Source organism: Pseudoxanthomonas sp. F11 (assembly GCF_037046485.1).
Taxonomy (GTDB): Bacteria; Pseudomonadota; Gammaproteobacteria; order Xanthomonadales; family Xanthomonadaceae; genus Pseudoxanthomonas_A.
Genome location: NZ_JBANLZ010000002.1, coordinates 507638 through 564827, shown reverse-complemented (window position 1 = coordinate 564827; position 57190 = coordinate 507638). Strand labels below are relative to the sequence as shown.

The 57190-nt window shown below is 68.5% G+C and carries 50 protein-coding genes (1 of these 50 only partly in view); 13 read left to right on the top strand and 37 right to left on the bottom strand.

Annotation, left to right across the window (positions count from 1 at the left end):
* Positions 1 to 53: 53 nt before the first annotated feature.
* Positions 54 to 1037, bottom strand: a complete 984-nt coding sequence (locus V8246_RS08430; protein ID WP_313495019.1) for a LysR family transcriptional regulator — start codon at positions 1035 to 1037, stop codon at positions 54 to 56.
* 172 nt (positions 1038 to 1209) lie between these two features.
* On the opposite strand from V8246_RS08430, the gene cysG reads away from it, so the two are divergent.
* On the top strand, positions 1210 to 2664 hold the full coding sequence (gene cysG, locus V8246_RS08425; RefSeq protein ID WP_336188762.1) for a siroheme synthase CysG: 1455 nt from the start codon (positions 1210 to 1212) through the stop codon (positions 2662 to 2664).
* A gap of 21 nt (positions 2665 to 2685) precedes the next feature.
* Positions 2686 to 3660 (top strand): cysteine synthase A, encoded by a 975-nt coding sequence (gene cysK, locus V8246_RS08420; protein WP_162108439.1) that lies wholly within the window; start codon positions 2686 to 2688, stop codon positions 3658 to 3660.
* Positions 3661 to 3669: 9 nt separating this feature from the next.
* On the opposite strand, the gene V8246_RS08415 is transcribed toward cysK, so the two are convergent.
* The 13 genes from V8246_RS08415 to gap all read right to left on the bottom strand — a co-directional run bounded on the left by V8246_RS08415 (position 3670) and on the right by gap (position 18727).
* Positions 3670 to 4134 carry a DUF6265 family protein gene (locus tag V8246_RS08415; protein WP_336188761.1) on the bottom strand — a complete coding sequence of 155 codons (465 nt, stop codon included), beginning with the start codon at positions 4132 to 4134 and terminating at the stop codon, positions 3670 to 3672.
* A gap of 26 nt (positions 4135 to 4160) precedes the next feature.
* Positions 4161 to 4478, bottom strand: a complete 318-nt coding sequence (locus tag V8246_RS08410; protein ID WP_162108441.1) for a zinc ribbon domain-containing protein — start codon at positions 4476 to 4478, stop codon at positions 4161 to 4163.
* A gap of 218 nt (positions 4479 to 4696) precedes the next feature.
* Positions 4697 to 5083, bottom strand: coding sequence for a VOC family protein (locus V8246_RS08405; protein ID WP_336188760.1), 387 nt, complete (start codon positions 5081 to 5083; stop codon positions 4697 to 4699).
* A gap of 1 nt (position 5084) precedes the next feature.
* The gene (locus tag V8246_RS08400; RefSeq protein WP_336188759.1) at positions 5085 to 6641 is read right to left on the bottom strand and encodes an MDR family MFS transporter; all 1557 of its coding nucleotides are present in this window, start codon (positions 6639 to 6641) and stop codon (positions 5085 to 5087) included.
* Positions 6642 to 6782: 141 nt separating this feature from the next.
* Positions 6783 to 7874, bottom strand: coding sequence for an HlyD family secretion protein (locus tag V8246_RS08395; RefSeq protein ID WP_336188758.1), 1092 nt, complete (start codon positions 7872 to 7874; stop codon positions 6783 to 6785).
* Between the two features lie 8 nt (positions 7875 to 7882).
* Positions 7883 to 8356, bottom strand: a complete 474-nt coding sequence (locus V8246_RS08390; protein ID WP_336188757.1) for a MarR family transcriptional regulator — start codon at positions 8354 to 8356, stop codon at positions 7883 to 7885.
* Between the two features lie 276 nt (positions 8357 to 8632).
* Positions 8633 to 9637, bottom strand: coding sequence for a class I fructose-bisphosphate aldolase (locus tag V8246_RS08385; protein ID WP_336188756.1), 1005 nt, complete (start codon positions 9635 to 9637; stop codon positions 8633 to 8635).
* Positions 9638 to 9767: 130 nt separating this feature from the next.
* Positions 9768 to 11237 carry a pyruvate kinase gene (pyk, locus tag V8246_RS08380; RefSeq protein ID WP_336188755.1) on the bottom strand — a complete coding sequence of 490 codons (1470 nt, stop codon included), beginning with the start codon at positions 11235 to 11237 and terminating at the stop codon, positions 9768 to 9770.
* 267 nt (positions 11238 to 11504) lie between these two features.
* Positions 11505 to 12146, bottom strand: coding sequence for an HAD hydrolase-like protein (locus tag V8246_RS08375; RefSeq protein WP_336188754.1), 642 nt, complete (start codon positions 12144 to 12146; stop codon positions 11505 to 11507).
* Entirely contained in the window at positions 12143 to 13318 is a 1176-nt protein-coding gene (locus V8246_RS08370; RefSeq protein WP_313221521.1) for a phosphoglycerate kinase, read from the bottom strand. The genes V8246_RS08375 and V8246_RS08370 overlap by 4 nt, the downstream gene beginning before the upstream one ends.
* Before the next feature lie 70 nt (positions 13319 to 13388).
* The gene (locus tag V8246_RS08365; protein WP_336188753.1) at positions 13389 to 14750 is read right to left on the bottom strand and encodes a DUF3999 family protein; all 1362 of its coding nucleotides are present in this window, start codon (positions 14748 to 14750) and stop codon (positions 13389 to 13391) included.
* The gene (locus tag V8246_RS08360) at positions 14747 to 17479 is read right to left on the bottom strand and encodes a DUF2339 domain-containing protein (RefSeq protein WP_336189076.1); all 2733 of its coding nucleotides are present in this window, start codon (positions 17477 to 17479) and stop codon (positions 14747 to 14749) included. Before V8246_RS08360 ends, V8246_RS08365 begins: the two co-directional genes overlap by 4 nt.
* 243 nt (positions 17480 to 17722) lie before the next feature.
* Positions 17723 to 18727: a type I glyceraldehyde-3-phosphate dehydrogenase gene (gene gap, locus V8246_RS08355; protein WP_093301172.1), complete on the bottom strand. Its 1005-nt coding sequence runs from the start codon at positions 18725 to 18727 to the stop codon at positions 17723 to 17725.
* A 162-nt stretch (positions 18728 to 18889) separates the two neighbouring features.
* Here gap and V8246_RS08350 point away from each other — a divergent pair, with 162 nt between their 5' ends.
* From V8246_RS08350 to V8246_RS08320, 7 genes are all read left to right on the top strand, one after another.
* Positions 18890 to 19510, top strand: coding sequence for an OmpW family outer membrane protein (locus tag V8246_RS08350; RefSeq protein ID WP_336188752.1), 621 nt, complete (start codon positions 18890 to 18892; stop codon positions 19508 to 19510).
* Between the two features lie 59 nt (positions 19511 to 19569).
* The gene (locus V8246_RS08345) at positions 19570 to 20385 is read left to right on the top strand and encodes a S1/P1 nuclease (protein WP_336188751.1); all 816 of its coding nucleotides are present in this window, start codon (positions 19570 to 19572) and stop codon (positions 20383 to 20385) included.
* Between the two features lie 61 nt (positions 20386 to 20446).
* A complete protein-coding gene (modA, locus tag V8246_RS08340; RefSeq protein WP_336188750.1) occupies positions 20447 to 21232 on the top strand; it encodes a molybdate ABC transporter substrate-binding protein in 786 nt (261 codons plus the stop codon).
* Between the two features lie 6 nt (positions 21233 to 21238).
* Positions 21239 to 21940, top strand: coding sequence for a molybdate ABC transporter permease subunit (modB, locus tag V8246_RS08335; protein ID WP_336188749.1), 702 nt, complete (start codon positions 21239 to 21241; stop codon positions 21938 to 21940).
* On the top strand, positions 21940 to 22557 hold the full coding sequence (locus V8246_RS08330) for an ATP-binding cassette domain-containing protein (RefSeq protein WP_336188748.1): 618 nt from the start codon (positions 21940 to 21942) through the stop codon (positions 22555 to 22557). The genes modB and V8246_RS08330 overlap by 1 nt, the downstream gene beginning before the upstream one ends.
* Positions 22558 to 22597: 40 nt before the next feature.
* Entirely contained in the window at positions 22598 to 23158 is a 561-nt protein-coding gene (locus tag V8246_RS08325; RefSeq protein ID WP_336188747.1) for a flavin reductase family protein, read from the top strand.
* Between the two features lie 40 nt (positions 23159 to 23198).
* A complete protein-coding gene (locus V8246_RS08320) occupies positions 23199 to 25142 on the top strand; it encodes an acetyl-CoA hydrolase/transferase C-terminal domain-containing protein (RefSeq protein ID WP_336188746.1) in 1944 nt (647 codons plus the stop codon).
* A 128-nt stretch (positions 25143 to 25270) separates the two neighbouring features.
* On the opposite strand, the gene tkt is transcribed toward V8246_RS08320, so the two are convergent.
* The 13 genes from tkt to V8246_RS08255 all read right to left on the bottom strand — a co-directional run bounded on the left by tkt (position 25271) and on the right by V8246_RS08255 (position 40823).
* Positions 25271 to 27268, bottom strand: coding sequence for a transketolase (gene tkt / locus V8246_RS08315; protein WP_336188745.1), 1998 nt, complete (start codon positions 27266 to 27268; stop codon positions 25271 to 25273).
* A gap of 100 nt (positions 27269 to 27368) precedes the next feature.
* Complete coding sequence (locus V8246_RS08310; RefSeq protein ID WP_336188744.1) at positions 27369 to 28682, bottom strand: dicarboxylate/amino acid:cation symporter; 1314 nt, start codon at positions 28680 to 28682, stop codon at positions 27369 to 27371.
* A 141-nt stretch (positions 28683 to 28823) separates the two neighbouring features.
* The gene (locus tag V8246_RS08305; protein WP_336188743.1) at positions 28824 to 30500 is read right to left on the bottom strand and encodes a BatD family protein; all 1677 of its coding nucleotides are present in this window, start codon (positions 30498 to 30500) and stop codon (positions 28824 to 28826) included.
* Entirely contained in the window at positions 30497 to 32260 is a 1764-nt protein-coding gene (locus V8246_RS08300; protein ID WP_336188742.1) for a VWA domain-containing protein, read from the bottom strand. Before V8246_RS08300 ends, V8246_RS08305 begins: the two co-directional genes overlap by 4 nt.
* Positions 32257 to 33279, bottom strand: coding sequence for a VWA domain-containing protein (locus V8246_RS08295; RefSeq protein ID WP_336188741.1), 1023 nt, complete (start codon positions 33277 to 33279; stop codon positions 32257 to 32259). The genes V8246_RS08300 and V8246_RS08295 overlap by 4 nt, the downstream gene beginning before the upstream one ends.
* Positions 33276 to 33728 (bottom strand): DUF4381 family protein, encoded by a 453-nt coding sequence (locus V8246_RS08290; RefSeq protein ID WP_336188740.1) that lies wholly within the window; start codon positions 33726 to 33728, stop codon positions 33276 to 33278. Before V8246_RS08290 ends, V8246_RS08295 begins: the two co-directional genes overlap by 4 nt.
* Before the next feature lie 2 nt (positions 33729 to 33730).
* Positions 33731 to 34627 (bottom strand): DUF58 domain-containing protein, encoded by an 897-nt coding sequence (locus V8246_RS08285; protein ID WP_336188739.1) that lies wholly within the window; start codon positions 34625 to 34627, stop codon positions 33731 to 33733.
* 30 nt (positions 34628 to 34657) lie between these two features.
* Entirely contained in the window at positions 34658 to 35674 is a 1017-nt protein-coding gene (locus V8246_RS08280) for a MoxR family ATPase (protein WP_336188738.1), read from the bottom strand.
* A 155-nt stretch (positions 35675 to 35829) separates the two neighbouring features.
* On the bottom strand, positions 35830 to 37755 hold the full coding sequence (locus tag V8246_RS08275) for a type IV pilus secretin PilQ family protein (RefSeq protein WP_336188737.1): 1926 nt from the start codon (positions 37753 to 37755) through the stop codon (positions 35830 to 35832).
* A 14-nt stretch (positions 37756 to 37769) separates the two neighbouring features.
* Positions 37770 to 38306 carry a pilus assembly protein PilP gene (locus tag V8246_RS08270; protein WP_245125404.1) on the bottom strand — a complete coding sequence of 179 codons (537 nt, stop codon included), beginning with the start codon at positions 38304 to 38306 and terminating at the stop codon, positions 37770 to 37772.
* A complete protein-coding gene (pilO, locus tag V8246_RS08265; RefSeq protein ID WP_245125407.1) occupies positions 38306 to 39004 on the bottom strand; it encodes a type 4a pilus biogenesis protein PilO in 699 nt (232 codons plus the stop codon). The genes V8246_RS08270 and pilO overlap by 1 nt, the downstream gene beginning before the upstream one ends.
* A complete protein-coding gene (locus V8246_RS08260; RefSeq protein WP_336188736.1) occupies positions 39001 to 39765 on the bottom strand; it encodes a PilN domain-containing protein in 765 nt (254 codons plus the stop codon). Before V8246_RS08260 ends, pilO begins: the two co-directional genes overlap by 4 nt.
* Positions 39765 to 40823: a pilus assembly protein PilM gene (locus tag V8246_RS08255; protein ID WP_345786372.1), complete on the bottom strand. Its 1059-nt coding sequence runs from the start codon at positions 40821 to 40823 to the stop codon at positions 39765 to 39767. Before V8246_RS08255 ends, V8246_RS08260 begins: the two co-directional genes overlap by 1 nt.
* A gap of 216 nt (positions 40824 to 41039) precedes the next feature.
* On the opposite strand from V8246_RS08255, the gene V8246_RS08250 reads away from it, so the two are divergent.
* Together V8246_RS08250 and V8246_RS08245 are read left to right on the top strand one after the other, a co-directional pair.
* On the top strand, positions 41040 to 43463 hold the full coding sequence (locus tag V8246_RS08250; RefSeq protein ID WP_336188735.1) for a penicillin-binding protein 1A: 2424 nt from the start codon (positions 41040 to 41042) through the stop codon (positions 43461 to 43463).
* 98 nt (positions 43464 to 43561) lie between these two features.
* Entirely contained in the window at positions 43562 to 44218 is a 657-nt protein-coding gene (locus tag V8246_RS08245) for a hypothetical protein (RefSeq protein ID WP_336188734.1), read from the top strand.
* Positions 44219 to 44227: 9 nt separating this feature from the next.
* Here V8246_RS08245 and V8246_RS08240 read toward each other — a convergent pair whose 3' ends face one another.
* On the bottom strand, positions 44228 to 44632 hold the full coding sequence (locus tag V8246_RS08240; protein ID WP_336188733.1) for an Lrp/AsnC family transcriptional regulator: 405 nt from the start codon (positions 44630 to 44632) through the stop codon (positions 44228 to 44230).
* A gap of 105 nt (positions 44633 to 44737) precedes the next feature.
* On the opposite strand from V8246_RS08240, the gene V8246_RS08235 reads away from it, so the two are divergent.
* Positions 44738 to 45238: a cysteine hydrolase family protein gene (locus V8246_RS08235; protein WP_336188732.1), complete on the top strand. Its 501-nt coding sequence runs from the start codon at positions 44738 to 44740 to the stop codon at positions 45236 to 45238.
* A gap of 60 nt (positions 45239 to 45298) precedes the next feature.
* Here V8246_RS08235 and V8246_RS08230 read toward each other — a convergent pair whose 3' ends face one another.
* The 7 genes from V8246_RS08230 to V8246_RS08200 form a co-directional block, all read right to left on the bottom strand.
* Positions 45299 to 46588, bottom strand: coding sequence for a citrate synthase (locus tag V8246_RS08230; RefSeq protein WP_336188731.1), 1290 nt, complete (start codon positions 46586 to 46588; stop codon positions 45299 to 45301).
* A 259-nt stretch (positions 46589 to 46847) separates the two neighbouring features.
* On the bottom strand, positions 46848 to 47090 hold the full coding sequence (locus V8246_RS08225; protein ID WP_162108763.1) for a type B 50S ribosomal protein L31: 243 nt from the start codon (positions 47088 to 47090) through the stop codon (positions 46848 to 46850).
* Positions 47091 to 47164: 74 nt separating this feature from the next.
* Positions 47165 to 48103 carry a nucleoside hydrolase gene (locus V8246_RS08220; protein ID WP_336188730.1) on the bottom strand — a complete coding sequence of 313 codons (939 nt, stop codon included), beginning with the start codon at positions 48101 to 48103 and terminating at the stop codon, positions 47165 to 47167.
* 95 nt (positions 48104 to 48198) lie between these two features.
* Positions 48199 to 50304: an ATP-dependent DNA helicase RecG gene (gene recG, locus V8246_RS08215; RefSeq protein ID WP_336188729.1), complete on the bottom strand. Its 2106-nt coding sequence runs from the start codon at positions 50302 to 50304 to the stop codon at positions 48199 to 48201.
* Positions 50305 to 50392: 88 nt separating this feature from the next.
* Positions 50393 to 52843: a TonB-dependent receptor gene (locus V8246_RS08210; RefSeq protein ID WP_336188728.1), complete on the bottom strand. Its 2451-nt coding sequence runs from the start codon at positions 52841 to 52843 to the stop codon at positions 50393 to 50395.
* Positions 52844 to 52901: 58 nt separating this feature from the next.
* The gene (locus V8246_RS08205; RefSeq protein ID WP_336188727.1) at positions 52902 to 54062 is read right to left on the bottom strand and encodes an SO2930 family diheme c-type cytochrome; all 1161 of its coding nucleotides are present in this window, start codon (positions 54060 to 54062) and stop codon (positions 52902 to 52904) included.
* A 3-nt stretch (positions 54063 to 54065) separates the two neighbouring features.
* Positions 54066 to 55301 (bottom strand): parallel beta-helix domain-containing protein, encoded by a 1236-nt coding sequence (locus V8246_RS08200; RefSeq protein WP_336188726.1) that lies wholly within the window; start codon positions 55299 to 55301, stop codon positions 54066 to 54068.
* Between the two features lie 120 nt (positions 55302 to 55421).
* Between V8246_RS08200 and V8246_RS08195 the strand changes: the two genes are divergently transcribed.
* Positions 55422 to 56459, top strand: coding sequence for an AraC family transcriptional regulator (locus V8246_RS08195; RefSeq protein WP_336188725.1), 1038 nt, complete (start codon positions 55422 to 55424; stop codon positions 56457 to 56459).
* Positions 56460 to 56551: 92 nt separating this feature from the next.
* Here V8246_RS08195 and V8246_RS08190 read toward each other — a convergent pair whose 3' ends face one another.
* Together V8246_RS08190 and V8246_RS08185 are read right to left on the bottom strand one after the other, a co-directional pair.
* The gene (locus V8246_RS08190; protein WP_336188724.1) at positions 56552 to 56935 is read right to left on the bottom strand and encodes a RidA family protein; all 384 of its coding nucleotides are present in this window, start codon (positions 56933 to 56935) and stop codon (positions 56552 to 56554) included.
* 32 nt (positions 56936 to 56967) lie between these two features.
* Positions 56968 to 57190 carry the 3' portion of a hypothetical protein gene (locus V8246_RS08185; protein WP_336188723.1) on the bottom strand. The gene runs 158 nt beyond the window's last position, so only the last 223 of its 381 coding nucleotides appear in the window; its start codon lies beyond the right edge, outside the window; its stop codon occupies positions 56968 to 56970.

Sequence of the window (57190 nt, the reverse complement as noted above, 5' to 3'; positions counted from 1 at the left end):
GCGTCGCGCGGGCAGAGGCGCGCGTCAATCACGCCAACGGGGGACTACAGGACCTAGCTGGTGATGGTCTGGGTGAGCGCCTGCCAGGTGGGTGGCGTGGGCCAGTCCGGGTCCTGGTTGCCGTCGATCACCCGGCGCAGGTCGCGGCGATCGATCTGCGGTGCCAGCGCGCGCACCAGGTCCAGGGCGTAATCGCGCAGCACGCGTTCGCGCGGCAGCACGGCCCAGGCGATGCACTCCTTCACCTCCGCCGGCGCGGCCCATGCGCGCAGGTCGGTGTCCGCGGCGCTGACCGCCATCTCGGCCAGCAGGCCCACGCCCAGTCCGGCGCGGACATAGGTCTTGATCAGGTCGGCGTCGAGCGCGGTCAGGGCGATGTCCGGCGCCAGCCCGACCTTGGCGAACGCGCGTTGCAGCGACGAACCCGGTCGCGTCGAGGACTCGTAGCTGATCAGCGGCTGCGCGGCCAAGTCGGCCATGCCCGGCACGCGGCCAAGCTGTTCCAGCGCATGTCCGCGCGGCACCAGCACCAGTCGTCGCCAGCGATAGAGCGGCACGGCGATGCCGGCCTGCGGCGGGTCGCCGGCGGTGCTGACCACGGCCATGTCGGCGTCGCCCTGGGTCAGCAGGTCGAGCGCCGTGCTTTCCGGCGCCTGCTGCAGGTGTACGCTGACCTGCGGGAAGTCGCGCTTGATCTGCGCGATGGCCGGCGGCAGCACGAAGCGCGCCTGCGTGTGGGTGGTCACCAGCACCAGCTGGCCCTGGCTCTCGCGGCGCTGGTTGGCCGCATAGGTGCGGATGTTGTTGGCCTCGGCCAGCACCAGGCGCGCCCGTTCGATCACTTCCTGGCCGGCCGGCGTGACGCTCTCCAGGCTGCGGCCCTTGCGGACGAACAGCAGGAAGCCCAGTTCATCCTCCAGTTGCTTGAGCTGCTTGGACAGGCCCGGCTGGGTGGCATGCACGCGCGCGGCCGCCAGCGTGATGTTCAGGTCGGCGTCGGCGATGGCCACCAGGTAGCGGAGTTGGGTCAGCGTCATCGGCGTAGGGCGCGCGTCGGCCCACCGGAAGGGGCCTTGGACTGTAGTGGATTTCCCCGGACCGTAGCCTTCGTCGCTTATAACCGCAAGGCATATGATGTTGTCGGGATGTCATTTCCGACAGGCATGACCCGGCAGTACGGTCATCAGCCCACTCCAGCCCACCCTGCCCGTGACCGCTGCGCTGTTTCCCCTGTTCGCCGACCTGCAAGGCCGCCAGGTGCTGGTCGTGGGGGGCGGCGCCGTCGCCGAGCGCAAGACGGAGGCGTTGCTCCGCACTGGCGCGCGGGTGCGGGTCGTGGCGCCGACGCTGACGCCTGCGCTGGTCGGCCTGCGGGCGGCGGGCAGGATCGAGTGGCTGCAGGCGGTATTCGCTCCCGGGCAGTTGGATGATGCCTGGCTGGTGATCGCCGCCACCGGCGACCGCACCGTCAATCGTGCGGTGGCCGTCGCCGCGGAAGCGCGCCGGATGCTGGCCAATGTGGTGGACGACGCCGCCCTGTCCAGCTTCCAGGTGCCCGCGATCGTCGAACGCGGCCCGCTGCAGGTCGCCATTTCCAGCGGGGGCGGTGCGCCGATGCTGGCGCGCCACCTGCGCCGACAGCTGGAGACCCTGCTGGACGATTCTTGGACCTCGCTGGCCGAGCTGTTCACCCGGCAGCGCCAGCGCATCCGCCAGCGCTTCCCGCGCCCCGCCGAACGCCGTCGCTTCTTCGAGAAGGTGCTCGCCGGGCCGTTGCCGCGCCTGTTCCGCCAGCAGCTCCATGCGCAGGCCGAGCACCACTTCCTTGCCACGCTGGATGAAGCCACGCCCCAGGCCCGTACCGGTTCCGTCGCGGTCGTGGGCGCGGGCCCGGGAGACGCCGGCCTGCTGACGCTCAACGCGCTGCGCGCGATGAACGAGGCCGACGTGGTGCTGCACGACCGCCTGGTCAGCGAGGACGTGCTGCGACTCGGACGCCGTGACGCGATCTATATCGAAGTCGGCAAGTCGGCCAGCGGCCACAGCACGCGGCAGGACGACATCCACCGCCTGATGCTGGAACACGCACGCGCCGGCCACCGCGTGGTGCGGCTGAAGGGCGGCGACCCGTTCGTGTTCGGCCGCGGCGGCGAGGAACTGGAATTCCTGCGCGCGCACGGCATTCCCTATGAAGTGGTGCCGGGGATCACCGCGGCCGTGGCGTGCGCGGCCTATGCGGGCATCCCGCTGACGCACCGCGACCATGCGCAGTCGGTCAAGCTGGTGACCGCGCACTGCAAGGACTCTTTCGACACCCTCGACTGGCAGTCGCTGGCGCAGGAACGGCAGACGCTGGCCGTGTACATGGGCGTGGCGGGGCTGGAAGGCCTGCGCGACCGCCTCATCTCGCACGGCCGCGCGGCGTCGACGCCGTTCGCGCTGGTGGAGAACGGCTCCCGGCGCGAACAACGCGTGCTGAACGGCACCCTGGCCGATCTGCCGGAAACGGCGCGTTCTCACCAGGTACGCTCGCCCGCCCTGCTGATCCTGGGCGAAGTGGCGGCCCTGGCCGGCACGCTGCACTGGTTCGGCGCACCGCCGGTCGGCGCCACCGCGCCCACACATTCCCGCAACCTTCCGGCGCCCACACTGCAGGCCGCCTGATTCACGCCACACGGAGACCCCATGGCCGTTTACGACAGCATCCTGGACACCATCGGCCACACGCCGGTCGTGAAACTGCAGCGCATCGCGCCCGAGCACGTCACCCTGTACGCCAAGGTGGAATCGTTCAATCCCGGCGGTTCGGTGAAGGACCGCCTGGCCCTGGCGATCGTCCTGGATGCCGAAGCCAAGGGCCTGCTGAAGCCCGGCGACACCATCATCGAGGCGACCTCCGGCAATACGGGCGTGGCGCTGGCGATGGTGGCCGCCGCGCGCGGCTACAAGTTCGTCGCCACCATGGTGGAGACCTTCTCGATCGAACGGCGCAAGCTGATGCGCGCCTATGGCGCCAAGGTCATCCTGACGCCCGCCGCCGAGCGCGGCAGCGGCATGGTGCGGCGCGCCGAGGAACTGGCCAAGCAGCACGGCTGGTTCCTCGCCCGCCAGTTCGCCAACCCGGCCAACCCGGCCTACCACCGGCAGACGACGGCGGCGGAGATCCTGCGCGATTTCGCCGGCCGCCGGCTCGATCATTTCGTTACCGGCTGGGGCACCGGCGGTACGCTCACCGGCGTGGGCGAAGTGCTCAAGGTCGCGCGTCCGGACGTGCGCATCACCGCCTCCGAGCCGGCGGGCGCGTCGCTGCTGCAGGGCAAGGAATGGCAGCCGCACAAGATCCAGGGCTGGACGCCGGACTTCGTACCGGACGTGCTGAACCGCGAGGTCGCCGACGAGATCCTGCCGGTCACCGACGTGGAATCCATTGCCACCGCGCGCCGCCTGGCGGCCGAGGAAGGCATCTTCGTGGGCATTTCCGGCGGCGCCACCGTGGCGGCCGCGCTGCAGGTCGCGCAGAAGGCCAAGCCCGGCGATGTGCTGCTGGCGATGCTGCCGGACACCGGCGAGCGCTATTTCTCCACGCCGCTGTTCGAGGGCGTCAACGAAGGCTCGGACGACGAATGGCTGGCCTCGCTGGGCGAAGCCGCGCTGCCGTAACCGTAACGCTCACTCCCTCGGCGGCGCGACGCAATCGCGCCGCCAGGTCCATTCCATCGCCTTGCCGTCGTCACGTCCGTCGTCCACGCGCGCGTGCAGCGTATCGGCGTCGGGCCGGGAATAGATCACCCGCTTCGGGAAATCGTGCGCAGGATTGGCGAACACCACGCGATCCTGTGCCACGTGCTCTGCGGGAAACGCCGTGACCGCACCGCCACCGGGCTGCGCCAGGAATACCCAGCGTCCCTCCTGTTGCGCGATGCGCATGAACTCGAAACCGATCGCCTTGCCCTCGCGCGTATCGCGATGCATGCCGACCAGCAGCCCGCCGCGCGGCGCCATCCAGGTTTCCTCGCTGAACGTCTTGCCACGCTGGCCACACCAATGGCCGGCCAGCCACTCCAGTTCTCCGGCATGTACGCCGGATGCCAGCGCCAGCAGCAGGCCGGCCACGCACGGGACGGATGGCTTCATGACATTTTCTTCCTCAACGTGACGCCTCAGTACATCGGCTTGCCGTCGCTGTCGACCGTCACCGTGCAGATCTCCACGATGGTCCAGATGTACATGGGAATCCACAACAGCCAGCACGACAGCACGCTGACCAGGATCTGCACCAGGCCCTTCTGGTTGTAGCCCGCATAGAAATTGTGGATGCCCGGCAGGCCGATCAGACCGAGCAGCGCGCCAAACAGGATGAAGCTGGTGCGGCTCTTCCCCTGCGCGACCACCTGCGGAAAGTGGCCCGTCGCCACGCCACAGTGCGGGCACACGACCGCCTCGTCGACCAGTTGCTGGCCGCATTGCTTGCAGAACATTCCGACATCCCCCAGTGAATGGCCCGCACGTTAGCAGGCCGAAGCGGGCGAATCCACGCCTGTGCGGAGTCCTGTAGGAGCGACGTCAGTCGCGACCGCATGTCGTCGGCCACGCATAGCCTTGGTCAAGCCGGGCGCGGCAGGACGATGCGCTGTCTGCGGGATCCCGACATGGATGGCCTGCGGTCGCGACTGACGTTGCTCCTACAGTGAGAACCTCACTGCTCGTAAAGCTCCAGCGGCAGGTCGTCTGGATCAGCGAAGAAGGTGAAGCGGCGGCCGGTGTACTCGTCCACGCGAACCGGCTCCGTAGCCACCTTCTGTGCGTGCAGGTGGGCGACGGCGGCGTCGAGATCGGCCACGCGCAGGGCGAGGTGGCGCAGGCCGCAGGCTTCGGGGCGCGACACGCGCGGTGGCGGCGACGGGAACGAGAACAGCTCGACCTGCGTGCCGTCCGGCAACGCGAGGTCCAGCTTCCAGGAATCGCGTTCCGCGCGATAGTGCTCGGCGACCACGCGCAGGCCGAGCACCTCGGTGTAGAAGTGTTTCGACCGCGCAAAATCCGACGCGATGATCGCGACGTGGTGCAGGCCCTCGATCCGCATGTCAGTGCGCCGCGGCGGCGTCGGCGCCTGCGTTGCCGCCGGACGGCGCCTTGCCACCCCGCATCAGCAGCACCAGCGGCATCGACACCAGCGTGAGCAACATCATCAGCTTGAAGTCGTTGAGGTAGCCGATGGCCGCCGCCTGCCGGTTGACCTCAGCGTTGAGCAAGGCCAGGCCGGTGGCCGTGGACGGATTCATCGCCGCGGGCAGCAGCGTGGTCTCCGCGCCGAAGGCCGGAATGCGCGCGCCGATCTCGGCATGGTTCACCTGCATGGCGCGCGACAGCATCGTCATCACCACCGAGATGCCCACCGACGAGCCGATGTTGCGCACCAGGCTGAAAAGGCCCGCCGCCTCGGTGCGCTGGTGCGGCTCCAGCGTGGCATAGGCGACCGTCGAGATCGGTACGAACACCAGGCCCAGGCCCATGCCCTGGATGACGCCGAGCCAGATGATGGCGTGCATCGACGCATTCGGTCCGAACTGGGTCATGCCGTGCAGCGAGAACACCATCAACCCCATGCCGACCAGGATCGGCCAGCGCGCGTCGATACGGCCCAGCAAGCGGCCGACCACCATCATGCTGAACATGGTGCCCACGCCGCGCGGGGCCAGCACCAGGCCGATGGTCAGCACCGGGTAGTTCATCAGCGTGCTCAGGTACGGCGGCAGCAGCGCCAGCGTGGCGAACAGCACGATGCCGACCACGAAGATCAGTGCACAGCCGACGGCGAAGTTCGCGTTCTTCAGCAGGCCCAGGTCGAGCAGCGCGCTGTCGCGCTTGCGCCACCACCACAGCCCGTAGGCGTACAGCGCCAGGAAGGCGAGCGCGGCCTCGATCTGGATCTCGACGCTGCCGAACCAGTCCTCGCCCTGCCCGCGATCGAGGAACAGCTGCAACGCCCCGATACCCAGCGCCAACAGGCCCAGGCCGATGCCATCCAGCTTCCGTTCCTGCAGCACGTCCTTCTTCACGCTGGCCATGATGCCGACCAGCGCCAGGATGCCGATGGGCAGGTTGATCAGGAACACCCAGTGCCAGCTGTAGTTCTGGGTCAGGAAGCCACCCAGCGGCGGCCCGAGGATGGGCCCGACCATGATGCCCATGCCCCACATGGCCATGGCGGCGCCGTGCTTCTCCTTCGGGAACGCATCGAGCAGCAGCGACTGCGAGATCGGTACCAGCGACGCGCCGAACACGCCCTGCAGGATGCGGAACAGCACCATCTCGCCGATGCCGGTGGCGATGCCGCACAGCAGCGAGGCAACGGTGAAGCCGCTGACCGCGATGATGAGCAGGCGACGGCGACCGAGGCGCCCCGCCAGCCAGCCGGTGACCGGCGTCAGGATCGCGGCAGCGACGATGTAGCTGGTCAGCACCCACGACACCTGGTCCTGGGTGGCCGACAGCGAGCCCTGCATGTCCGGCAGCGCGACGTTGGCGATGGTGGTGTCCAGCGCCTGCATCAGCGTGGCCAGCATCACCGAGCCGACCAGCAGCGTGCGCTTGCCGGTGTCGTCCTGCGCGGTAGCCGCGGCCGCGATGGAAGTGCTCATGGAGAAGTCCGGAAGGGATCGGTGCACGTGGGGTGCGGCGATCCAGAGGTCACCCGGGGCGCGGCGTCAGCGGGGCCGGGCCCCACCACAGTGCCGTCGCCCGCGTCCGCGCACGCCCGGGATGACATGGAAACCAATGCCTCAGCGCGCCGCGGTGGCGCGGCTGGAGGCCGTGCCGCCATCGCGCAGCTCGACATGCACATCGGCGCTCATGCCGGCGCGCAGCTGCGGCGCATCGGCGGCAGCACTGTCGATCTCCAGGCGCACCGGGATGCGCTGGACGATCTTCACCCAGTTGCCGGTGGCGTTCTGCGGCGGCAGCACGCTGAACTCGGCACCGGAAGCGGGTGCGATGGAGGCCACGTGCGCCTTCCACGTCACACCCGGATAGCTGTCCACTTCTATCGTCGCGGGCTGGCCGACCTTCATCTTCTCCAGCTCGGTTTCCTTGAAGTTGGCTTCCACCCAGATCGGCGAGGTGGCCACCAGCGGCATCGCGGTCTGGCCGACGTTGATGTACTCGCCCACCTGCAGGTCGTGCAGGCCCACGATGCCGTCCACCGGCGCGCGCACTTCGGCGTGCGCCAGGTCGAGCTTCGCCTTGGCCAGCATGGCGGCCGCGGCGCGGTATTCCGGCAAGTCCTGCGTGGGCGTGCCCGGGCTGCCGCTCAGCGACGCGGTGGCCTCGGACTGCGCGGCGATGGCGTCGGCCAGGTCGGTGCGGGCTTCGGCGACGGCATGACGCGCGTCGTCCAGCATCTTGCGCGAGACCAGCTGCTGGCCGGCGAGCTGCTGCATGCGCTGCAGGTCGCGCTGCGCCCAGGCCAGCGTTTCGCGTGCGGCCTGGATCGAGGTACCCGTGCCGACCACCTTGGCGCGGCTGGCGCTGGCGGAGTTCGCCATGCGTGCGACCAGCGCTTCGTTCTGCGCGACGGCGATCGTCAGCGGATCGGCATCGATGCGGAACAGCAGGTCGCCCTTCTTCACCGGCTGGTTCTGCTGCACGGCGACTTCGACCACGCGCCCGCCGACCTGCGGGGCGATCAGGATGCGCTCAGCCTTGATGTAGGCATTGTCGGTGCTCACTTCGCGTTGCGAAGCGATGTATTCCCAGCCGAACAAGCCCGCCACGGCGAGCGGACCGGCGACCCACAGCCACACCGGGATCCTACGGCGCTTGGGAACGGGGGCCTGTGCCGCCTTTTCCGCGGCTTCGTTGATCTTGCTGGTCATGGTGGAGGTCAGCTCTTGCGGAGGGAGGACTCGGCGCGGCTGGCGCGGTCGAGCCGGGAAAGGTTTTCGCGGATCTGGCCCAACACCTTCAGCGTCGTCGCCAATTCATCGGCATCGACGCCGGCCAGGCAGTCTTCGCGCACGGAAACGGCGACGGCTTCGATGTCGTGCATCACTGCGTCGGACTGCGGCAGCAGGTGCAACCGCCATACCCGGCGATCGTCCGGATCGCTGCGGCGCTCGATGAAGCCGGCCTTCTGCAGGCGGTCCAGCACGCGCCCCACGGCGATGGGCTCCATGTCGAGCAGGTCGGCCAGTTCGGACTGGGTGATGCCCTCGCTCTGGTGGATGCGCTTGAGCGCACGCCATTGCACGCGGGTCAGGCCCAGGTGGGCGGCACGCCGGTCGAACACGCGGCCGAACAGCCGACTCAGGTCCGCGATCAGGTAGCCGATGGTGCTCTTGCCGTTGGCGGTGTTCATGGATGCCTATGATATAGCTGCTTAGGCAATAATGTTTAACGCAGGGAATTCTGTTCAGCCGCGCTTTCGGCAAGGGCCCCGCCTGTAAGGTTGGAGGGGCCGCCCGCGGGGACCCAGCGACTCTCGCCCCCGGATCCGCAGGCATCCGGGTGCCCCGCCTGCGCGGCAATGACGGCGCGGAAGCACGGATGCGACCCCTGCATTCCGGATTCAGGCCACCGGAAACGACGACGCCGGCACGAGGCCGGCGTCGGGATCACGCGGGGCACGGAGGGATTACCCCTCCCACTTGCCCAGCGCCGCCAGGCCGTTCTCCTTGGCGCGCTCGTACACCACGGCCTGGGCCTTGGCGAAGTTGCCCACCAGGTCCTGCGACCACAGCTTCAGTGCGGCCTGCTGCATGGCGCGGCCATAGGAGAAGCTCAGCGGCCACGGCAGGGTACCCAAGCGGTTCATCGCATTGAGATGCGCGGTGGACTGCTCGTCGGTCTGGCCGCCGGACAGGAACACGATGCCCGGCAGGATCGCCGGCACGGTGCTCTTCAGGCACATGACGGTGGATTCGGCCACCTCGTCCACGTCGGCCTGCTCATCGCAGTCCTTGCCGGCGATGACCATCGAAGCCTTCAGGATGGTGCCTTCCAGCAGCACGTTCTGCTCGTACAGCGCGCCGAACAGCGAACGCAGCACGGCCTCGGTCACTTCGTAGCAGACCTCGATGTTGTGGTCGCCGTCCATCAGCACTTCCGGCTCCACCATCGGGACCAGGCCGCATTCCTGGCACAGCGCGGCATAGCGGGCCAGCGCGTGGGCGTTGGCCTCGATGCAGGTGCCGGACGGGATGTCCTCGCCGATGGTGATGACCGCACGCCACTTGGCGAAGCGGGCGCCCAGCTTGTAGTACTCCTTGAGGCGGTCGCGCAGGCCGTCCAGACCCTCCGTGACCACTTCGCCCGGGCAGCCGGCCAGCGGATGCGTGCCCTTGTCCACCTTGATGCCGGGGATGATGCCGTGGTCGCTCATGTACTTGGCGAACGGCACGCCGTCCTTGGTGGACTGGCGGATGGTCTCGTCGAACAGGATGGCGCCGGAGATGTAGTCGGACAGCTTGGGCGTGGTGAGCAGCAGCTCACGGTAGGCGCGACGGTTTTCTTCCGTGTTCTCGATGCCCACGCCCTGGAACCGCTTGGCGATGGTGGTGGTGGACTCGTCGATCGCGATGATGCCCTTGCCCGGGGCCACCATGGCCTGGGCGGTTTCGGCAAGCTGTTCGATGCTCATGGGGAGTTCCTGGAGAGGCGGCGGGAAAGATACCAATTGTAGCCCGCGTCGCGACGGCAGCGGGCGGTCGCGGCGATGGATGCGCCGCATCGCTCCCCCGCCGGACGCGGGGCGCGCGCCGGGAAACCGGTTACAGCTCGCCCAGCCCCTCGGCCTTGCCGCGCTCGCCCATCTGCAGCAGGCGCAGCGTGTTGGTGGCGCCGTGCTTCTCCATGTGGTCACCGCTGGTGAAGATCACGCGGTCGCCCTCGGCCAGCAGTGCGCGATCGTGCAGCACGCGCATCGCATCGCGCGCGGCCTCGCGCGGCGCCAGGCCACGGCTGTCGAAGGCGATGGGGAACACGTCGCGGATCATCGCCATCTTGCGGCGGGCGCCGTCGTGGCGCGAGAACGCGTAGATCGGCGCGCTGGAGCGGAAGCGCGACAGGAAGCGCGCGGTGCCGCCGGATTCGGTCATCGCCACGATCGCGCGCACGCCGATGTGTTCGGACAGGAACATGGTCGCCATCGCGATCGCCTGGTCGGCGCGCTCGAGGTTGCGTGGCGCCTTCTCGAAATCGGTGTCCATCTCGAACTGCTTCTCGGCGCCCAGGCAGATGCGCGCCATTGCTTCCACCGCACGCACCGGGTAGCTGCCTGCCGCCGTTTCGGCCGACAACATCACGGCGTCGGTGCCGTCGATGACGGCGTTCGCCACGTCCAGCACCTCGGCGCGCGTGGGGATCGGGCTGTCCACCATCGACTGCAGCATCTGGGTGGCGGTGATGACCACCTTGTTGCGCGCCAGCGACTCGCGGATGATCTTCTTCTGCAGGCCCGGCAGTTCGGCATCGCCGATCTCCACGCCCAGGTCGCCACGGGCCACCATCACCACGTCGCTGGCATCGACGATCTCGGCCAGGTTCTCGATGGCCTCGGTGCGCTCGATCTTCGATACCAGCGCGGCATCGCAGCCGTGCTGGCGCGCGATGCGGCGCGCCTCGTTCATGTCTTCGGCGTTGCGGCAGAACGACACCGCGATGAAGTCCACGCCGATGTTCTCGGCCACGTAGGCGATCAGTTCGCGGTCGCGCTCGGTCAGCGCACCCAATGACAGGCCGCCGCCCTGCTTGTTCAATCCCTTGCGATCGGAAAGCACGCCATCGTTGAGCACCGTGCAGACGATGCGCTCGCCGTCGACCTGCACCACCTGCAGCTGCATCAGGCCGTCGTCCAGCAGCAGCACGTCGTCGGGTGCCACGTCGCCCGGCAGGCCCAGATAGCTGACACCGACCTGATTGATGTCGCCCGGCGGCGCGTCCGCACTCGCGACCAGATCGAAGCGGTCGCCCTTCTTCAGCACGATCTTGCCCTCGGCGAACCGCTCGATGCGGATCTTCGGGCCGGGCAGGTCGGCGAGGATGCCGACTTCCGCCCCCACGCGCTGCGCGGCCAGGCGTACGGCGGCGGCACGCTTGGCCTGGCCGGAAGGATCGCCATGCGAAAAATTGAGGCGCACCACGTTGACACCTGCGCGGAACAGTTCCTCCAGCACACCGGGCGGGTCCGTCGCCGGTCCGAGGGTGGCGAGGATCTTGGTGCGGCGCTGGCGTTCTGTCATGGTGCGGATTCCCTGTGATCGCGCAAACGCTACCACAGCGACCGGGTACCGCAATGGCAGATGATCGCGCTGTGCGCATGCTGTCCCGGGACACCGCTGCGTCCGCGCGCGAAGCGCGATGAAAACGCTTGTTTTAAAGCCATTTTTCGCGATACGGCCATATCGCGCCAGTGGTATTTTTTTGGTCTGAGCATCGCGACAGGATGCTGCGCGCGCACACCCGACTGCGCAAACGAAACCGATGAAACGCGCGTTTGATCGCGCGATTCAGCCGAACAGCGGCCCCAGTCGTGCAGGCGACATGACCAGATGATCCGCGCCCGCGTCGCGCAGTTCCTGCTCGCCGCCGAACCCCCACAGCACCCCGACGTTGCGCATGCCGTGATGGCGCGCGCCCTCTATGTCCATGCGACGGTCGCCGATCATCCAGCAGGCATCCGGGCTCACTCCAAGCCGGCGCAGCGCTTCGCCGATCAGGTCCGCCTTGTGGCTCAGGCGGCCGTCGATGGTGGCGCCGACGATCTCCTCGAAGCGGTGGCCGAACGGCAGGTGTGCGAGGATCCTGCGGGCATGCGGTTCGTTCTTCGCCGTGACCACCGCGAGCCGGTATCCGTCCGCATGCAGCGCCCCGATGGCCTCGCCGATGCCGGCATAGACCTGGTGCTCGAGCCAGCCGTGCGACTCGAAGCGTTCCAGATAGTGCTCGACCGCGGCTTCGACCCTGGCCGGATCGCCCAGCAGCGGCATGAAACTGGTGCGCAGCGACGGGCCGATCCAGCCCCGCAGTTCCTCCTCGGACGGGACCGGATGTTCCAGCTGCGTCAGCGCGTGCGCGATGCAGCGGGTGATGCCGACGGCCGAGTCGATCAGCGTGCCGTCCAGATCGAAGAACAGCGTGGCGCGATTCACGCGCCGCGGGCTTCCAGTGCCGCGACGGCCGGCAGCGTCTTGCCTTCCAGGAACTCCAGGAACGCGCCGCCGCCGGTGGAGATGTAGCTGACGTCGCCGGCGATGCCGTACTTGTCCACCGCGGCCAGCGTGTCGCCGCCGCCGGCAATGGAGAACGCCTTCGACTGCGCGATGGCGTGCGCCAGCGTCTCGGTGCCCTTGCCGAAGGCGTCGAACTCGAACACGCCCACGGGCCCGTTCCACACCACCGTGCCGGCCGACCTGATCAGGTCCGCATAGCGCTTCGCGGTCTGCGGACCGATGTCGAGGATCAGTTCGTCGTCCGCGACGGCATCGACGGCCTTCACCGTCGCCGGAGCGTCGGCGGCGAACGCGGTGGCGACCACGACGTCGGTCGGCAGCGGGATCTCGGCGCCGCGCGCCCTGGCATCGGCATCGATCTTCTTCGCCGTATCCACCAGGTCGGCCTCATACAGCGACTTGCCCACGGCGTGTCCTTCGGCAGCGATGAAGGTGTTGGCGATGCCGCCACCGACGATCAGCTGGTCGACCTTGCCCACCAGGCTGGTCAGCAGTTCGAGCTTGGTGGAGACCTTGCTGCCGGCCACGATGGCCAGCAGCGGGCGCGCCGGATTGGCCAGCGCCTTGTCCAGCGCATCCAGTTCGGCCATCAGCAGCGGGCCACCGGCCGCCACGGCGGCGAAGCGGATCACGCCATGCGTGGAGGCCTGCGCGCGGTGCGCCGTGCCGAACGCATCCATGACGAACACATCGCAGAGCGCGGCGTACTTCTTCGACAGGGCTTCGTCGTCCTTGCCCTCGCCGACGTTCATGCGGCAGTTCTCGAGCAGCACCACCTGGCCCGGCTGCACGGCCACGCCATCCACCCAGTCCTTCACCAGCGGCACGTCCACGCCGAGCAGCTCGGACAGGCGCGCGGCGACCGGCGCCAGCGAATCGGCCTCGCTCCACACGCCCTCCTTCGGACGACCGAGGTGCGAGGTGACCATCACGGCCGCGCCCTTTTGCAACGCCAGCTTCAACGTGGGCAGCGAGGCGGTGATGCGCTGCTCGGAAGTGATGCGGCCGCCCTCGATCGGTACGTTCAGATCCTGGCGGATCAGCACGCGCTTGCCGGTGAGGTCGAGATCGGTCATGCGGACGATGGGCATGGGAGGTCCTGGGCGGCGGGAAAGACCGCCATTGTCCCGCCTGCCCTCCCCTGCCGCAAACACGGGGCGGCTACGCCGGCGGGCGGCCGCGCAACAGGCTGAAGGCGAACGCGGCCACCAGTCCCGCCCCCAGCAGCAGTACGCCCCACAGCAGCCAGGCCTTCCAGTCGCGGGGTTCAGGCGGCGCCACCAGGGCCGCGTCGCCGGCCAGCACCACGGCCGTGGACAGGTAGGCAGGCGCCGGTTGCCATTCGGCGCCGCGATCGCGCCGCAGTGCGTCGACCAGCGCCGGCATGGGCACCGTGGCGCGACGGGCGCTCGCGCTGCCGGCCACCAGCGCGTACGGCGGCGTGCCCTGCGCCAGGAACACCATCACCTCGGGCCGGTAGCCCAGTCGCAGCGTGGGCGCCCGCTCGGGCAAGGCGCCGCGGCTGCGCAGCCGCCACTGGCGGTCGCGCACCGGTCCACTGGACAAGGCCTGATCGGGCGATGCGCTGGGACGTTCGCCATCCACGCGATAGGCCACCCACGGACCGGCGCGCAGCCGCCATGGCGCGTCATCGGCGTCGCGGCTTTCCAGCGTCCATTCGCCCACGGCGAAATCATCCATTGCCAGGTTGGTCAGGGCGATGGGATAGCGGCCATCGCTGTGGTAGACGAACCCGTCCACGCCCTGCTCCCGCATGCGCTGCCCCTGCATTTCGGACCACGCCACCGTCTGCTGCAGATGCGCGGCATCCAGACGCACGCGGATCTCGCGGATCGGCAGCGCCGCAGCGGCATCGAGCGGCACGAAGCGCACGTAGCGGAATCCCGCCTGGATGGGCGCCTCGTCGTGCAGCAGCCGCTGGGTGCCGCGCTGCAGTTCCATCAGTGTCACGCGCGACTGCATCACGTCCCATGTTTGAAGGTCGTGGCTGCCTTCCACGCGGAAACGGGCCTCGCGGGGCTCGCCCGGGTCCCAGGTGATCTCCAGCGCTTCGGGGTTGTCGCGGATGCCGCTGAGGTCCACCAGGAAGGCCCGCCCCGTGTCCTCCGACGGCAAGCCGCCGCTGGCCTCGATGCGGACGATGCGCCCGTGTTCGCCGAACTGCGCCGACACGCTCGCGGATTCGCCCCCACCCTGCGCCGGCGCGGGCAACCGAAACCACGGCACCACGATGCGCCGCGCCGGCAACGCCGTAGGCTGATCGGGCCCGAACAACGCCGCCGCCACCGGCTTTCCGTGCGCATCGAGCACATCGACATCGCGCAAGTCCGGCCATGCGGTGGTGGCGTAGACGCCGCGGTCGAGTTCGACGCGGTAGGCGCCCGCGCGTTCGGCCGACAGCACGAGCGGCCAGCGCTTTGCGTAGGCGGCCTGTGCCGGCGACTGCGCCAGCGTCGCGGACGACGCGGCCAGCAATGCCAGGGCAAGCAGCAGGGTCCTCATGCCGTCGCCTCCTCGGTATCGATGCGGCGCGGCGGCGCCGGTGCCAGATACCCCACCACCGTGCACAGCAGGCCGTAGGCGATGAAAGAACCGATGCCCAGCAGGTTGCCCAGATGCTGCCGGTCCACCGACACCAGCTTCACCAGCACCACGCCCATCAGCACCGCACCCCCCAGCCACAACATGCGCTGGCCGCGGCGCGAACCGATCACCCAGCCCAGCACGCCCAGCACGCTCCACACGATGGTCAGGCTGGTCTGCGCGAGGCTGCTCGACAGGAGTCCATCGCTCCACGGCACGCCACCCCAGTGATGGACGGCGTGCAGCACCACGGAAGTGATCCACACGAAGGCGGCCGACGACAGCAGCACGATCTGCATGGGCGGCATGCTGCGGTCTTCCGGCATCCACCAACGCAGGAGCAGCACGAGCACCGCGAGCTGGGCGAGTTCCAGCGGATTCACCACGGGAATCCACGGCAGCGGCATGGCGTCGCCGGCGAGGAACAGCGAGCCTGCCCACCACAGGCCGAGCGCGGCGAACAGCACGCCCAAGAGCGGGGTACGCCAGCCATCGAAGCGTTCGCCCAGCGGCGCCGACAGCCAGCCCCAACGGAACAGTGCCAGCGCGACGACCACCAGCCACGGCAACGCGATCAGGCCGGCCGTCCAGCCCTGGCCCATGCCTTGCAGCCAGTCGGGCAGCCACGCCATCAGCAGGCTCGCCACCATGGGCCACACCAGCCACCAGACGAACTGCGCCGCACCGGCGAGGCGATGTTCGCTGTCGCGCAGGCACATCAGGCTGCGAATGCCGAGTGCCGCATAGACCAGCCACGCCCACACACCATGGCCCGCGAACGGCTGCTGGTGCACATCCGACTGCCAGATCGCCAGCGGCACCGCAGAAGCCAAGGCCGCGAGCGTCGTCCACGCCAGCGCACCCGACGGGCGACGGCGATGCGCTTCGGCCGCCAGCCAGCCCGTCAGCGCCGCGAAAGCGAGCATCGCGTCCGGTTCGTCCCGACGGCCCAGGTAGCGCTCGATCTCGATGACGCCATTGCCCAGCCACCAGGCCAGGCCCGACAGGTAGTACAGCCCCGCGACGGCGCCCAGCCGGCCGCGATAGCTCCAGGCGCTGGCCAGGCCTGCCAGCGCGATCAGCAGCGCGCTCATGAAGGGCGCGTTGGCGAACATCGGATGGGCCGTCGCATCGAATCCGCCGGAGGACCAGGCGTCGGCCCGCGCGATGAAGAACGCGAACGCCGCCGCCATCTGCAGGCCCGCACCGGTCAGCTGCGAGAGCAGGCGCGACTGCCGCAGCCCCAGCCAGACCAGCGCCGCGCCCTCCAGCGCGAACACGCTCGCCGTGGCCTGGGCCGACAGCGCCAGCGGCACGGCCAGCGTCGCGAAACCCACCGCGAGCAGCGCATACGACTGCGCAAGCACGTCGTAGTTCTCGCGACGGCGCAGCAGCCACGACAACCCGGCGTACAGCACGCCCAGCCCCAACGCGCAGAACGCCAGCGGCATGCGGCTGTCTTCGAACGTACCCCCCTGCATCAGCCCGGCCTGCAGCGAGAACGCCACCAATGGCATGCCGAACACCAGGCATCCATCGATGAAGTCGCGTCGGCTGGCCGGCTGGCGGCGCGCGAACAGCAGCGGGATCAGCAGGTAGAACACGAAGAACAAGGCCAGGAACGGCTGGGTGGTGCCGTACTTCGCGGGGTCATAATCGAACAGGCCCCACACGGTGCCGATACCGAAGGTGAAGACGAAGCCGAGCAGGTTCAGCAGGCGCCACGACTTGTACCAGGCGATGCCGACGATGGCCGCGTTGAGCACGGCGTAGTAGGAGAACAGCGCCACGTGGTTGCCGCTGCTCGTCGACAGCCAGATCGGGGCGAGGAAGCCCGCCAGCAGCGCGAACACCGCCAGCGCCTTGGCATCCTGCAGCACGGCCAGCATGCCGGCGCCGGCGACCAGCGCGATGCTCAGCGCGAAGGCCGCGCCGACCGGCATCAGGCCGAAGATCTTGAAGGCGGCGAACACCACCAGCAGCAGCACACCGATGGCGCCACCCTGCAGACTGAGCGCGAACACGCGGTTGCTCTCGCGCTTGCGCCACGCAAACACCAGGGCACCCAGCGCGGCGGCCGCCACGCCGGCCAGGCGCAGTTCCGGCGGCAGCGTGAACCAGCCCTGGTCGGCGCCGTACTTGAGCAGTGCCGCGACACCGGCGAACAGCACCAGCATGCCGATCTTCACCGGCACGTTGCCGACGGTGAACCAGCGCTGGACCGCGCGGACCGCGGTGGTGGCGAAGTCCGGACGCGAGGGCGCGACGAGACGCGGCGGCCGGGGCGGCATCGGCGGCGCAGCCGGCGCTGGCGTGGGCGTTTGGGGTGCCGACGGGATCGGCGGTGGTCCAGCGGCGCGCTCCGGTGCAGCCGGGGCAGGCGCGGGTGTCGCGCGCGGCGGCGGTGCGGCGTCGCGCATCAGGTCCGCCAGCGTGGGGCCTTCGTCCTCGGCGGGTGCCATAGGCGCGCTCACCGTGCTGGCAGGGGCTGGCGCCGGCTCGGCGACGCGCGCGGCGCGCAACTGAGCGACCTGTGCTTCCAGCGTGGCGACGCGGCGCTTCAGGCCGCTGACCGACACCAGCGCGACGATGAGCAGGACGGGCATGGCCAATACGGCCAGCCCCACCAGGACCAACAACCCGACCACGTCATCCATTCCCCGACCTCGCCTGTGCGTGTTTCCGGTGCAAGGACGCGGAATGCCGCGCCCTCCGGCCGTCCGTGCAGCCGCGCCCGCAGCCTCGGGCATGGCCCGTGGATTTGCAAGATTCCGATCCGCGGGTGGCCGAGGACAGCGTACCCGGTATCGCCTCGTGATACCCGGAAACGACGCGAGCGCCCAAGGGCGCTCGCGTACGGATGCTCCGGCCGGATCGGCCGGCGTGGTGGCTTACTTGCCCGCGACCACGCGCACCATTTCCAGGCACTTGTTGGAGTAGCCCCACTCGTTGTCGTACCAGGCCACCAGCTTGACGAAGGTGGGGTCCAGCGCGATACCGGCCTCGGCGTCGAAGATCGAGGTGCGGGTGTCGCCGCGGAAGTCGGTGGCCACCACCTTGTCCTCGGTGTAGCCCAGGATGCCCTTCAGCGCGCCCTGGCTCTGCGCCTTCATCTCGGCCTTGATCTCTTCGTACGTGGCCGGGTTCTCGAGCTCGGCGGTCAGGTCGACCACCGACACGTCGCTGGTGGGCACACGGAACGACATGCCGGTCAGCTTCTTGTTGAGCGAGGGGATCACCACGCCGACGGCCTTCGCCGCGCCGGTGCTGGACGGGATGATGTTCTCCAGGATGCCGCGACCGCCGCGCCAGTCCTTGTTGCTCGGGCCGTCCACGGTCTTCTGCGTGGCGGTCGCCGCGTGCACGGTGGTCATCAGGCCGCGCTTGATGCCCCACTTGTCGTGCAGCACCTTGGCGATCGGCGCCAGGCAGTTGGTCGTGCACGAGGCGTTGGAGATGATCGCCTCGCCGTTGTAGGTCTTGTCGTTCACGCCGTAGACGAACATCGGCGTGTCGTCCTTGGACGGTGCCGACAGGATGACCTTCTTCGCGCCGGCATCCAGGTGCTTCTGCGCGGTGGCCTTGTCGAGGAACAGGCCGGTGGATTCGATGACGACATCGGCGCCGACTTCATCCCACTTGAGGTTGGCCGGATCGCGCTCCTGGGTGAGGCGGATCTTCTTGCCGTTGACGAACAGCGCGCCGCCTTCGACCTTCACGTCGCCGTCGAAGCGACCGTGCACGGAGTCGTACTGCAGCATGTACGCCAGGTAGTCCGGTTCCAGCAGATCGTTGATGGCGACGATCTCGATGTCGTTGCCGAAGTTCTGCACGGCGGAACGCAGCACGTTGCGCCCGATGCGGCCGAAGCCGTTGATACCCACCTTGATCGACATTGCTCAGGACTCCTGCGGCCGCGCGCGGCGCGGCGGGGTTGACGGGGCCCACATTCTAACAGCCCGCCCCGGCGGCAGGCCGTGGCGGGCATTGATCAGGATCAAGGCGGCGCCCCGTACGCGGGTGGAGACTGGCCCCACTCTCCAACGAGCGTCATCACCATGAAGAAGACCCTGATCCCGATTGCCATCGCCCTCGCCTTCGGCGCCGCCGCTCCCGCCTTCGCCCAGTCCAAGGGCGATTGGACCCTGGGCGTCGGCGTGCACCAGGTGAACCCCAAGTCCGACAATGGCACGCTGGCCGGCGGCACCCTGCCGCTGGACATCGACAGCGACGTCAAGCCGACCGTCACCTTCGAATACTTCCTGCGCGACAACCTGGGCCTGGAAGTGCTGGCCGCGCTGCCGTTCAAGCACGACATCGCCGTCGACGGCGTCGGCACCGTGGGCAGCACCAAGCACCTGCCGCCGACCGTGTCGCTGCAGTACCACTTCAACAGCAAGGGCAAGGTTTCGCCGTTCCTCGGCGCCGGCCTGAACTACACCACGTTCTTCAGCGAAGACACCAAGGGTGCGCTGGCAGGCACCGACCTGAAGCTGGACGACTCCTGGGGTCTGGCCGCGCACGTCGGCATGGACATCAAGGTCAGCGAACGTGGCGCGGTGCGCGTGGATGCGCGCTGGATCGACATCGACACCGACGTCGAGGTGGACGGCGCCAAGCTGGGTACCGCCAACATCGACCCGCTGGTGTACGGCGTGGCTTATGTCGTGAAGTTCTGAGCAACGCATAACGCCCGCAACGCGCAATGGGGACGGCCCGTGTCGGTTAAAGTACCGGCATGGTCCGTCCCCTTCTTTTCGTTTCCGCATTCCTCCTCGCCGTTGCGCTGGCGCTGCTGCCGCTCCCGGCGCACGCATGGGGCCCGCTGGGCCATCGTCTGGTAGCGCTGCTGGCATGGGACGATCTGACACCGCAGGCGCGCCGCCAAGCCGAGGTCCTGCTGCAGGGCGAGCCGGATCCGACCCTGGCCGGCATCGCCAGTTGGGCCGACGACCTGCGCAAGCACGATCCCGTGCTCGGCAGGACGTCCGCACGCTGGCACTTCGTCAATATCGGCGAGCACGACTGCGCCTACCGACAGGTCCGCGACTGCCCGGACGGCAACTGCGTGGTCGAGGCGATCCGCACGCAGGCGGCGATCCTGGCGGATCGGACACGCACGCATGCCGAGCGGCTACAGGCGTTGAAGTTCGTCGTGCACTTCGTCGGCGACGTGCACCAGCCGCTGCATGCCGGCTACGCCCGCGACAAGGGCGGCAACGACGTGCAGGTCCATTTCGACGGCCAGGGCACCAACCTGCACACGCTGTGGGACAGCCGCATGCTCGTATCCACCGGCCGCAGCGAGCAGGCCTATCTGGCGCATCTGCGCAGCTTGCCGCGCCCCACGCTCGCCACCATGGTCCTGCCACCAGCGGCGGCCGCCTGGGCAGAACAGTCGTGCCGGGTGGTGACACGGCCGGACTTCTATCCGCGCCGCGCGAAGCTCGACCAGGCGTATGTCGACAAGCATCTGCCGATCGCAGAACGACAGTTGCGCGCCGGTGGCGTGGCGCTGGCAGCCGTGCTGAACAAAGCGCTGGGTGGCCGCTGACATCCTCCGCACCCCCGCCGCCCTCGACACGCGTGTGGTATCCCCCTGAGGAGTCGTCCGCATGAAGCTTTGCCCGTTGCTCCGCTCCTTCTCGGCCCTCTTGCTGATCGCCGTGTCGCTTGCGTCCACGGCGGCGCGCGCGCAGGACGATGCAGGCCTCACCGTCTTCGCCGCCGCCAGCCTGAAGGAAGCGCTGGACGAGGCCGCCGCGGCGTACCGGAAGCAGGCCGGTACACCGGTGCGCGTGTCGTACGCCGCCAGTTCGGCGCTGGCGCGCCAGATCGAACAGGGGGCGCCCGCGGACGTGTTCTTCTCCGCCGACCTGGAGTGGATGGATTACCTGCAGCAGCGCAACAGGCTGGACGTCGCCACGCGGCGGAGCTTGCTCGGCAACCGGCTGGTGCTGATCGCACCCAATGCGAGCAAGGCACAGATCGACCTGAAGCGCCCCGCGACGTTGCTGGCCACGCTCGGGGACGGCCGTCTCGCGGTCGGCCAGACCCGGACCGTCCCGGCGGGCAAGTACGCGAAGGCCTCGCTGGAGTCGCTGTCGCTGTGGAACAGCGTCAGACCGAGGCTGGCCGAATCCGAAAGCGTACGCGCGGCTCTCATGCTGGTGGCGCGCGGCGAAACGCCTTTGGGCATCGTGTACGCCTCCGATGCGAAGGCGGAACCGGGCGTGCGCGTCGTTGCGACCTTTCCCGAGGACTCGCACCCGCCCATCGTCTATCCGGTGGCGGCGCTGCGGGGCGCGCGCGCCGCGCAGGCAGCGCGGTTCGTGCAATGGCTGGGGTCTCCCGCCGCTGATGCCCTCTTCACCAAGCGCGGCTTCGCGGTGAAGGACTGACACCCCGTGTTCGATGCGTTCACGCCCGACGAACTCACCGCGATCCGCCTCAGCCTGAAGGTCGCGGCGGTGGCGGCACTGGCGAGCCTGCCGCTTGGCGTGCTGGTCGGCTGGCTGCTGGCACGGACCCGCTTCCCCGGCAAGGCGTTGCTGGATGCGCTGGTTCACCTGCCGCTGGTGCTGCCGCCGGTGGTGATGGGCTACGCACTGCTGGTTACGTTGGGCACGCAGGGCGTCGTGGGTGCCTTCCTGAAGGAACACCTCGGTCTGGTGTTCGCTTTCCGCTGGACCGGCGCGGCGCTGGCGTGCGCGGTGATGGGATTCCCGCTGATGGTGCGTGCGATCCGCCTGTCGCTGGAAGCTACGGACCGTCGCCTGGAACAGGCCGCGTCCACCCTGGGCGCCGGGCCTTGGCGCGTCTTCTTCACCGTCACCCTCCCGCTGGCCTGGCCCGGGCTGGTCGCCGGGTGCGTGCTGGCGTTCGCCAAGGCGCTGGGCGAGTTCGGCGCCACCATCACCTTCGTCTCCAACATCCCCGGCGAAACCCAGACCCTGTCGTCGGCGATCTACGGACTGATGCAGGTCCCCGGCGGCGAGGCCGGCATCTGGCGCCTCGCCGCCGTCGCCGTCGCGATCTCGCTGGCGGCCCTGCTGTTCTCCGAATGGCTGGTGCGACGCCATCCCACCCGCCACGGCGAGGATGGCTGATGCTCGAACTGGACATCGAACTGCGACGCGGGACTTTCCAACGCCACGTGCGGATCAAGGACGATGCGCGCGTGATCGCGCTGGTCGGCCCGTCGGGCGCCGGCAAGACCTCGGTGCTCAACGCCATCGCCGGACTGGTGACGCCGGTTGCCGGCCGCATCGACGTGGACGGCCGCAGCCTGTTCGACAGCACGCGCGGCATCAACGTCCCCGTGCACCGTCGTCGCGTCGGCTACGTCTTCCAGGATGCGCGGCTGTTCCCGCACCTGGACGTACGCCGCAACCTGCTCTACGGGCGGCATGGCGGGCATGGCGCGCCACGGTTCGGATTCGACGCCGTGGTGGACCTGCTCGGCATCGCGCCCCTGCTGGCCCGTCGCACGCGCAACCTGTCCGGTGGCGAAGCCCAGCGCGTGGCGATCGGCCGCGCCCTGCTCTCGCAACCGTCGATGCTGCTGTTCGACGAACCCCTGTCGGCGCTGGACCAGGCGCGTCGCGAGGAACTGATCCCCTACCTGCAGCGCGTGCGCGACGAAATCCGCCTGCCCATCGTCTACGTCAGCCATCACCCGGACGAAGTGCGTCGCGTGGCCGACTCCACACACGTCCTCGACTGACGCCGCCCTATCCTGCGGTCACGCCACCGGAGCGCCCCGCATGAAGCACCCCACGCGCTGGAAGTCCCTCCCCGTCGACCAGACGCGCCGCTACCTGGAGCCGGGCCCCGTGGTCCTGCTGAGCACCGCACACCGCGGCGAGCGCGCGATCATGACGCTGGGCTGGCACATGATGCTGGGCTACGACCTGGTCGGCACGTACATCTGGCAGGCCAACCGCAGCCATGCCCTGGCCCGGGCCAGCCGCGAATGCGTGATCAACCTGCCGACCGAGGACCTGCTGGACACGGTGGTGCGAATCGGCAACTGCAGCAGTACTGAGCAGGACAAGTTCGACCGGTTCGGCCTGACTCCACTGGGCTCGCGCGAAGTCGGCGCGCCGCGCATCGCCGAATGCCACGCGCAGTTCGAGTGCCACCTGCACGAAACGCGGATCACCGCCGACTACCCGCTGTTCGTGTGGCGCGTGGTGGCGGCGCATGTCGCCTCCTCGCCGCGCATTCCGCGCACGGTGCACTACCGCGGCGACGGACGCTTCATGGTCGCCGGCCGCGACGTCTCCCGGCGCCGACTGTTCCGGCCGGACATGCTGGCGCAGTGACCCATGGCCGATTGACGCAGGGCTCGCTACGCTGGCGCCCATGAACCCACGCCACCTCACCGACCTAGACGAAGCCGTCGACCTGATCCTGGCCCACACCGACGGCCCGCTGCGCATCGGCGCGCCGCTGGGCATCGGCAAGCCGCACCGCCTGCTCAATGCGCTGTACGCGCGCGGCGCGGCGGACCCTTCGCGCCCCTGGTCGCTCTACACCGCCCTCTCGCTCGATCTGCCTGCGGGTGGCAAGGGACTGGAAGGACGATTCGTGACGCCCTTCGCTGCACGCCACTTCGGCGACGACTTCCCTCGCCTGACGTACATACAGGCGATGAAGCGCGACGCACTGCCGGCGCACATGGAGGTGGAGGAGTTCTACATGCAGGGCGGCGCCCTGCTGCGCTCGACCACCGCACAGCGCCTGTACGCCAGTCTCAATTACACGCACGTCGCCCGGGCGCTCGCCGACCGCGCGCTCAACGTCATTGTGCAGAAGGTCGCACGCGAGCCCGGCGGCACGCGCTTGTCGTTCTCGTGCAACAACGACCTCACCCAGGACACGGTCGATGCGCACCTCGCCCGCGGCCTGGCACGGCCGCTGCTGGTGGCGGAAGTCGACCCGCAGCTGCCCTGGATCGGCGGCACGGCCGCGGTCGAGGACACCTATTTCGACATCATCGTGAGCCCGCAGGGCCCCTATCCGTCGCTGTTCGGACTGCCGCGCCAGCCGGTATCGGACGTCGACTACGCCATCGGCCTGTACGCCAGCACGCTGGTGCGCGACGGCGGCACGCTGCAGATCGGCATCGGGGCGCTGGCCGATGCGCTGTGCCATGCACTGGTACTGCGCCACACCGACAACGCGACCTACCGGCGCGTGCTGGCGGCGCTGGATCCGGAACTGGAGCGGCATCCCGCCGTCCTCGCCAGCGGCGGACTGGACCCCTTCGCCATCGGCCTGTACGGCTGCAGCGAGATGGTCAACGAAGGATTCAAGCGGCTGGTCGAAACCGGGGTGATCCGGCGCAAGGTGGTGGATGACGAAGCCCTGATGCGGCGCATCGCCGACGGCACCGCCAACCTTGGCGACCAGGCCCGGCTGGAGCGCGACGGCGAATACCTGCACGGCGCGTTCTACCTGGGGTCGCCCGCGTTCTACCAGTGGCTGCGCGACCTGCCCGACGACCAGCGCCGCGCCATCGGCATGCGCCGCATCAGCCTGATCAACGAACTGCAGCGCGGCCATGAATCGCTCGCCCGCCTGCAGCGCCACGAGGCCCGCTTCTTCAACTCCTGCATGATGGCGACGGCGCTGGGCGCCGCCGTCTCCGATGGACTGGAAGACGGCCGCGTGGTGTCGGGTGTGGGTGGGCAGTACAACTTCGTGGACATGTCCCATACGCTGGACGGTGCGCGCAGCGTGCTGATGTTCCGCGCGGTACGCGAGGATGCCGGCGCGGCGGAGTCGAACGTGCGCTGGCACTACGGCCACACCACCATCCCCCGTCACCTGCGCGACCTGTACGTCAACGAGTACGGCATCGCCGACCTGCGCGGGAAGAACGACGAGGACTGCATCATCGCCATGGGCGGCATCACCGACACACGCTTCCAGACGGCACTCGTGCGGCAGGCGCAGCAAGCGGGCAAACTGCGCGCCGCCTTCCACCCGCCCGGCCACTGGATCGACAACACGCCGGTGCACCTGTCGGCGCGCCTGCGCGCATTCCGCCACGACGGCACCCTGCCCGACTATCCGCTGGGCAGCGATTTCACCGACGTGGAGCAGCGCATCGTCAAGGCACTGGGATGGCTGAAGACGAATACCCCCACGCCCTGGAAGAAGATCGGCACCGTGCTGCGTGCGCTGGGCGCACAACCGGACGATGCCGAGGCGATGGCGCGCATGGATCTCGCCGCGCCCGGCAACCTGGGCGAGCACATCGAAGCGAAGCTGTTGGCGTTGGGATTGCGGGAAACGCGTTAGCGGTTCTAGCCGCTGCAAGCGCGATCCACAGCCTCGTCATCCCGGCGAAAGCCGGGATGACGCCGAAGGGAATCATCCAAAAGAAGCGGGCGCGCCGAGGCGCGCCCGTTGTTTCCCGCCAATCCGCTTCAGAGCGACTTCGCTGCCTCGACCACCGCCTCGACGGTGATGCCGAAGTGCTTGTACAGCGCGTCGGCCGGCGCGGAGGCACCGAAGGTCGTCATGCCGATCACTTCACCATCCAGGCCCACGTACTTGCGCCAGAAATCGCGCGTGGCCGCTTCCACCGCCACGCGCTTGCGCACGGCCTTCGGCAGCACCGCTTCGCGGTAGGCCGCGTCCTGGCGGTCGAACACGTCGGTGGACGGCATCGACACCACGCGCGTCTTGATGCCCTGCGCATCCAGCGTGGCTTTGGCCTGCGTGGCCAGGCCCACTTCCGAACCGGTGGCGATCAGGATGACGTCCGGCGTGCCGTCGGCATCGGCCAGCACGTAGCCGCCGCGCGCGATCTCGCCCACCTGCGCGTCGGTGCGCGGCTGGTGCGGCAGGTTCTGGCGCGAGAACACCAGGCAGCTCGGGCCATCCTGGCGGACGATGGCCTGCTTCCACGCCACCGCCGATTCGACTGCGTCGCAGGGACGCCACACGTCGTTGTTCGGGATGTAGCGCAGCGACGCGAGGTGTTCGACCGGCTGGTGCGTGGGACCGTCTTCGCCCAGGCCGATGGAATCATGCGTGTACACGTGGATGGCGTGCGCCGGGATCAGCGCGCTCATGCGCACGCCGTTGCGCGCGTAGTCGCTGAACACCAGGAAGGTGGCGTCGAACGGCACGAAGCCGCCGTGCAGCGCCAGGCCGTTCGCGATCGCGGTCATGCCGAACTCGCGCACGCCGTAGTAGACGTAGTTGGCGTTCGGATCGGTGCTGGAGACCGATTTGCTCGCCTTCCACAGGGTGAGGTTGGAATGCGCCAGGTCGGCCGAGCCGCCCACCAGTTCCGGCAGCAGCGGGGCGAACGCTTCGATGGCGTTCTGCGAGGCCTTGCGCGAGGCGATCACTGGGCCTTCGGCCTGCACCTTGGCGATGTACGCATCGGCCTGGGCGGCGAAATCGGCCGGCAGCTCGCCGGATGCGCGACGCTTCAGCTCCGCGGCCTGCTCCGGATACTGGGCGGCATAGGCGTCGAACAGCGCATTCCACTCGGCTTCCAGCGCCTTGCCGGCCTCGACCTTGTTCCAGCCGGCATAGATGTCGGCGGGGATCTCGAACGGACCGTAAGGCCATTCCAGCGCAGCGCGCGTGGCTTCCAGCTCTTCCTTGCCCAGCGGCGCGCCGTGGCTGGACTCCTTGCCGGCCTTGTTCGGCGAACCGAAGCCGATCGTGGTGCGGCAGCAGATCAGCGTGGGCTTGTCGGTAGCCTTCAATGCGGTGTCGATGGCGGTCTTGATCTCGACCGGGTCGTGGCCGTTGACGTTGCGCACCACCTGCCAGCCGTAGGCCTCGAAGCGCGCCGGCGTGTCGTCGGTGAACCAGCCGTCGGTGTTGCCGTCGATGGAGATCTTGTTGTCGTCCCAGAAGCAGACCAGCTTGCCCAGGCCCCAGGTGCCGGCGAGCGAGGCGGCCTCGTGCGAGACGCCTTCCATCAGGCAGCCGTCGCCCATGAAGACGAAGGTGCGGTGGTCGATCAGCTCGTGGCCTTCGCGATTGAAGCGCTGCGCCAGCAGCTTCTCGGCCAGCGCGAAGCCGACCGCGTTGGCGAAGCCCTGGCCCAGCGGGCCGGTGGTGGTTTCCACGCCCGGGGTCTCGTGGCGCTCCGGGTGGCCGGCGGTCTTGCTGTGCAGCTGGCGGAAGTTCTTCAGTTCCTGCAGCGGCAGGTCGTAGCCGGCCAGGTGCAGCAGCGCGTACTGCAGCATCGAGCCGTGGCCGTTGGACAGGATGAAGCGGTCGCGATTGAACCAGTGCGGGTTCGACGGGCTGTGGCGGTAGTAGTCGTTCCACAGCACTTCGGCGATGTCGGCCATGCCCATGGGCATGCCGGGATGGCCGGAATTGGCGGCCTGTACCGCGTCGGCGGCAAGGAAACGGATGGCGTTGGCGAGCTGGCGGCGGGTGGGCGTCGTCATGGGAGTCGGAGCGGAGGGGGCGGCGCCCGGCGGGCTGCGGGCCACCCATTGTCCCACCCCCCGCCCGCCCTGTCGCGGTTGCAGGGTGCTTTGCGGGGTGTTAGCCCGGCGGGCCCGGCAGTTTCACGTCCGCCCGTTCGCCCTTGGCCACCAGCGAGGCCAGGGTCAGGTCGCCCGTGACGTTCAGCGTGGTCCGGCACATGTCGAGGAAGTGGTTCACGCCCAGGATCAGGCCGATGCCGATGGGGTTCACCCCGACCATCGCGCAGATCAGCGCCACCACCGGCAGCGAACCGGACGGCACGCCGGCCGTGCCGATGCCGCCCAGGATGCACACCAGCATCACCATGAACTGCTGGCCCAGCGACAGGTCCACGCCGAAGAACTGGGCCAGGAAGATCACCGTCACGCCCTCGAACAGCGCGGTGCCGTTCTGGTTAGCGGTGGCACCGACGGTCAGCACGAACCGCGACACCGTGCGCGGCAGGCCCAGCTTTTCGTCGGCCACGCGCAGGGCGGTGGGCAGGGTGGCGTTGCTGGACGCGGTGGAGAACGCCATCACCATCGCTTCCTGCGCGCCGCGGAAGAAGCGCAGCGGCGAGTAGCCGGCCAGCTTCAACGCCACCGAATAGCTGACCAGCAGGTGCAGGCCCAACGCCAGCACGACCACACCCACATAGGCGCCCAGTCGCAGCAGCAGGTCGAAGCCGAAGATCGCGGCGAGGTTGAACATGAAGCAGGCCACGGCGTAGGGCGCCAGGCGGATGACCAGACCGATCAGCGTCATCGAGATCTCGAACACGCCCTCGATGCCGCGCTTCAGGATGCCGGTGTTCTCCGAGGGGGTCAGCACCAGGCCGATGCCGAACATCACCGCGAAGAACATCAGCGACAGGATGGCGGCGTTGCTTGAAGCCGCCCCGATCACGTTGTCCGGCACAATGGACAGCAGCATGTCCATGCCGGTCGGCTGGCTGCCGACGCTGGCGACGATTTCCTTGGTGCGCTCGGCGTTCTCGGCGATCAGCTGCTGCGCCAGCGCGGGATCCACGCCCACGCCCGGCTTCAACAAGTTGACCAGCACCAGGCCCAGCAGCACGGCCACCGCCGACAGCAGCACGGTGTAGGCCAGCGTCTTCCAGCCGATGCGGCCGAGCGCGCGGATGTCGCCCATCTCGGCGATGCCGCAGACCAGCGCCGAGAACAGCAGCGGCACGATCAGCATGAAGATCAGGTTGAGGAAGATCTTGCTGAAGGGCGTGGTGACGTACTTGGTGACGTCCTGTACCCAGCCCGCGTCGCCCTGGCCGGTGGCATGCACGATGAGGCCGACGATCAGGCCGACACCGAAGCCGATGGCCATCTTCCAGTGCAGCGGGAGTCTGGCGCGGGTGGCGGGCGTGGCATCGGTCATCAGCGGGTCCTGCAAGGGCAAAGTCCGGAGCTTAGCAAACCGGGCAGGACGCCCTGTCGATACGCGACTGGCCTGGCCGGACGTGATGCGATGGCATCGCCACCGTGGCCAAGGGAAAGACGAACATCCGTCCGGTTTCCCTCATCGCGGGTACAGCGGAGGCAGGGGTTCTTCCACGTCGCCCGTGTCGGCCGTCTGCCATCGCGGGCCACCGCGGAAGGCTTCGCGCAACGCCGCCCGCGCCTGCGCGGCATCGCCGCCCGCCCAGCGCGCGCGGCGCAGCAGCTCCACCGCGCCACGCTGGGACGCCGTGGCGAGCCGGCGATGCAGATCGTCGAGGTCGACCGCGGCCGGGCGTGCCATGCCGCGCAGCACGTCCTCGATGTCGTCGAGCTCGCCCGCGTCCAGTGCGCGCTTGAGGTCGGCCGCGGTGTGGGTGGCGGGTGCCATCGCCGGCGCGCCCGCCTGGGCATGCACACGGGTGCGAGGACCCGACGAGGTGCCTGCACGCTGCGTCAGTGCCCACAGCAACGTGATCAGCCACAGCACCGCGAAGCCTGCGGCCAGCCACGGCCACAGATGGGAAGGGACGCGCCGTTCGCCTTCCAGCACGATGTCGTCATCGGGTCCCGCGGGCAGCGTGGCGGCACCGCGCGCTGCGCCCGCGACGGGCACGGACGACGGCGATCCGGTTCCAACGACGACCGGCAGGGTCAGGTCGGGCAACGTCGCGCGCCGCGCGGCCCCCGCGCGCACGTCCCACCACGCCATTGCCGTACCCGGGACCACCAGCCTGCCCGCCTGCGACGGCACTACCGAATAGCGGTGCGTCAGCGTCACCTGCGGCGTGCCACCCACGAAGCGCTCGTCGAACTGCGGCGGTTCGGCGAAGACCTGCGCACCGGGAATCGATGGCGTCGGAAGTTCCGGCAACTGCGCCTGCGTCGCGCCGACGACCGTGGTCTCGATGGTGAGCGTACCCGCTTCGCCGGTACGCAATTGTTGCGGCACGGCGGTGTAGCGCATCCGCAGGTCGCGCACCGGCAGCCAAGGCTGCGGTGCACCCACCGGCTGCGGACGCACCTGCAACGTGCGCGGCGCACCGGTGATATTGACCTGGCGACTGTTGCCGCCCAACAGGTCGTCCATCCAGCCACCGGCGCCCCGCCCTTCGAAGCGTGCACCCGGCACGATCAGTGCACCGCTGCGCTCGGGCACCAGCAGGAAGCGACGCTCGGCCGTGCTGTAGCGCCGTCCATCGATCTCACGGCTGGACTGCACGATCTCGCCCACGCGCTGCAGCAGCGCGCCGTCGGGCGGATCCAGATCGAGCTGCCCCGATACCAGCGGCGTCGCGTAGTACAGGCGTACGGTGACGCCGACCGACTGCTGTACATAAGGGTTCGGATCGTCCACCTCGGTTTCGACGAACACCAGGCCGTTGGATGCCGCGCGCGCAGTCGCCGTGGCACCCACCTCCAGGGTCAGCGGCGCGGTGCGCTCGTTGCCCACCTGCAGCGCGGGGATCGTCAGCGTGCCCGCGCGCCGCGGACGCAGGGTCAGCGAGAACGTGGTACTGGCGCTCATGCGTCCGTTCACCATCCGCACGCTGCGGCTGTCGGACTGGCCTTCCACGTCGAAGTCGCGCATCAGTGGCGTGAGGTCCGGCGTGGCGGACACCGCATCGGTTTCCACGTTGAGCGTGACCGCCTGGCCGAGCGTGACCTGCGGCTGCTCCAGCCACGCGCGCGTCGCAGCGAGCAGCGACACGGGCCACAGCAGCAGTACGGCCAACAGGATGCAGATGCGGTGCTTCATTGCCCTTCCCTCTGCCGGCGTTCGTGTTCGAGCCGGAACTTCGCCTTGAGCAGCGCGCCAGGTTCGTCCGGCACGCGTTTTAGCCACGCTTCGACGGCCTGCCGGCGCTCGCGCTGTTCCGCGGTTTCGGCCTGTACCACAGCCCCATCCGGCGGCGTCTTGCCGGTGCGTTGCCCGTCCTGCTCGCCCATTGCGGCGCGCATGCGTTCGCGCTGCGCGGCATCGGCGGCGGCCTGTGCGGCGGGGTCGGGCGAGGCCTCGGGCGGCGTGCGCTGAGGCGGTGCGCTCTTCGGCGCTCGCGCCTTGCCGGGCTCGCCCGAGGACGTCGCCGAAGCGTCCTGCGAAGCTGCGTCATCCTGCTGACGGTTGGGGTTCTTTCCGTCGGATGAGTCGCCCTTCGCACCCGATGACGCCTGATCGCCACTACCTTGCTGTCCGGGCTTACCCTGCCCGCCGCCCGGCGAAGGCGGCCGCTTGCGCGCGGCGTCGACGGTGGCGCGATTGGCGATCGCGTCCGCCATGCCTGGCTGCAGGCGCAGCGCGCGGTCGTAGGCAGCCACCGCATCGTCGTAGCGCTGCTGCTTCGCCAGTGCATTGCCCAGGTTGTACTGGCCCTCGGCCGTGTCGATGCCGGCGAACGCCTTTTCAGCGGCCGGATAGTCGCCCTGGCGATAGGCATCGGCGCCTTCTTCAAGGCGCGCATGCGTGGCCTGGTCGCTGCGCTGCCACCAGTCGATGCCCGCGGCGCGCGCGGGCGACACCACCGGAAGCCACAGCGCACCCACCAGCACCAGCGCCGCACCACGACGGAACCACAGCAATGCGAGCGCCATCAGGGGGATCAGCAGCCAGTAGCCTTCATCGCGCCACGCCTTGCCGCCGCCGGGTGTGGTCGACGTGCCCACCGTCTCCAGCGCGGGCGATGCGACGCCGAGGGTGATGAGATCGGTGGTGTCGGTCGTGGCCGGTGCGTAACGGCCGCCGCCGGCCGTGGCCAACGCGCGCAGCGATGATGCATCCAGCGCGGCGTGGCCTATCGTGCCGTCGCTGTCGCGATAGGCCGCACCGGTCGAGGTGCCGACCCCGAGCACGGACACGGCGTAGCCTTTCGCGCGCGCATCCGAGGCCGCCCTGGATGCATCGCCGTTCGCGCGATCGGTGAATACGAGGATGTCGCCGTTGCGGAAGTCCGCCTGCGACAGCAGGCGCGCCGCCCAGGCGATGCCGCGATCGGCCCGTTGGCCATCCACGGGCATGATCTCCGGCGACAAGTCGTCGAGATACAGGCGGATGTTGGCCGCATCGTCGGTCAGCGGCGCAACCGTGAACGCATCGTCCGCATACACCACCAGCGCCACCGGGCTGCCCGCACGCGCCTCCAGCAGGCGCGCCAGCTTCGCCCGGACCTGCAACAGGCGCGACGGCGGCAGGTCCGGCGTGGTGATCCGGCTGGAGAGGTCCAGCACCAACACCAGTGGGCGCTGCGCCCGCCACAGCGGCTGATCGGCCTGTCGCCAGCTGGGGCCGGCCAGTGCCAGGACGGCCAGCGCGTACGCCAACGCGGCCGCGACCAGGCCGGTGCGGGCCCGCGCGCCCCCACGCACCAGCAGGTGCGGCAGCAGGTGCGCGTCCACATGGTCTTGCCAGGCATGGTTGCGGCGGCGGCGCATGCGCCACCACGCACCCAGCAACGGCAAGGCCAGCAGTGCCCACAGCCATTCGGGACGAAGGAAGTGAAAGGCCGACCAGAAGGCGCTCATGCGCGCCTCCGTGGCAGCAGGAATACCAGCAGCGCAATCGCCCATGCGGCGGCCAAGGGCCAGGCGTAACGCTCCACGCGGGGACGCACGGCCTTGCCGGGCTGCTCCACCGGCTCCAGGCGGTCCAGTTCGGCATAGATGCCGGCCAGTTCGTTCGTGTCGCGCGCGCGGTAGAAGCGTCCCCCGGTCTGTGCGGCGACGTCGCGCAGGGTCGCTTCGTCGATGTCCTCCGGCGAACTGGCTGGCATCGGCAGGGGAATGCCGAACAGACTCACTCCGCCATCGCTGCCGAAGGCGATGGTGTGGATGCGCACACGTTCCTCCTTGGCCAGTTCCGCCGCCTTCTGCGGCGTCAGCACGCCCGCGGAGTTCACGCCATCGGTGAGCAGGATCAGGACACGCTGGCCTTCCTGCTGGGTGCGTAGCCGGCGCACCGCCAAGGCGATGGCGTCGCCGATCGCGGTCTCGCGTCCGGCCAGCCCGGCCACCGCATCGCGCAGCTGCTCGCGCACCGTCTGCAGGTCGCGCGTCAGTGGGGTCATCGCGTAGGCGCGCTGGCCGAACACCAGCAGGCCGACGCGATCGCCTTCGCGGCGATCGAGGAAGTCGGCCAGCACGGCCTTCGCCGCCGTCAGCCGGTCCACGACCGCGCCACCCAGTTCCATGTCGGGCTCGGTCATGCTGCCGGACAGGTCGACGGCCAGCATCAGGTCGCGCCCGCTCGCCGGCGGCGTGACGGCGTCGCCGAACTGCTGCGGCCGAGCGACGGCGGCGCACAGCAGGAACCACACCAGCCAGGCCAGTGCCGAGCCCCGCCCCGCCAGGCCGCGCCCACCTTGCGCGGCGATCGCCTGCACGGCATGGCCGTAGGGCACCCTCAGGGCATCGGCCTGCGCGCGACGCGGGGGCCAGGCCCATCGCACCAGCCACGGCAACGGGAATACCAGCCATGCCCACGGCCAGGCGAAGCCGGCGTGGCCGTCCTGCAGCCACTGCAATGCAGGCAGCGACAGGCTCATCGCTTTGCCGCCATCAGCTCGAGGAAACGCGCGCGCGCCACCGCGAGCGCCGCTTCCAGTTCGGACGCCTCCACGGTACGGCGATAGCCGCCATCCAGCAGCAGTCGCCCAGGCCCTTCGCTGAAGGCGCGCCCCTGCTCGCCGTCGAGGAACCGCAGCCAGGCCTCGCCTTCCAGCCGGTCGGCCCCGGGCGACACGCGGCGCGCGGCACGCCGCAACAGGTCCGACGCGGCGGCCACCTGTTCTGCCGGCGCCCGCCCCTGCGGCACGGCATCGAACCACCGCTGCCACCGTTGGAGGCGGCGACGACGATGCCAGCGCCAGGCAGCGATGCCCAGCAGCACCAGCACGACGACGCCCGCAAGCAGCCACCATCCCGGCGCCGGCGGCCACCACGAAGGCGCCGGCGGCACATGCACGTCGCGCAATACCAGCGTGTCCGGCGCCATGGTCAGGCCACCTGCGATTGCGCGCGACCCAGCGCGACCAGCCAGGCATCGCTGGCGGCCTCGGTGGACAGCATGCGCACCTGTACACCGCGCGACGGCAGGCGGTCCAGCGCGCGCTCCAGTGGCGCCTGGAATTCGCCCTGCCACGCATCACGTTGCGCCGCACTGGCGAGGTCGAGCTCGATGCGCCGGTCGCCTGCCGCGAAGGGCAGCTGCCGCGACGGCGGATCGGTTTCCAGCGGGTCCGTCAGCAGCAGCACCACCACGTCATGGTGGGCCGCCAGCGCGGTCCAGCGGGTGTCCGGGATGCCTGCCACGCTGTGCGGCTCGGCCAGCACCAGCAGGCGCGAACCCGGGCGCAGCAGGCGCGCGGCTTGATCGAGCGCAAATGCGAGACCGAGATCGTCCACGGGGGGGGTCGCGTACCAGCGCACCAGCGCATCCAGTACGCGCAGCGCGCCGCGGGTCCCCGATGCGGGCGGAATCGGCGCTTCCGTGGCGCTGCCGCGCAGGATCGCCAGCCGGTCGCCATCGCGTACAGCCTGCCATGCGGCCACCGCACCGGCGCGTGCGGCCTGCACCGACTTGAAGCGCACGCGGGTGCCGAAGTACAGCAGCGGCGACGTGTCGGCGACGATCAGCGTCAGTCGCTCGCGTTCGGCCTGGAACAGCTTGGTATGCGTACGCCCGCTGCGGGCGGTCAGGCGCCAGTCGATGTGGCGCACGTCGTCGCCGGCGACGTATTCGCGCGATTCGGCGTATTCCATCCCGCGCCCCCGCAGAGACGATGCCGAGGGTCCGGTGACGGAATGCCGGCCGCGGCGCGCGGGCGGGCGCCGCTGTGCGCTCGCGCGCAACGCGATCAGTTCCTGCAGCGTGGGACGGATGCCGTCGCTCATGCGCGTAGGGTCAGGACGTGGGCTGGCTACTCATGGCAGGGGCACCACGTCCAGCAGCGCCTTCACCAGGCGGTCGCCGTCCCAGCCTTCTGCGGTGGCTTCGTAGCTGGGCAGCACGCGGTGGCGCAGCACGTCCGGCGCGATGGCGCGGATGTCGTCCGGGGTGACGTAGTCGCGGCCGGCCAGCCACGCGCGCGCACGCGCGCATCGCTCCAATGCGATGGAGCCGCGCGGACTCGCACCCCAGGCGATGCGGCGCGCGAGGGTGGCGTCGTAACGCGCCGCGTCGCGCGAGGCGAGCACCAGTTCGATCAGATAACGCTCCAGCGCCGGGGCCAGGTGCAGGTCCAGCACCTGCGCGCGGGCGCGGAAGACATCTTCCAGCGGCATGCGGTCGACAGCGGCGGGAGCGGGCTGCATCTCGTCGCGTGCACGATCGCGCGCCAGCCGCAGGATGTCGGCTTCCGCCGCCGCTTCCGGATAACCGATCTTCACGTGCATCAGGAAGCGATCGAGCTGCGCTTCAGGCAGCGGGAACGTGCCCTCCTGCTCGATGGGATTCTGCGTGGCCATCACCAGGAACAACGCCGGCAGCGGATACGTGTGACGGCCTACCGTCACCTGGCGCTCGCCCATCGCTTCGAGCAGCGCAGACTGCACCTTGGCCGGTGCACGGTTGATCTCGTCGGCCAGCAGCAACGGGTGGAAGATGGGTCCGGCCTGGAATTCGAACCGTCCTTCCTGCGGTCGCCACACCTCGGTGCCCGTCAGGTCGGCCGGCAACAGGTCCGGCGTGAACTGCACACGCGCGAAATCGGCCTGCAGCCGCGACGCCAGGGCGCGGATGGCGGTGGTCTTGGCCAGGCCGGGCGCGCCCTCCACCAACAGGTGGCCATCCGCCAGCAGGGCGATCAGCAGGCGTTCGACCAGCGCGGCCTGCCCGACGATGGTCTGCGACAGGTCGTCGCGCAAGCGCGTGAACGCCTCATGCAGGCGGGCCTGCGCGTCGCCGGATGGCGTGGGGTTGGCGGTGGGGATGGAATCCATGGAGGCGGGCGGAATCGACGGGAAGGTGGATTCTGACCTACCCCGGCACGGAAGGTTCACCCCTTGGAGCCGCGTGCATGCCGGATTCAGCCTGGAGTCGAGCAAAGAAAAAGGGCCCCTTGGGGGGCCCTTCTTCGACCAGCGTCGAGACGGCGTCAGCGGCGTTCGGCCACGCGCAATACCTTCGGGGTGACGAAGATCAGCAGTTCGGCCTTCTCCTTGCTGCGACCCTTCTTCTTGAACAGGTTGCCGAGGAAAGGGATGTCGCCCAGGAACGGCACCTTGGCCACGCTGGCGCGGTCGCTGAACTCGTACACGCCGCCGATCACCACGGTCTGGCCGTCTTCGATCAACACGGCGGTGTTGATCTCGCGACGGGCGAGTTCGGGCACGGAACCGAACTGACCGAGATTGATGAAACGCAATACTTCGTCTTTCTTCACGTTGAGGTTCAGGAAGACGCGATTGTCGTCGGTGATGGTCGGGATGACCTTCAATTCGAGCAACGCCTCCTTGAACTGCACCGTCGGCACCGCGGCATTGCCGCCACTGCCAGATCCCGTAATGGTCAGGTAACCCACTTCGCGACCCTGCTTGATCACGGCTTCACGCTGGTTCGTGGTCACCAAGCGCGGATTGGAGATCACCTCGCCACGGCCTTCTTCCTGCAGGGCCGAGAGCTCCAGATCCAGGTTGAAATTGCGGCCCAACAGCGTATAGGCAATGGCCGCAGCCGTGTTGGTGGTGTAGGTACCTGCGGGCAAGTTGACGTTCAGGCCATCCGGAATGACATGCTCGTTCTCCTGCGAAATGCTGACGCTATCCTCGAGGTTTCCGGTGATGATCTGCGTGCGGTCGCCCGTGCGCCGGCCTGCGATGCCGAACCGGGCACCGAGATCGCGGGCGAACGTATCCGTCGCGATGACGATCCGCCCTTCAATCAGGACCTGATCGACGGGGCGGTCGATGACGTTGATGAGTTCGCGCATCTGCGCGACCTTCTTCGGGATGTCGCTGATCATCAGCGTATTGGTGCGCTCGTCGGCCACCAGGCGTCCACGCTGAGACAGGAAGCCGTTCTCGTTGTTGCCGCCATTACCGCTGCCACCGCCACTGCCACCACCACCCACACCCTTGGCCTCGGTCAGCGCCTTGAAGATCGCGCTCGCGGAGTGGTAGTTGATCTGCACGTAATCGGTGACCAGATCCTCGCGGTTCTCGATGGCGATGCGCGCATCTTCCTTGTCCTGCTCGAACTTGGCGAGTTCGGGCTGCGGCGCGACCCAGACCACCGCGCCATCGCGGCGCTTGTCCAGACCCTTGGCGCGCAGGACGATGTCCAGCGCCTGGTCCCACGGCACGTTGACCAGGCGCAGGGTGACGTTGCCCTGCACCGTGTCGGAAGCGACGATGTTGAGGTTGGATTCCTCGGCGATCAGCTGCAGTACGGTGCGAACGGGCACGTCCTGGAAGTTGAACGTGACCGGCCGGCCGCTGTAGCGGCGGGCTTCGGTGGCAATCTTCTGCGCGGCAGCCACCACGGCCGACGAACTGGTGCCCGCCGTGGCGTTCGCGCCGCCCACGGCCTTCTGGCCGGCACGGGGCACGATCTCCACGACGTACTCGTTGCCCGACTGGTAAGCCAGGGATTCGAAGTCGCCGCGCGTGCTGAGCACCAGCTGCGTGCCGCCGGCCCGGGACTGCGCTTCGACGCGCTGTACGGGCGTGGCGAAATCGACCACGTTCAGCGGCCGCTGCAGGGAGGCCGGCAACGTGGCGTTGCCCACATCCACGACGACGGTATCGCCCTGGTTGCGGAGGTCGGGCGTGGCACCCTGGCCGTCGAACCTGACGATCAGTCGGCCGGCACCGTCCTCACCGCGACGGAAGTCGATGTTGGACACCGACACTCCCTGGGTAGCCGTGGCGGCGACCGGGCTGGCGGGTGCCTGCTGGCCCGGGGGCGTGGCGCCAGCGGCGCTGGCAGCCGCCAGCAGGCCGATGGCCAATCCCAGAGAGCAGACCCGGAGGGTGGCCAGGCGCCGGGACGGCCGCAGGCGGTAGGCGTTCGAAGCGGTCATCGTGTATCCCCCAATCATTGATCTTCAAGCGCGATCGACGCCGGCCGTTCCAGCCAGCCACCCGCGCCATCCGGCACTAGTTCGACAAGTTCCAAGCCATCTTCGCGGACCGAGGTGACCCGGCCATCGCTCTGCCCCAGGTAGTTCCCCGGACGTACCCGGTAGGTGACCTTGTCGGGCCCCATCACCAGCGCCACCAGCCCCGGGCCCTTGCCGATCGTGCCGACCATGTCCAGGCTGTCCAGCGGGTACTGTTCAAGCGTCTCCTTGCGCCGGTCCGGGTCGGGGCGCAGGCCGCCGCCCTCGGCATTGTTCCAGGCATCGCTGAACGGATCGCGCAGCGTCTGCGCGGCGTACTCGAAGGTCTCGAACTGCTGCATCACCGGCAAGGGGTCCAGCGGCGGCGCGGGGCGAGCCCTCACGTCCGCGACCCAGCTCTCCAGGTTTGGAGCGTCGCCCGGCGTGCTGGTCACACCCCGCGCACAAGCTCCCAACGCGATAACCGCCAGCAGCAACAGTCCACGCGTGAAGCGGGCGTTCTCGAGACGCATCACGACTTACCTCCCGCCTTCTTCGAGGCAGACTGCTGCTTCCCGTCCTTCCCCTGCTGAGCCTCCGCCATCGCTTCCTGTTCCGCGACTTCGGTCTCATCCAGGTAGCGATAGGTCTTCACCGTGCCCGACAGCTCCAGCGCGCCGCGGTTCACGCCGCCCTTGCCTTCCTTCGGCTTCAGGGAGATGTCGTGCATGGTCAGGATGACCACGCGCGGCAGCGAGGCCACGCCGCTGACGAACGCGCCGAACTGGTGGTAGTTGCCCACCATGCGCAGCTGGATCGGCTTTTCGGCGTAGAACTCCTTCAGCGTCTCCGGCTCCGGCTGGAACAGCTCGTTGGCCAGCCCGCTGGAGAGTGCGGTCTGCGAGATATCGATGATCAGGTCCGGCATCTCGGTCTTGCTGGGCAGCTGGCGCAGCATCTGCTGCAGCACCTGCTCCATCTGCGCGAGCTGCTGCTTCAGCGGTTCGAGGTTCGCGGCCTTGGCCTGCTCCTTCTCGAAATCCTGGCGCAGGCGCACCTCTTCTCCTTCGAGCGATTCCAGCGTTTCCGTCTTCCCCTTGATGAAGAGGAAGTAGGCGAAGGCGAGGATGAACAACGCCAGGATCACCGAGAAGCCGATCTTCGCGTTCTGCGGCCACGCGCCGATGTTGTTGATGTCCAGGTTCTTGAGCGACGTCTTTTTCTGGCTCATGAGGCGCTCCCGGTGGCCGGGGGAGTGTTGGCGGGCGGCGCGGCAGGTGGCGGTGTCGACGGGGCGGGTGTCGCCGGCGTTGCAGGCGCGGGCGTGGCGGGCGCAGCGGGCTGTCCCTCCAGCGGCGCCGCGGGCGCGGCACCGGCGGGGGCGGTGCCGGCGGCGGCCGTTTCCGCTTCCTGCTCGGCGGTCGGGTTCGCCAGGCGGACCGTCAGCTTGAACACGTAGGGCAGCGCGCGGCTGGCACCGGTGTTGGTGAGCGTCTTCACCTCTTCCGGCTTGGATTCGATGATCGACAGCTCGGGCTTGGTCATCCAGCCGGAGGTCTCCAGATTGCGCATGTAGGTACTGACGCGCGCGTTGGACTGGGCCCGGCCCTCGAGGGTCAGGACTTCGCCCTCCTGCTTGATGTTGCCCAGCATGACCCCGTCGGGGATGGTGCGCACCAGGGAGTCGAACAAGTGCACCATCTGGGAACGGTTGGCCTGCAGCTTCTCGATCACGTCCTTGCGCGCCAGCAGGCGGCGCTTCTGCTCGTCCAGGCGCTCGATTTCCTTGTTTTGCGCCTGGACCTTGGCGATCTCGGCCTTGAGGAACTCGTTGCGCTCGGTCTGGCCGGCCACCTGGCGGTCGTAGTGGAACCACAGCAGGAACGACAGCAGCAGGCCGGCGACGGCGGCGGCGGCCAGCATCACGTAGAACTCGCGCTGCCGCTGGACGCGGCGCTCCGCGCGCCACGGGAGTAGGTTGATTCGTGCCATCAGTCGAAGCTCCTCAAAGCCAGGCCGGTGGCGATCATCAGCGCGGGAGCGTCCTGCGCCAGCGCATGCGCCTGCACGCGCGGGCCCAAGGTCATCTGCGCCAGGGGGTTGGCGACCACGGTGGGCACGCCCAGCTGCTCTTCCACCATCTCCGGCAGGCCGGGCAACGCCGCACAGCCACCCGCCAGGACGACCTGGTCGACACGGTTGAACTCGCTGCCGGCGTAGAAGAACTGCAGCAGACGGCTGATCTGCTGGACGGTGGCTTCCTTGAACGGCTCCAGCACTTCGACTTCGTAGCTTTCGGGCAGCCCGCCCTGGCGCTTGGCCAGGCCCGCTTCCTCGTAGGTCAGGCCGTACCGGCGCATCACCTCGTCGGTCAGCTGCTTGCCGCCGAACACCTGTTCGCGGCTGTAGAGGCTGCGTCCGCGGCGCAGGACGTTCAATGTGGTCATCGTCGCGCCGATGTCGACCAGTGCCACCACGCCGTCCTGCGGCACCGGCAGGTCGCTGGCCATCAAGGCGAAGGCGTTTTCCACCGCGAAGGCTTCCACGTCCATGACGCGCGCGGTCAGGCCGCCCAGCTCGAGGGCCGACTGGCGCAATTCGACGTTCTCCGAACGCGACGCCGCCAGCAGCACCTGCACCATCTCCGGGTTGTTGGGCATGGGGCCCAGCACCTCGAAGTCGATGTTCACTTCCTCGATGGGATACGGAATGTAGTTGACGGCTTCGAGCTCGACCTGCGCTTCCAGATCGTTTTCGTCCAGGTCGGCCGGCATGGGGATGATCTTGGTGATCACCGCGGACCCCGCCACGGCCGCGGCCGCGTACTTGGCCTTGGTGCCGGCGCGGTTCACCGCCCGGCGGATGGCCTCGCCGACGGCCTCGACCTCGACGATGTTCTTCTCGACCACGGCATTGGGCGGCAGCGGCTCGACGGCGTAGTGCTCAACCCTGAAACGGTTGCCCACGCGCGACAGCTGCAGCAGCTTTACCGCAGTCGAACTGATGTCGACGCCGATGAGCGGCGACTGGCTTTTTGGGATTAGCCCCACGGTCTTTCCCCTTCCGACGGGCACAGGGCGCACGACGCGCGCCCACATTAATAACCAAGTTTTTACGCTTGGCAACCGACGTTGACGTGGCTGTGCGGCTTGTCACGTTTCACGAGGGTTGTTCCCCAAGTCCCTGTTCCCCTTGGAATCGCCCGTGGCGATCCCGGCGGTCATCTATACTCTGCCGTTACGAATTCTGCAATCGGAAAGCACTGGATGTCCCGTTTCCGTCGTCTTCTCCGTTGGACCCTCATCACGTTCCTGATACTTGCCCTGGCCGGCGCCGTCGGCCTGGGGGTGCTGTACTACACGGTCTCGTCCAAGGTCCCGGACGTCCAGGCCCTGCGGAACGTGGAACTGCAGGAACCCCTCTATATCTATGCCAGCGACGGCCGGCTGATGGGCCTGTACGGGGAGATCCGGCGTTATCCGGTGCAGATCGACCAGGTTCCGGCCCGGGTCAAGCAGGCCTTCGTTGCCGCCGAGGACAGCAAGTTCTACGAGCACAAGGGCATCGACCCCACCGGCATCGCCCGGGCCGTGTGGCAGATCGTCAGCCGGAAGGAGGGCCGCGTGGCCGGCGGCAGCACGATCACCCAGCAGGTGGCCCGGCAGTGGTTCCTGAGCTCGGAGTACAGCTACACCCGCAAACTGGTGGAGATGATGTTGGCCGTCCGCATCGAGAAGATGCTGACCAAGGACGAGATCCTGGAGCTGTACCTCAACAAGAGCTTCTTCGGCAACCGCTCCTACGGCGTGGCCGCCGCGGCCGAGTACTACTACGGCAAGACCCTGGACCAGCTGACGCTGGCCGAGACCGCCACGCTGGTGAGCGCACTGAAGTTTCCCTCCAGCGGCAACCCGATCAGCAACCCCGGCCGCAACCAGCAGCGCAGCGCCTATGTGGTGGAGCGGATGCGCGAGGACGGTTACGTCACCGCGGCCGAAGCCGCGCAGGCCAAGGCCGAGCCCATGCATGCCAAGCCGCATGAGCGACCGGTGGAGGTGTATGCCCCGTACGTCGCCGAGATGGTGCGCCAGGAAATGATCGCGCGCTTCGGACCGGAAGCGCTGACCAAGGGCTACCACGTCACCACCACGCTGGACGCCACCCTGCAGGCGGCCGCCAACGATGCGGTCCGCGACGGCCTGGGCCTTTACGACCACCGTCATGGCTGGAACGGCATCGAGCGGCACTTCGATGTCGCAGCCGACGCCGACGCCGCCGCCCTGGCCAGCCACCTGCGCGGCATTCCTGCGCAGAACGGCCTGATCCCCACGGTGGTGGCACGCACCCACGACGATGGCAGCGCCACGGTGGTCATGGCCGACGGCCGCGAAACCACCTTGCCCGCCGCCGCCAGCAAGTGGACCGGCCGCACGCCGGCCAAGCTGTTCAAGCGCGGCGACCTGGCCCGCATCAAGGCGGGCAAGGAGCCCGGCAGTTTCCTGGTCGACCAGATCCCGCGCGCGCAGGCTGCGCTGGTGTCGCTGGACGCCAACAACGGCGCCGTACGTGCGCTGGTGGGCGGCTACAGCTTCGCCGGCAACAAGTTCAACCGCGCCACCCAGGCGCGCCGCCAGCCCGGCTCCAGCTTCAAGCCGTTCCTGTACGCGGCCTCGTTCGAGAAGGGCTTCAACCCCGCCTCGATCGTGCTGGACGCTCCGGTCGTATTCCGCGACCGCCGCGGCCACATGTGGCGGCCGCAGAACGACGGCGGCGGCTTCCGCGGCCCGATGCGGCTGCGCGAAGCCCTGGTGCAGTCGCGCAACCTGGTGTCCGTGCGGCTGCTGGATGGCATCGGCGTGCCGTTCGCGCGCACCTACATCAGCCAGTTCGGGTTCGACGAGGCCGAACTTCCGCCCAACCTGTCGATGTCGCTGGGCACCGCGTCGCTGACGCCGCTGTCGGTGGCGCGTGGCTACGCCGTATTCGCCAATGGCGGGTCGCGGGTGACGCCCTGGTTCATCGACGAGGTGAAGGACCGCGAAGGCAACGTGGTGTTCAAGGAAAACCCGGCCGTCGCCTGCCGCGGCTGCGGCCAGGGGGCGCAGGGCGGGGGCGCACCGGCCAGCCAGGTGGTGGACGGCTTCAATTTCGGCCCGGCCGCGACCACGGCCACCGCCAAGCCGGCCGAGGCCAAGCCCAAGGCCGAGGAAAAGCCCGCCGATCCGAACGCAGTCACCGCGCCGCGCGCGATCGACGAGCGCACGGCCTACCAGCTGGTGTCGATGATGCGCGACGTGGTCCAGCGCGGCACGGGCACCGCCGCCAAGGTGCTGGGCCGCGAGGACGTGGGCGGCAAGACCGGCTCGACCAACGACCACCGCGACGCCTGGTTCGGCGGCTTCGGCGCGCAGTACGCCACCGTGGTGTGGGTGGGGCGCGACAACTTCCAGTCCTTGGGCTATCGCGAATATGGCGGCAAGGCGGCCCTGCCCATCTGGATCGACTACATGCGGGTGGCCCTGAAGGACAAGCCGGTGGCGTCGAACGATCCACCGGACGGCATGGTGCAGGCCACGCTCAACGGCGTCACCGAATGGGTGAAGGTCGAGGACATGGACCGCATTCAGGACTACGACCTGTATGGTCCGGAGGACGCGGTGCCGGACGAAGAGGCGTTCGACATCTTCTGACGCGCTGGCGTGAAGCGCGCCTGACGGCGCGCGTGCGCCGTCATCGACAACGCGGGAGCATGGTGTACATTCGGGTCTGTTTCGACGCGAGGCTTGCCATGCACCACGCCCGTCAGCACGCCGAAACCCGCACCCGCGAGCGCCGTCTGCGACTGGCGCACGAAGCCGCCCGGCTGATGGCCGAGGGCGGCATCCGCGACTACCACCAGGCCAAACTCAAGGCCGCCAGCCGGCTGGGCATCCACGACGATGCTTCCCTGCCCCGCAACCGCGAAATCGAGGACGCACTGCGCGAGTACCAGCGCCTGTTCGTCGGCGAGGCGCACGTGGCGGGCCTGCGTCGGCGGCGCGAGGCCGCGTTGCGCGCGATGGAGTTCCTGTCCGCGTTCTCGCCCCGGCTGGTCGGTCCGGTGCTTGAAGGTACCGCCGATGCCAACACCCCCGTGCACGTGCACGTGCACAGCGACGACCCGGATGCGATCACCCGCTTCCTGGAGGAACACCGTATCCCCGCCGAGCCGCGCGAGCGCCGGCTGCGCATGGACAGGGAGCGCGTGGCCGACCTGCCCGTGTGGCTATTCAGCGCAGAGGAGCTGAGCTTCGACCTGACCGTGCTGCCGCACGACGCGTTGCGCCAGGCTCCGCTCTCCACCGTGGACGAGAGGCCGATGAGGCGCGCGTCCGCCATCCAGTTGCGCCAGCTGCTTGCCGAAGAGGACATCGCCCGCTACGAGCTGGATGTGGCGCGCCGCTGAAACGATGCGTCAGGGCTTCACGCGCCGCATCTCGCTGGCGACCTTGTAGCGCCCATAGCGCAGCAGCGACTGGGTGAAGGCATCCAGGCCCGCATCGCTCTCGCAGGCCAGCGTCACCTGGTAGCAGCCTTCGCCGGCGATCTTGCTGGCGCTCTCCACGTCGGCATGCGCCTGCAGGAACGCTTCGAATGCATCGAACTGCGGCGTATCCATGAACACCGTGATGAAGTAGCGCCGCAGATCGCCTCGCGCCACGATGAAGCCGCGGATCGTGCCGCCGTCCACCATCTGCTGCACGCGCGTGGCGACCGCCTGTCCCGTCAGGTGCACGCGCCGGCCGACGGCCTGCCACGTCATGCGGGCGTCGTGCGCCAGCGCCGCCAGGATGGCCCGATCCATCTTGTCGAGGGGCATGTCTTTCGATCCTCAATGAAAACGGCGCGGCTTCTTGCGGACTGCAATTACTACCCGCAGCACCCATCACTACGATGTCGCAACCCACCCCTTCCAAGGTAACGCATGACCGCCGCCCTGCTCATCATCGACGTCCAGAACGACTATTTCCCCGGCGGCGCGCTCCCGCTATGGAACACCGAAGCCACGCTCGACGCCATCGTCGACGCCATCGACCGCGCCCGGGCGCGCGGCGAACCCGTGGTCCTGGTCCAGCATGTGGCCGCCTCCGCGGACAGCCCGCTGTTCCAGCCCGGCACGACCGGCGCCGGCATCCATGCGCGCATCCTGGCCGCCGCCCCCGACGCGCCCGTCGTCGTGAAGCAGTACGCGGACAGCTTCCATCAGACCCGCCTTTCCGGCGTGCTGGCCGAGCTGGGCGTCACCCGCCTGCGCATCGCGGGGATGATGACGCAGAACTGCGTGGTCTTCACCGCCTTGTCGCCGGCAGCGGACCGTTACGAGGTCAGCGTGCTGTCGGACTGCACGACCACCACGGACAGGACGATCCATGGTTTCGCCCTGCACGCCTTGGCCACCCGTGTCGCCGTGCGATCGGACGCGTGACCGACGCCGCAAAGAAAAAGGCCCCGAACCGGGGCCTTTTTCATCGTGTCGCCGACGGGCTCAGCGCTTGTCGGTGGGCACGTAGTCGCGCGGCGCGTAGCCGGTGTAGATCTGGCGCGGACGACCGATCTTCGCTTCCGGATCGACCTGCTGCTCCAGCCAGTGCGACACCCAGCCGGCGGTGCGGCCGATGGCGAACATGACGGTGAACATCTCGGTGGGGATCTTCAGCGCCTTGTAGATGATGCCGCTGTAGAAGTCGACGTTCGGGTAGAGCTTGCGCTGAATGAAGTATTCGTCCTTCAGCGCGGCCTCTTCCAGCTTCATCGCCACTTCCAGCAGCGGGTCGTCCACGCCCAGCTCGCCGAGCACCTTGTGGGTCATCTCGCGGATGATCTTCGCGCGCGGGTCGAAGTTCTTGTAGACGCGGTGGCCGAAGCCCATCAGGCGGAAGCCGGACTCCTTGTCCTTGGCCTTGGCCACGGCGCTGTCCACCTTGTCCGGCGTACCGATCTCTTCCAGCATCTTCAGCACGGCTTCGTTGGCGCCACCATGGGCCGGACCCCACAGCGCCGTGATGCCCGCGGCGACCGAGGCATACGGGTTGGCGCCGGTCGAGCCGACCAGGCGCACCGTCGAGGTCGAGGCGTTCTGCTCGTGGTCGGCGTGCAGGATGAACAGCAGGTCCAGCGCCTTGGCGACCACCGGATTGAGCTCCAGCGGCTCGCTCGGCACTTCGAACATCATGTGCAGGAAGCGGTCGACGTACTCGAGGTTGTTGCGCGGATAGCGGATCGGCCAGCCGATCGAATAGCGGTAGGCGGCGGCAGCCAGGGTCGGCATCTTCGCCAGCAGGCGGATCGCGGCCAGACGGCGCTGCTCGGGGTCTTCCAGGTCCAGCGTGTCGTGGTAGAACGCCGACAGCGAAGCGACCGTGCCGGACAGCATGGCCATCGGGTGGGCGTCGTAGTGGAACCCGTGCAGGAAGTTCTTCAGCGACTCATGCATCATCGTGTGATGCGTGACCTCGTGTTCGAACTTGGCGAATTCCTGCTTGGTCGGCAGCTCGCCGTTCATCAGCAGGTACGAGACTTCCAGGAAGCTGGAATGCTGTGCGAGCTGCTCGATGGGGTAGCCGCGGTACAACAGCACGCCGTTATCGCCATCGATGTAGGTGATGGCCGACTTGCAACTGGCGGTGGCGGTGAAACCCGAGTCGTAGGTGAAAAGACCGGTTTCCCGGGTCAGCTTGGAGACATCGATGCAGTCGTTGCCAAGCGTGGGTTTCAGGACGGGCAGGACGACGGACTTGTCGCCGGCATTCAGCGTGACCTGGTCGAGTTCGGACACAGTGTGCGCTCCTTCGTGGGGATACGCCTGCGGGAAGGCCCGCTCGGCGCGTGACGGGAGTCCAGGGAGTGAACCTTGGATGACCCCAATTATCGCACAGCGGGTCTGGAGCCGTCGCTCGATACCGCACCAAAGTCAGACCAAAGAATGAGGCTGCGGACGCAACCCTCCGTTCCGGCAGCGCGCATGATGCGCCGCGCACAAACGCGAACGGCCGCGCACGAGGCGCGGCCGGACGGGAACAGCAGGCGAAGTTCGATCAGCGCGCGTAGCGCTTCTGGAACTTGTCGATGCGGCCGCTGGTATCGATGACCTTGTGCTTGCCCGTGTAGAACGGGTGCGAGGCCGAGGAGATTTCGACCTTGATCAGCGGGTACTCGTTGCCGTCTTCCCACTTCGTCGTTTCCTTGCTGCCCAGCGTGGAGCGGGTCAGGAACTTGAAATCGGAGGTCACGTCGTGGAAGACGACTTCGCGGTAATCGGGATGGATGTCGGCCTTCATGGCGGGCACACCGTGTAGCGGGAATGGAAGAGCGGCATTGTAGCCCGCCCTTCCCCGCCGACGCAACCCGGCCGTTAGCCGGCCGCCAGCGCGGCCCGAATCAGGTCCTGGAACCGGGCCTGGTCGTAGCGCAGCAGGATGTTGGCCTGGTCCGGCCCGCCGCCCTCGCGGCGCCAGTCCACCACCGATGCGCCGCGGGCATGCGCGCCCTGCAGTTCGATCGCCAGCGGCCGCTCGGCCAGCTCCAGCGCACCCTCGGGGGCGAGCACGAAGGCCATCGCCAGCGCGTCGGCCGCGAACCAGTGGTCGCCCCGGCGGTCGGCCGACCACAGCCGGGTCTTCTCGGAGATGCGGGCGTAGAACCGGGCCCGCTCGCTGTCGGCGGCCAGCCATGCATTGACCTCGCGGTGCGGCAGGCCATGGGCGATGGTGGCTTCCCAGTCGGCCAGGTCGTAGCGCTCGAACGCCTGCAGCGTGATGTGCGCCGCTTCGGGATCGAAGTAGAAATTGAACTCGGCCGCCGGCGTGATGTTGCCGTGGCAGGTGACCGCGCCGCCCATCACCACGAAGCGGGCGACCCGCTGCGGCAGCGTGGGATCCAGCTTGAGCGCCAGCGCGATGTTGGTCAGCGGTCCCAACGCGACCAGCACCAGCCTCCCCGCGTGTGCGTGGGACAGGCGCAGGATGGCCAGGGCCGCGTGTTCGTCCTCGGCCTGGCGCGTGGCCGGCGCGAAGCCGACGTCGCCGAAGCCATCCTGCCCGTGCACATAGCCGGCGTCCGGCGACGGGTGCAGCAGCGGCGCCGGCGCACCGGCGAACACGGGAATGTCCGTACGCCCCGCCACTTCGCACAGCTTCAGCGCATTGCGCACGGTGTACTGCAGGCCCACGTTGCCGGCCGCGATGGTCAGGCCGACGATCTCGTGACGTGTGTCGTTGAAGGCCATCAGCAGGGCGAGGGCGTCGTCGACGCCGGGGTCGGTGTCGATCAGCAGGGGAATCCTGTCGGTCATCTTCTTCTCTTCGTCTTCTCGACCGTCGAGTCTGGCATCGCCGGCAGCGTCATGGAAGCACGCGGGCAGTAAGCGGGCTAAGCGGGCTAAGCGGGCTAAGCGGATGCATAGCGTGCGGAGCCACCCACCCAGCGGCGGATCACGCTATCGGCGATCGACGGCTCCTCGGCCAACAGCCGCTCGGCCAGTGCGTGCACTTGCGGCAGCAGGCCCGCATCGCGGGCGAGATCGGCGACGCGGAATGCCGCAAGGCCCGTCTGCCGCGTGCCCAGCAGTTCGCCCGGTCCGCGCAGTTCCAGGTCCTTCTCGGCGATCAGGAAGCCATCGTTGGTTTCGCGCATCGTCGCCAGGCGATGCCTGGCCATCGCCGACAGCGGCGGCTGGTACATCAGCACGCAGCTGGATGCGGTAGCGCCGCGCCCCACCCGTCCGCGCAACTGGTGCAGCTGCGCCAGCCCCAGCCGCTCCGCATTCTCGATGATCATCAGCGAAGCGTTGGGCACGTCGACGCCGACCTCGATGACCGTGGTGGCCACCAGCAGGTCGGCCTCACCCTCCTTGAAGCGGCGCATCGTGGCCTGCTTGTCGGCGGCTTTCATCCGACCGTGCACCAGCGCCACGCGCAGCTCGGGCAGCGAGGCGGACAAGGCTTCGTAGGTGGTCTGCGCGGCCTGCGCCACGACCTCGTCGCTGTCGTCGATCAGCGTGCAGACCCAGTACGCCTGTCGCCCTTCGGCACAGGCGGCGCGGATGCGCTCCACCAGCTCGGGCCGGCGCTCCGCGCTCAGGGCCACGGTCTGCACCGGCGTACGGCCCGGCGGCAGTTCGTCGATGGCCGATACGTCCAGGTCGGCATAGGCCGCCATCGCCAGCGTGCGCGGGATCGGCGTGGCCGTCATGACCAGCTGGTGCGGCACCCGGTCCGCGCCAGCGCCCTTGTCGCGCAGCGCAAGACGCTGGTGCACGCCGAAGCGGTGCTGCTCGTCGACGATGGCCAGGCCGAGGCCGTGGAAGACCACCGTCTCCTGCATCAGCGCATGCGTGCCCACCACCACCTGGGCTTCACCGGACGCCACGTCGGCCAGCACCTGCGCGCGCGCCTTGCCGGTCACCTTGCCGGCCAACCAGGCGACGCGCACGCCCAGCGGCTCCAGCCATGCCCTGAGATTGGCCAGGTGCTGTTCGGCCAGCAACTCGGTGGGCGCGGCCAGGGCGACCTGCTTGCCGGCTTCCACGGCCAGCATCCCGGCCAGCGCCGCCACCACGGTCTTGCCGCTGCCCACGTCGCCCTGCACCAGGCGCAGCATCGGCGACGGACGCGCCATGTCTTCGCGGATCTGTTCGAAGACGCGCTTCTGCGCACCGGTCAGCGCGAACGGCAAGGCCTTGACCAGCGCATTCACCAGCGCGCCCCGGCCCTTCAGCGCGGGTGCCCGGTGCTGCTGCAGGGCCAGCCGCTGGCGCCGCAGGCTCAGGTGGTGCGCGAGCAGCTCTTCGATCGCCAGCCGGCGCTGGGCCGGATGCGTCCCCAGCGCCAGCGCGGCCACGTCCGCATCGCGCGGCGGACGATGCATGGTCAGCAGCGCATCGCGCAGCGACGGCAGCCCGAGGCCCGCCAGCAACGGCGAGGGCAGCAGCTCCAGCGCACCTGCTTCCGGCAGGCGCTCGAGTGCCTGACCGATCAGTTTGCGCAGCGTCGCCGGGCCCAGCCCTTCGACGGCCGGGTAGATCGGGTCCAGCGCATCGCCCAGCGCGACGTCGTCCGCTTCGCCCAGCACCCGGTAACTGGGATGGATGATCTCCAACCCATGCTGGCCGGGCTTGGGGGTGCCGTAGCAGCGAAGGCGGGTGCCCACTGCGAACTGCGCCACCTGCGCCGCGCGGAAATGGAAGAACCGCAGCACCAGCGTGCCGTGACCTTCGTCGCCTATCGCCACCCGCAGCACCGGGCGATAGCGGAAGCCGCGCTCGACGGCTTCCACCCGCCCTTCGACCTGCGCGGGCACGCCCGGCTGCAGCAGCCGGATCGGCGTGAGCGTCGTGCGGTCCTCGTATCGCAGCGGCAGGTGCAACCACAGGTCCTGCATCGTCACCAGGCCGCGCGCCGCCAGTTTCTCCGCCACGCGCGGCCCCACGCCCGGCAGGCGGCTCAGGGGTTCGGCGGAGAGATCGACGACGGGGACATTGCGACGCACGGGCATCGCACAAGCATGCCGTGATAAGCGCCAAACAAAAACCCCGGTACCGTGAGGTGCCGGGGTGCCCACGTCCAGCGCGTCGCCGCGCGGCTCAGAACTTCACGGCCACTTCCATCCCGTAGGTGCGCGGCTCGCTGACGGTCGCGCCGACGACGCCCAGCGGACCGCGGCCATAGGTGTTCAGGCCCTTCACGTACTGGTTGTCGAAGATGTTGTTGCCGTAGACGGCCCAACTCCAGGTGCCTTGCGGCGAAGTCCAGCCGATCCGCACATCGGTGCGCTCGCGCGGCTCGCCGATGTCCAGCAGGGCGTTCACACCGCAGTCGCCCTGCAGGTCCGAGCCGGCATTGCAGCGCGTGCGCCCGCGGTAGGCATGGCGCGCGGACAAGCGCAGGTCGCCGCTGTCACCCAGGCTCATCCGGTACGCCGCGCCGACCGAGGCGGTGAAACGCGGCTCGCCGGTCGGCTCGCCGTCCAGGTCCACGCCTTCGGGCGTGACGTAGTCCTTGTACTTGGAATCGATCCACTCCGCCTGCGCGTCCAGGGTGAAGGCGTCCGTCACCTTCCAGCGCATGTCGAAGTCGATGCCCGTGGCCTCGAGATCGCCGGTGTCGAACACGAAGCGCGGGATGTCGACCGGATTGTTCGGGTCCGGATCGATCAGGCGGATCGACTGACGGTTGTCGTACCGATAGTGGAACAGCGACGCGTTGTAGGAGAAGCGGCCGAACGACTGCTTGATGCCCACTTCCGCGTTCCACACGTCTTCGTTCTCGAACGCCGGGCCGATCTGCAACGCATTGAAGCCGCCCGCCTTGTAGCCCTTGGCCAGCGAACCGAACACCATCGCCCTGTCGTTGAAGTGGTAGTCGACCACGAAGCGCGGGCTGAAGTCGCTCCAGCTGCGCTTGTCGCGCACCAGCACGCCCTTGTTGACCATCGCCGGCGGATCGATGAAGGCCATGTCGAAGGTCAGCAGCTCGCGGGTGATCGGGATGCCCATCTGCGCCAGCGCATCGAAGAAGCCCAGCGATTCCAGCAGGTCCAGCTTGGCTTCCAGCTCGGGCGCGTTACGGGGCGTATTGAGCCAGGTGAAGTCCTTCTCGTCGCGGGTGTAGCGCAGGCCGAAGGTCAGGTTGAGCTTGTCGGTGGCGCGCCAGATCACGTCGCCGAAGGCCGCGTAGGCCGTCGTCGACAGCGTGTTGGTGAAGCGCTCGTTCCAGCGGTCGCCGACCAGGGAGACCGGGATGCCGGCACTCTGGGCCAGGAACGAAGTGAACCCGAACAGGCTGCCGTCCGGGGTTGGCGCGATGCCGAGATTGCGCACGATGTTGTCGACCGCGGCGGTATTGGTGTTCACCTCGCTGGTCTGGTCGGCGTCTTCCTTGAAGAAGCTGGCGCCGGCGACCCAGTCCAGCCGCGCGTTGCTGCCGGCGAACTTGAACTCCTGATAGAAGGTCTCGTTGCTCTCGGTATTGACCGAGTCGATGTACAGGTCGGCGCGGTTGGTGCCGTCCTCCTCGGTCTGGTTCAGCGCGTCGTACTGCCGCCAGGACGTGGTCGAGGTCAGGTGTCCCCAGGTCAGCGCGTGGTCCACGATCAGGGTGACGCCGTCGAAGGTGCGCCACTCGGCGTTGGTGGCGTCGCTGTAGGTCGGGATGTCGCGCGGATCGAGGTAGTCGTCGGGATCCACCGGGACCGGCGGCCGCTGCGGATAGGCCGGCAACGGCAAGATGCCGGTGGTCACGCGGCCGTTCTGGTCCAGGCTCTCGTGGTCCCAGCTGACCAGCGCGGTGGTGTTCTCGCCAAGTCCCACCTGCCAGGCGGCGCGCGTGGCCCACACGTTCTCGCCGCCCAGATCCTTGCCGGTGGCACCGTCCTGGAACCAACCGTCGCTGTGATTGAACAGCGCGTTGAAACGCAGGGCCGAGTTGTCGCCGGTCGGGAGGTTCCACATCGCATCGGCGTACTGCTTGCCATAGTTGCCCAGGCGCAGGCGCAAGCGGGCCTCGGTCTCGTTCTGCGGACGACGGGTCACCAGCGAAATCGCGCCCGCCGCGGTATTGCGGCCGAACAGCGTGCCCTGCGGGCCCTTCAGCACCTCGATGCGCTCGATGTCGACGAAGGGCAGCAGCACGCCGCCACCGCGGCCGCCGTAGACGCCATCGACGAACACGCCCACCGCCGGATCGGTGCCGATGCCGAAGTCGCTGGTTTCCACGCCCCGCAGGCGGAACGAAGGTTGGGTCGGCTGCGCCGCATCCACCACCAGGCCGGGCACGAACGCATCGATGTCGCCCAGGTTGTCCGCCGCCACGTCGTCGAGCAGCTGCTGGTCCACGACCTGCAGCGCGATCGGCACATCCTGCAGCTCCTGCTGCCGGCTTTGCGCGGTGACGACGATGGTGTCCAGGTTGGTGGCGGCCTGTTCGTCCTGCGGTGTCGACTGCGCCCATGCGGTACCGCCGGTCCCCAGCACCACGCAGCCGCCGAACAGGGCGCGCCGCAGCCCCACCACCAGATTCCGTTGCGTCACTTTCATCACTCCCTCCCAAGAAGCGTTGGTGCGGAAGCCGGCCTCAACGTGCCGGCGGCATGATTCACGATTCCCCTTCAGCGCTCCCGCAACTGCCCGGCTGCGCGTTGATCCAGTCGCGGATCAGCTGCACGCCCTCGCGGTGCACGACCGAACGGCCGACCTCCGGCATCATGATCGCGGGATCGGCGCTGTCCATGCGGAATTCGAAGATCGAGGCCGCGGCATTCCCCGGCTCGATGTCGTGCAGGCGGTTGCCGGTCCCCTTCCCCGCGGCGATCGGCTGTTTGCAGAAGCCCAGTTTCAGTCGGTCCTGCGTCTGCGCGTCCAGCCACAGGCCCGAGGTGATCGCCGGGCCAGTGGCGCTGTGGCAATGGCCGCAGTTGATGTCCAGGTAGGCGCGCGCCCGCGCGTCCACCGGCGCCCCGACCTCCATCGCATCCACCAGCCGCGGCGGGTCGGCCGGCACGCCCCTCAGGTATCCCACGCGCGCGAGGTGCGCGAGCTGGTTCTCGCGGCCCCCCGCGTAGTCGAAGTCGCGGTTGAGGTGGCGGGCCTTCGGCCCGATTGGCAACAGTTTGCGCGACTTGTTGTCGGTGATGTGGCAGCCGCCGCACTGGTTCTGGTCGGGCACCTGATATTCCACCGTTTCGCGCGTGCCGGTGGCGTCCACCAGGTCCAGTGTGACCAGTTCGCCGGTGCGCTTGAGCGTGGCCTGCGTCTGTGCCTCGTTCCAGACATAGGGCAGCGCGACCCAGCCCTCCTCGCGATGCACCAGCAGTCGGGTCTCGATCAGGCGCACCTTGGCGAGATCGAGGGCTTCACCTTCGAGCGAAGACTGCGACGGCGGCGTGCGCGCGACGGATTTCCCGTCCCACGCCTGCCCCGCCGGCAGCGGGTAGTAGAAGGTCTTGCTCAGGATGGTGCCCACCGGGAAATCGAAACTCTGTTCCGGCTGGTACGTCGCCGATGTGCCCTCGGGCATCCACACCGTGCGCAGCTTGTGTGCGTAATCGCTGAACAAGGGCGTGTTCAGATCGTAAGGCACCACGCCTGGGGTGAGGCGCAGGCTGCCGCCCTCGATGCGCAGCACGCCCCACTCATCCAGCGTCTTCGGCTGTCCCTCGGCGAAGAAGTGCACGCCTGTCGACGGACGGCACGCCGAGAGCACCAGACCCAGGGAGGCGATCACGAGCAGGAGCCCGTGCCAATACGGTTTGCGCATGCCTTACCCGCGCTTCAGATCGACCGCGGGCAGCCGGGGCAGCTCGCAGTCATGGGCCTTCGCATCCTTGCTGGGGTTGCCGTAACCGCCGGGACCATCGGCGTTGACCACGCCACTGACGTCGCGCAGGCAGATCTGCGGCCCGACGTTCTTGCCGTCGACCCGCCGCTCCTTGTTGAAGTAGCCATCCCACAGCACGTCGGGGAAACGGCCGCGCAGCCCGTAGGTCGCCACCTTCAGCGCCTTCAGGTCGAAGCCGTCGGGCGAATCGCCGCCTCCGGACAGCGTGTTGCCATGGATGTAGATGCGCTCCGGGTACGGATCGAAGTTCGGCGATGCGCTGCTGTCCTTGTAGCCGGTGGAGTACACGCTGGAGACGATGATGTTCGCCGTCGCGTTGTCGCGGATCTCGTTGCCGAAGATCTCGATGTCGTCGTTGGAGTTGATGACGATGCCCGAACCCGCCGGCACGCTGGCCACCGGGGTGCCCTTGGCGCCGAAGTTCTCGTGGTTGTTGGCGATCACCTTGTTGCCGTAGACGCGGATGTTGCCGCCCTGCTGCGACAGGCCCGGCATGTTGAACACCAGGATGCCGCCGGTGTTGCCGGTCGCCACGTTGTCGTAGACGTCGGCGTTGAGGGTGTTCTCTATTTCGATGCCGGCCACGTTCTGCTCGGCGCGGCTGCGGCGCACGATGACGCCATCGGACTGGCCCACGTAGATGCCGGCATCGGACGCGCCGATGGACACGGTATCCTCGATCAACACGTTCTTCGTCAGCACCGGATAGATGCCGTAGGCGCCATTCTTGGTGCTGGGGCCGCCCGTCCATTGCACCTTCACGCCGCGCACGGTGATGTTCGACGACTCGCTGATCTTCAGACCATCGCCCTTGGAGTCCTCGATGGTGAGGTGCTCGATGGTGAAGTCGTCGCCGTTGACCAGCAGCCCCTCGGCGCCGGCCTTCTGGCCCTTGAAGCTCAGCACGCTCTTGTCCATGCCCGCCCCGCGGATGGTCACCCCGCTCGCGCGCAGGGTCAGGCTGCGGTCGAAGGCGTGGCGACCGGCCGGAATCTCGATGACGTCGCCCGGCTTGGCATCCAGCAGGCGTTCCTGCAGGGTGGTGGCGAAGGCCGCGTCGCCGGCGGGCACCTCGGCCGCCGGAGGCGCGTCGGGCTGGCAACCCACGGCCAGCAGCGCCAAAGCGCCGGCCACTGCCACGGAAATGCTGCGCTGCATGAATCGCCTCTCCCCATACGGCTGCGTCGTGCCTGGCAGTCTGGTGCGCCGCCCCACGTCACGCCGAGGGCGGGAGCGGCATACTAAGGGGGGGAAAGCGGACAAGCTGGAGGGGCTTCGATGCGCTGGAAAACCGGACTCGGCAACCGCCTGCTGGTGGCCAATCTGCCGACCAACATGCTGTGCGGTCTGGTGCTGCTGGCCGGCGAGTTCGGCGTGAATGCCGAAAGCTGGTTCGCCGGCATGCGCCTCAACGTGCAGGAAATCCACGACCCGCAGGCGCGGGTGTCCTACCGTCAGGCCAGCGAGATCATCCGTCGCGCCCTGCCGACCCTGCCGATCGACGGCGTGGGCCTGGCCATGGGCGAGAAGCAGAACGGCGGCAACTTCGGCCTGCTCGGCCTGGCGATGAAGACCGCGCCCACCTTCGGCGACGCCGTGCAGATCGGCCTGGAGTACCAGCGCAACCTCGGGCCGCTGATGGACCTGGACGTGCAGGATCGCGAAGATGGCGCGCTCGCCGTCGTTGCCACTGCGCCGGAGGAGGCTGCCGACCTGCTGCCCTTCCTGTGCGAGGAAATGTTCGCCAGCACGTTGATGCTGGCACGTGAGCTGGCGGGCCCCGACTTCCGCCCGCTCCGGCTGGAACTGGGCTATCCCGCACCGCGCTATGCCAGGCGTTACGACGACCTGTTCGGCTGCGAGATCCGCTTCAACCAGACGCAGCATGCGATGGTGGTGGATCGCCGCTGGCTGGAACTGCCATTCGCCAGCTACAACCCGGTGACCTCACGGCAGGCACTGGCGCTGTGCCAGGCACAGCTGGCCGCGATGTCGCTGCGCGGCGAAACCACCGCGGCGGTCGAGCGCCAGCTGCGCCCCCGCCTGCGCGAGAACCCGCAGATGACCGATGTCGCCGCCGCGCTGCACCTGAGCGAGCGCACGCTGCGCCGGCAGCTGGCCGAGGAAAGTACCCGCTTCAGCGCCGTGCACGACCGTGTGCGCACCGAACGCGCGCTCGAACTGCTGCAGGACCTGGAACTGACCATCGCCGCGGTCGGCAGCCAGATCGGCTTCACCGACGTGCGCGAGTTCCGCCGCGCGTTCAAGCGCTGGACCGGGCACACGCCCAGCGAGATGCGCGGCACGCCGACGTAGGGCAGCGCCTGCGTCACGGCGTTCCATATCCGGGCAACGCCGATCGAAGGTGCTCGGCGCCCGGCTGGCCTGGCGCCCCGCGCATCAGCCGGTCAGTCGAGCACCATCACCGCATCGACTTCGAACGCCGCGCCCTTCGGCAGGCCCGACACTTCGATGGTCGAGCGCGCGGGATAAGGCGCGGCGAAATACTCCTGCATCACCGCATTGACCGCCGCGAACTGCGACAGGTCGGTCAGGTACAGGCCGAGCCGCACGATCCGCTCCAGCGAGCCGCCTGCGGCCTCGGCGACGGCCTTGAGGTTGTCGAACGCGCGACGCGCCTGCGCCGCGATGTCGCCGTCGACGAGGTTGCCCGTGGCCGGATCCAGCGGGATCTGCCCGGAGAAGTACACCGTGTTGCCGGCGCGCACGGCCTGCGAATAGGGACCGATGGCGGCGGGCGCGTGGTCGGTGTGGATGATCTGCTTGGTCATGGATTGTCCTTTATGAAGAAAGTTTGACAGTGCTAACGCAGAATCTCGGGTCGTATGTCGTTCTGAAGCGCGAAGTCGCAATCGACACGTGGCACCCCACTCACCATCTTGAGCGATGCCAGCGGCGCGCGGTTGGCCGAGCCTGCAGGTACTCTCAGACGGCGATAAACGCCATTCGAAAGATCCCAGTCGTATACATAGAGACCGACAGAAGCATAGTCATCCCAGACGTGCACCGTCCCCCAGTTGGGCGTC

What these genes read in the sequence shown, in the direction of transcription:
- V8246_RS08275 (WP_336188737.1), bottom strand. Translation starts at nt 37,755, where the DNA reads ATGACCGCTTCGAACGCCTACCGCCTGCGGCCGTCCCGGCGCCTGGCC.
- V8246_RS08300 (WP_336188742.1), bottom strand. Translation starts at nt 32,260, where the DNA reads ATGAGCGCCTTCTGGTCGGCCTTTCACTTCCTTCGTCCCGAATGGCTG.
- V8246_RS08325 (WP_336188747.1), top strand. Translation starts at nt 22,598, where the DNA reads ATGAAGCACCCCACGCGCTGGAAGTCCCTCCCCGTCGACCAGACGCGC.
- V8246_RS08405 (WP_336188760.1), bottom strand. Translation starts at nt 5,083, where the DNA reads ATGCGGATCGAGGGCCTGCACCACGTCGCGATCATCGCGTCGGATTTT.
- V8246_RS08270 (WP_245125404.1), bottom strand. Translation starts at nt 38,306, where the DNA reads ATGCGTCTCGAGAACGCCCGCTTCACGCGTGGACTGTTGCTGCTGGCG.
- V8246_RS08290 (WP_336188740.1), bottom strand. Translation starts at nt 33,728, where the DNA reads ATGGCGCCGGACACGCTGGTATTGCGCGACGTGCATGTGCCGCCGGCG.
- pilO (WP_245125407.1), bottom strand. Translation starts at nt 39,004, where the DNA reads ATGAGCCAGAAAAAGACGTCGCTCAAGAACCTGGACATCAACAACATC.
- V8246_RS08205 (WP_336188727.1), bottom strand. Translation starts at nt 54,062, where the DNA reads ATGCGCAAACCGTATTGGCACGGGCTCCTGCTCGTGATCGCCTCCCTG.
- V8246_RS08320 (WP_336188746.1), top strand. Translation starts at nt 23,199, where the DNA reads ATGAACCCACGCCACCTCACCGACCTAGACGAAGCCGTCGACCTGATC.
- V8246_RS08245 (WP_336188734.1), top strand. Translation starts at nt 43,562, where the DNA reads ATGCACCACGCCCGTCAGCACGCCGAAACCCGCACCCGCGAGCGCCGT.
- V8246_RS08385 (WP_336188756.1), bottom strand. Translation starts at nt 9,637, where the DNA reads ATGAGCATCGAACAGCTTGCCGAAACCGCCCAGGCCATGGTGGCCCCG.
- V8246_RS08235 (WP_336188732.1), top strand. Translation starts at nt 44,738, where the DNA reads ATGACCGCCGCCCTGCTCATCATCGACGTCCAGAACGACTATTTCCCC.
- tkt (WP_336188745.1), bottom strand. Translation starts at nt 27,268, where the DNA reads ATGACGACGCCCACCCGCCGCCAGCTCGCCAACGCCATCCGTTTCCTT.
- V8246_RS08365 (WP_336188753.1), bottom strand. Translation starts at nt 14,750, where the DNA reads ATGAGGACCCTGCTGCTTGCCCTGGCATTGCTGGCCGCGTCGTCCGCG.
- recG (WP_336188729.1), bottom strand. Translation starts at nt 50,304, where the DNA reads ATGCCCGTGCGTCGCAATGTCCCCGTCGTCGATCTCTCCGCCGAACCC.
- V8246_RS08240 (WP_336188733.1), bottom strand. Translation starts at nt 44,632, where the DNA reads ATGCCCCTCGACAAGATGGATCGGGCCATCCTGGCGGCGCTGGCGCAC.
- V8246_RS08345 (WP_336188751.1), top strand. Translation starts at nt 19,570, where the DNA reads ATGGTCCGTCCCCTTCTTTTCGTTTCCGCATTCCTCCTCGCCGTTGCG.
- V8246_RS08350 (WP_336188752.1), top strand. Translation starts at nt 18,890, where the DNA reads ATGAAGAAGACCCTGATCCCGATTGCCATCGCCCTCGCCTTCGGCGCC.
- gap (WP_093301172.1), bottom strand. Translation starts at nt 18,727, where the DNA reads ATGTCGATCAAGGTGGGTATCAACGGCTTCGGCCGCATCGGGCGCAAC.
- V8246_RS08410 (WP_162108441.1), bottom strand. Translation starts at nt 4,478, where the DNA reads ATGTTCTGCAAGCAATGCGGCCAGCAACTGGTCGACGAGGCGGTCGTG.
- V8246_RS08430 (WP_313495019.1), bottom strand. Translation starts at nt 1,037, where the DNA reads ATGACGCTGACCCAACTCCGCTACCTGGTGGCCATCGCCGACGCCGAC.
- V8246_RS08295 (WP_336188741.1), bottom strand. Translation starts at nt 33,279, where the DNA reads ATGAGCCTGTCGCTGCCTGCATTGCAGTGGCTGCAGGACGGCCACGCC.
- modA (WP_336188750.1), top strand. Translation starts at nt 20,447, where the DNA reads ATGAAGCTTTGCCCGTTGCTCCGCTCCTTCTCGGCCCTCTTGCTGATC.
- V8246_RS08190 (WP_336188724.1), bottom strand. Translation starts at nt 56,935, where the DNA reads ATGACCAAGCAGATCATCCACACCGACCACGCGCCCGCCGCCATCGGT.
- V8246_RS08280 (WP_336188738.1), bottom strand. Translation starts at nt 35,674, where the DNA reads ATGGATTCCATCCCCACCGCCAACCCCACGCCATCCGGCGACGCGCAG.
- V8246_RS08210 (WP_336188728.1), bottom strand. Translation starts at nt 52,843, where the DNA reads ATGAAAGTGACGCAACGGAATCTGGTGGTGGGGCTGCGGCGCGCCCTG.
- V8246_RS08260 (WP_336188736.1), bottom strand. Translation starts at nt 39,765, where the DNA reads ATGGCACGAATCAACCTACTCCCGTGGCGCGCGGAGCGCCGCGTCCAG.
- cysK (WP_162108439.1), top strand. Translation starts at nt 2,686, where the DNA reads ATGGCCGTTTACGACAGCATCCTGGACACCATCGGCCACACGCCGGTC.
- V8246_RS08200 (WP_336188726.1), bottom strand. Translation starts at nt 55,301, where the DNA reads ATGCAGCGCAGCATTTCCGTGGCAGTGGCCGGCGCTTTGGCGCTGCTG.
- V8246_RS08220 (WP_336188730.1), bottom strand. Translation starts at nt 48,103, where the DNA reads ATGACCGACAGGATTCCCCTGCTGATCGACACCGACCCCGGCGTCGAC.
- V8246_RS08330 (WP_336188748.1), top strand. Translation starts at nt 21,940, where the DNA reads ATGCTCGAACTGGACATCGAACTGCGACGCGGGACTTTCCAACGCCAC.
- V8246_RS08395 (WP_336188758.1), bottom strand. Translation starts at nt 7,874, where the DNA reads ATGACCAGCAAGATCAACGAAGCCGCGGAAAAGGCGGCACAGGCCCCC.
- V8246_RS08390 (WP_336188757.1), bottom strand. Translation starts at nt 8,356, where the DNA reads ATGAACACCGCCAACGGCAAGAGCACCATCGGCTACCTGATCGCGGAC.
- V8246_RS08415 (WP_336188761.1), bottom strand. Translation starts at nt 4,134, where the DNA reads ATGAAGCCATCCGTCCCGTGCGTGGCCGGCCTGCTGCTGGCGCTGGCA.
- V8246_RS08310 (WP_336188744.1), bottom strand. Translation starts at nt 28,682, where the DNA reads ATGACCGATGCCACGCCCGCCACCCGCGCCAGACTCCCGCTGCACTGG.
- V8246_RS08195 (WP_336188725.1), top strand. Translation starts at nt 55,422, where the DNA reads ATGCGCTGGAAAACCGGACTCGGCAACCGCCTGCTGGTGGCCAATCTG.
- pyk (WP_336188755.1), bottom strand. Translation starts at nt 11,237, where the DNA reads ATGACAGAACGCCAGCGCCGCACCAAGATCCTCGCCACCCTCGGACCG.
- V8246_RS08370 (WP_313221521.1), bottom strand. Translation starts at nt 13,318, where the DNA reads ATGCCCATCGTCCGCATGACCGATCTCGACCTCACCGGCAAGCGCGTG.
- V8246_RS08400 (WP_336188759.1), bottom strand. Translation starts at nt 6,641, where the DNA reads ATGAGCACTTCCATCGCGGCCGCGGCTACCGCGCAGGACGACACCGGC.
- V8246_RS08305 (WP_336188743.1), bottom strand. Translation starts at nt 30,500, where the DNA reads ATGAAGCACCGCATCTGCATCCTGTTGGCCGTACTGCTGCTGTGGCCC.
- V8246_RS08285 (WP_336188739.1), bottom strand. Translation starts at nt 34,627, where the DNA reads ATGAGCGACGGCATCCGTCCCACGCTGCAGGAACTGATCGCGTTGCGC.
- V8246_RS08250 (WP_336188735.1), top strand. Translation starts at nt 41,040, where the DNA reads ATGTCCCGTTTCCGTCGTCTTCTCCGTTGGACCCTCATCACGTTCCTG.
- V8246_RS08225 (WP_162108763.1), bottom strand. Translation starts at nt 47,090, where the DNA reads ATGAAGGCCGACATCCATCCCGATTACCGCGAAGTCGTCTTCCACGAC.